The 57671-nt window shown below is 63.0% G+C and carries 49 protein-coding genes (2 of these 49 running past the window's edge); 21 read left to right on the top strand and 28 right to left on the bottom strand.

The genetic code is table 11. From position 1 onward, the window contains the following. Positions 1-750, top strand: partial view of a GGDEF domain-containing protein gene (locus ACQ4WR_RS24800; RefSeq protein WP_436490543.1) — the 3' portion only. 192 nt of this gene lie to the left of the window's left edge; only the last 750 of its 942 coding nucleotides appear in the window; its start codon lies beyond the left edge, outside the window; it ends in the stop codon at positions 748-750. Between the two features lie 177 nt (positions 751-927). Here ACQ4WR_RS24800 and ACQ4WR_RS24805 read toward each other — a convergent pair whose 3' ends face one another. Genes ACQ4WR_RS24805 through ACQ4WR_RS24815 form a run of 3 tightly spaced genes read right to left on the bottom strand, consistent with a single transcriptional unit; the run spans position 928 to position 3842 of the window. Beyond that, a complete protein-coding gene (locus tag ACQ4WR_RS24805; RefSeq protein ID WP_102294155.1) occupies positions 928-2382 on the bottom strand; it encodes an NAD(P)(+) transhydrogenase (Re/Si-specific) subunit beta in 1455 nt (484 codons plus the stop codon). A gap of 8 nt (positions 2383-2390) precedes the next feature. Then, entirely contained in the window at positions 2391-2705 is a 315-nt protein-coding gene (locus ACQ4WR_RS24810) for an NAD(P) transhydrogenase subunit alpha part 2 (protein WP_034745644.1), read from the bottom strand. A gap of 24 nt (positions 2706-2729) precedes the next feature. After that, entirely contained in the window at positions 2730-3842 is a 1113-nt protein-coding gene (locus tag ACQ4WR_RS24815) for a Re/Si-specific NAD(P)(+) transhydrogenase subunit alpha (RefSeq protein ID WP_436490545.1), read from the bottom strand. A 413-nt stretch (positions 3843-4255) separates the two neighbouring features. Here ACQ4WR_RS24815 and ACQ4WR_RS24820 point away from each other — a divergent pair, with 413 nt between their 5' ends. Genes ACQ4WR_RS24820 through ACQ4WR_RS24830 form a run of 3 tightly spaced genes read left to right on the top strand, consistent with a single transcriptional unit; the run spans position 4256 to position 6070 of the window. Next, the gene (locus ACQ4WR_RS24820; RefSeq protein ID WP_102294093.1) at positions 4256-4735 is read left to right on the top strand and encodes an NUDIX hydrolase; all 480 of its coding nucleotides are present in this window, start codon (positions 4256-4258) and stop codon (positions 4733-4735) included. Positions 4736-4777: 42 nt separating this feature from the next. Next, entirely contained in the window at positions 4778-5893 is a 1116-nt protein-coding gene (mnmA, locus tag ACQ4WR_RS24825; protein ID WP_102294092.1) for a tRNA 2-thiouridine(34) synthase MnmA, read from the top strand. Positions 5894-5923: 30 nt separating this feature from the next. Next, positions 5924-6070 carry a hypothetical protein gene (locus tag ACQ4WR_RS24830; RefSeq protein WP_436490548.1) on the top strand — a complete coding sequence of 49 codons (147 nt, stop codon included), beginning with the start codon at positions 5924-5926 and terminating at the stop codon, positions 6068-6070. Positions 6071-6090: 20 nt separating this feature from the next. Here ACQ4WR_RS24830 and ACQ4WR_RS24835 read toward each other — a convergent pair whose 3' ends face one another. The 3 genes from ACQ4WR_RS24835 to ACQ4WR_RS24845 form a co-directional block, all read right to left on the bottom strand. Then, entirely contained in the window at positions 6091-6507 is a 417-nt protein-coding gene (locus ACQ4WR_RS24835; RefSeq protein WP_102294154.1) for a response regulator, read from the bottom strand. A gap of 146 nt (positions 6508-6653) precedes the next feature. Next, entirely contained in the window at positions 6654-7427 is a 774-nt protein-coding gene (locus tag ACQ4WR_RS24840; RefSeq protein ID WP_102294091.1) for a 5'-3' exonuclease, read from the bottom strand. A 71-nt stretch (positions 7428-7498) separates the two neighbouring features. After that, positions 7499-8170 (bottom strand): glutathione S-transferase, encoded by a 672-nt coding sequence (locus ACQ4WR_RS24845; RefSeq protein ID WP_436490550.1) that lies wholly within the window; start codon positions 8168-8170, stop codon positions 7499-7501. 177 nt (positions 8171-8347) lie between these two features. Here ACQ4WR_RS24845 and ACQ4WR_RS24850 point away from each other — a divergent pair, with 177 nt between their 5' ends. The 4 genes from ACQ4WR_RS24850 (at position 8348) to nagZ (ending at position 13870) form a co-directional block, all read left to right on the top strand. Further along, a complete protein-coding gene (locus tag ACQ4WR_RS24850) occupies positions 8348-9400 on the top strand; it encodes a YjgN family protein (protein WP_258002914.1) in 1053 nt (350 codons plus the stop codon). A gap of 2 nt (positions 9401-9402) precedes the next feature. Continuing rightward, positions 9403-10413: a M48 family metallopeptidase gene (locus ACQ4WR_RS24855; protein WP_436490553.1), complete on the top strand. Its 1011-nt coding sequence runs from the start codon at positions 9403-9405 to the stop codon at positions 10411-10413. 103 nt (positions 10414-10516) lie between these two features. After that, a complete protein-coding gene (locus tag ACQ4WR_RS24860) occupies positions 10517-12127 on the top strand; it encodes an FMN-binding glutamate synthase family protein (RefSeq protein WP_436490555.1) in 1611 nt (536 codons plus the stop codon). A gap of 201 nt (positions 12128-12328) precedes the next feature. Next, the gene (gene nagZ, locus ACQ4WR_RS24865) at positions 12329-13870 is read left to right on the top strand and encodes a beta-N-acetylhexosaminidase (protein ID WP_436490557.1); all 1542 of its coding nucleotides are present in this window, start codon (positions 12329-12331) and stop codon (positions 13868-13870) included. Between the two features lie 49 nt (positions 13871-13919). Here nagZ and ACQ4WR_RS24870 read toward each other — a convergent pair whose 3' ends face one another. The 4 genes from ACQ4WR_RS24870 to ACQ4WR_RS24885 form a co-directional block, all read right to left on the bottom strand. After that, positions 13920-14090, bottom strand: coding sequence for a hypothetical protein (locus ACQ4WR_RS24870; protein ID WP_180979368.1), 171 nt, complete (start codon positions 14088-14090; stop codon positions 13920-13922). A 72-nt stretch (positions 14091-14162) separates the two neighbouring features. Beyond that, positions 14163-14438: a hypothetical protein gene (locus tag ACQ4WR_RS24875; RefSeq protein ID WP_102294085.1), complete on the bottom strand. Its 276-nt coding sequence runs from the start codon at positions 14436-14438 to the stop codon at positions 14163-14165. 9 nt (positions 14439-14447) lie between these two features. After that, the gene (gene feoB, locus ACQ4WR_RS24880; protein WP_436490559.1) at positions 14448-16349 is read right to left on the bottom strand and encodes a ferrous iron transporter B; all 1902 of its coding nucleotides are present in this window, start codon (positions 16347-16349) and stop codon (positions 14448-14450) included. A gap of 2 nt (positions 16350-16351) precedes the next feature. Then, a complete protein-coding gene (locus tag ACQ4WR_RS24885) occupies positions 16352-16636 on the bottom strand; it encodes a FeoA family protein (RefSeq protein ID WP_092802906.1) in 285 nt (94 codons plus the stop codon). 423 nt (positions 16637-17059) lie between these two features. On the opposite strand from ACQ4WR_RS24885, the gene ACQ4WR_RS24890 reads away from it, so the two are divergent. Continuing rightward, entirely contained in the window at positions 17060-17275 is a 216-nt protein-coding gene (locus ACQ4WR_RS24890) for a (2Fe-2S)-binding protein (RefSeq protein WP_102294084.1), read from the top strand. 8 nt (positions 17276-17283) lie between these two features. After that, complete coding sequence (locus tag ACQ4WR_RS24895) at positions 17284-17994, top strand: energy transducer TonB (protein ID WP_436490562.1); 711 nt, start codon at positions 17284-17286, stop codon at positions 17992-17994. Positions 17995-18214: 220 nt separating this feature from the next. Here ACQ4WR_RS24895 and ACQ4WR_RS24900 read toward each other — a convergent pair whose 3' ends face one another. Beyond that, positions 18215-18895, bottom strand: a complete 681-nt coding sequence (locus tag ACQ4WR_RS24900; protein WP_436490564.1) for a Fe2+-dependent dioxygenase — start codon at positions 18893-18895, stop codon at positions 18215-18217. A 420-nt stretch (positions 18896-19315) separates the two neighbouring features. Here ACQ4WR_RS24900 and bfr point away from each other — a divergent pair, with 420 nt between their 5' ends. Next, complete coding sequence (gene bfr / locus ACQ4WR_RS24905; RefSeq protein ID WP_034745609.1) at positions 19316-19792, top strand: bacterioferritin; 477 nt, start codon at positions 19316-19318, stop codon at positions 19790-19792. 180 nt (positions 19793-19972) lie between these two features. On the opposite strand, the gene ACQ4WR_RS24910 is transcribed toward bfr, so the two are convergent. After that, on the bottom strand, positions 19973-20587 hold the full coding sequence (locus ACQ4WR_RS24910) for a glutathione S-transferase N-terminal domain-containing protein (protein ID WP_436490566.1): 615 nt from the start codon (positions 20585-20587) through the stop codon (positions 19973-19975). 287 nt (positions 20588-20874) lie between these two features. On the opposite strand from ACQ4WR_RS24910, the gene purB reads away from it, so the two are divergent. The 6 genes from purB (at position 20875) to ACQ4WR_RS24940 (ending at position 27188) form a co-directional block, all read left to right on the top strand. Continuing rightward, positions 20875-22254, top strand: coding sequence for an adenylosuccinate lyase (gene purB, locus ACQ4WR_RS24915; protein ID WP_436490567.1), 1380 nt, complete (start codon positions 20875-20877; stop codon positions 22252-22254). A 204-nt stretch (positions 22255-22458) separates the two neighbouring features. Further along, a complete protein-coding gene (locus ACQ4WR_RS24920) occupies positions 22459-22983 on the top strand; it encodes a cytochrome b (protein WP_436490569.1) in 525 nt (174 codons plus the stop codon). A gap of 37 nt (positions 22984-23020) precedes the next feature. Continuing rightward, positions 23021-23575 (top strand): YceI family protein, encoded by a 555-nt coding sequence (locus ACQ4WR_RS24925; RefSeq protein WP_102293647.1) that lies wholly within the window; start codon positions 23021-23023, stop codon positions 23573-23575. A gap of 132 nt (positions 23576-23707) precedes the next feature. Beyond that, positions 23708-24283, top strand: a complete 576-nt coding sequence (locus ACQ4WR_RS24930; protein WP_436490571.1) for a YceI family protein — start codon at positions 23708-23710, stop codon at positions 24281-24283. A gap of 177 nt (positions 24284-24460) precedes the next feature. Continuing rightward, a complete protein-coding gene (locus ACQ4WR_RS24935) occupies positions 24461-24730 on the top strand; it encodes a GlsB/YeaQ/YmgE family stress response membrane protein (protein WP_076571892.1) in 270 nt (89 codons plus the stop codon). A gap of 304 nt (positions 24731-25034) precedes the next feature. Further along, entirely contained in the window at positions 25035-27188 is a 2154-nt protein-coding gene (locus ACQ4WR_RS24940) for a S46 family peptidase (RefSeq protein ID WP_436490574.1), read from the top strand. A gap of 68 nt (positions 27189-27256) precedes the next feature. Here ACQ4WR_RS24940 and ACQ4WR_RS24945 read toward each other — a convergent pair whose 3' ends face one another. Next, positions 27257-27826, bottom strand: a complete 570-nt coding sequence (locus tag ACQ4WR_RS24945; protein WP_436490576.1) for a hypothetical protein — start codon at positions 27824-27826, stop codon at positions 27257-27259. Positions 27827-27975: 149 nt separating this feature from the next. Here ACQ4WR_RS24945 and ACQ4WR_RS24950 point away from each other — a divergent pair, with 149 nt between their 5' ends. The 3 genes from ACQ4WR_RS24950 (at position 27976) to ACQ4WR_RS24960 (ending at position 33954) form a co-directional block, all read left to right on the top strand. Further along, positions 27976-29664 carry a M14 family zinc carboxypeptidase gene (locus ACQ4WR_RS24950; RefSeq protein ID WP_436490578.1) on the top strand — a complete coding sequence of 563 codons (1689 nt, stop codon included), beginning with the start codon at positions 27976-27978 and terminating at the stop codon, positions 29662-29664. Positions 29665-29755: 91 nt separating this feature from the next. Next, positions 29756-31906 carry an FUSC family protein gene (locus ACQ4WR_RS24955; RefSeq protein ID WP_436490580.1) on the top strand — a complete coding sequence of 717 codons (2151 nt, stop codon included), beginning with the start codon at positions 29756-29758 and terminating at the stop codon, positions 31904-31906. Positions 31907-32001: 95 nt separating this feature from the next. Then, positions 32002-33954: an acid phosphatase gene (locus ACQ4WR_RS24960; protein ID WP_436490582.1), complete on the top strand. Its 1953-nt coding sequence runs from the start codon at positions 32002-32004 to the stop codon at positions 33952-33954. Position 33955: 1 nt separating this feature from the next. Here ACQ4WR_RS24960 and ACQ4WR_RS24965 read toward each other — a convergent pair whose 3' ends face one another. From ACQ4WR_RS24965 to ACQ4WR_RS24990, 6 genes are all read right to left on the bottom strand, one after another. Then, positions 33956-35941, bottom strand: a complete 1986-nt coding sequence (locus tag ACQ4WR_RS24965; RefSeq protein ID WP_436490584.1) for a S9 family peptidase — start codon at positions 35939-35941, stop codon at positions 33956-33958. A gap of 66 nt (positions 35942-36007) precedes the next feature. Further along, complete coding sequence (locus ACQ4WR_RS24970) at positions 36008-37480, bottom strand: amino acid permease (RefSeq protein ID WP_102297349.1); 1473 nt, start codon at positions 37478-37480, stop codon at positions 36008-36010. A gap of 416 nt (positions 37481-37896) precedes the next feature. After that, positions 37897-39327 (bottom strand): amino acid permease, encoded by a 1431-nt coding sequence (locus tag ACQ4WR_RS24975; protein ID WP_102297352.1) that lies wholly within the window; start codon positions 39325-39327, stop codon positions 37897-37899. A 129-nt stretch (positions 39328-39456) separates the two neighbouring features. Further along, on the bottom strand, positions 39457-39915 hold the full coding sequence (locus tag ACQ4WR_RS24980; RefSeq protein WP_102297355.1) for a RidA family protein: 459 nt from the start codon (positions 39913-39915) through the stop codon (positions 39457-39459). Positions 39916-40134: 219 nt separating this feature from the next. After that, the gene (locus tag ACQ4WR_RS24985) at positions 40135-41754 is read right to left on the bottom strand and encodes an ABC-F family ATP-binding cassette domain-containing protein (RefSeq protein WP_436490587.1); all 1620 of its coding nucleotides are present in this window, start codon (positions 41752-41754) and stop codon (positions 40135-40137) included. 159 nt (positions 41755-41913) lie between these two features. After that, entirely contained in the window at positions 41914-43026 is a 1113-nt protein-coding gene (locus tag ACQ4WR_RS24990) for an NADH:flavin oxidoreductase/NADH oxidase (protein ID WP_102297360.1), read from the bottom strand. A 163-nt stretch (positions 43027-43189) separates the two neighbouring features. Between ACQ4WR_RS24990 and ACQ4WR_RS24995 the strand changes: the two genes are divergently transcribed. Continuing rightward, positions 43190-43756 (top strand): glycine zipper 2TM domain-containing protein, encoded by a 567-nt coding sequence (locus tag ACQ4WR_RS24995; protein WP_436490589.1) that lies wholly within the window; start codon positions 43190-43192, stop codon positions 43754-43756. A 6-nt stretch (positions 43757-43762) separates the two neighbouring features. Here ACQ4WR_RS24995 and ACQ4WR_RS25000 read toward each other — a convergent pair whose 3' ends face one another. From ACQ4WR_RS25000 to astC, 9 genes are all read right to left on the bottom strand, one after another. Continuing rightward, positions 43763-44272, bottom strand: a complete 510-nt coding sequence (locus ACQ4WR_RS25000) for a DUF1993 domain-containing protein (protein WP_102293200.1) — start codon at positions 44270-44272, stop codon at positions 43763-43765. 99 nt (positions 44273-44371) lie between these two features. Beyond that, entirely contained in the window at positions 44372-45352 is a 981-nt protein-coding gene (locus ACQ4WR_RS25005; RefSeq protein WP_436490591.1) for a DUF2167 domain-containing protein, read from the bottom strand. A gap of 150 nt (positions 45353-45502) precedes the next feature. Continuing rightward, the gene (locus ACQ4WR_RS25010; protein WP_436490593.1) at positions 45503-46528 is read right to left on the bottom strand and encodes a succinylglutamate desuccinylase; all 1026 of its coding nucleotides are present in this window, start codon (positions 46526-46528) and stop codon (positions 45503-45505) included. After that, entirely contained in the window at positions 46528-51240 is a 4713-nt protein-coding gene (locus ACQ4WR_RS25015; protein WP_436490595.1) for an NAD-glutamate dehydrogenase domain-containing protein, read from the bottom strand. The genes ACQ4WR_RS25010 and ACQ4WR_RS25015 overlap by 1 nt, the downstream gene beginning before the upstream one ends. Positions 51241-51389: 149 nt before the next feature. Next, complete coding sequence (gene astB, locus ACQ4WR_RS25020; protein ID WP_436490597.1) at positions 51390-52730, bottom strand: N-succinylarginine dihydrolase; 1341 nt, start codon at positions 52728-52730, stop codon at positions 51390-51392. A gap of 25 nt (positions 52731-52755) precedes the next feature. Continuing rightward, positions 52756-54252: a succinylglutamate-semialdehyde dehydrogenase gene (astD, locus tag ACQ4WR_RS25025; protein ID WP_436490599.1), complete on the bottom strand. Its 1497-nt coding sequence runs from the start codon at positions 54250-54252 to the stop codon at positions 52756-52758. Beyond that, a complete protein-coding gene (astA, locus tag ACQ4WR_RS25030) occupies positions 54245-55309 on the bottom strand; it encodes an arginine N-succinyltransferase (RefSeq protein ID WP_102293194.1) in 1065 nt (354 codons plus the stop codon). The genes astD and astA overlap by 8 nt, the downstream gene beginning before the upstream one ends. A 12-nt stretch (positions 55310-55321) precedes the next feature. Beyond that, positions 55322-56353, bottom strand: coding sequence for an arginine N-succinyltransferase (locus tag ACQ4WR_RS25035; RefSeq protein WP_102293193.1), 1032 nt, complete (start codon positions 56351-56353; stop codon positions 55322-55324). Between the two features lie 85 nt (positions 56354-56438). Beyond that, a protein-coding gene (gene astC, locus ACQ4WR_RS25040; RefSeq protein ID WP_102293192.1) for an acetylornithine/succinylornithine family transaminase crosses the window boundary here: on the bottom strand, positions 56439-57671 show its 3' portion. It continues 9 nt past the right edge of the window; 1233 of the gene's 1242 nt are visible here — the last part of the coding sequence; the start codon falls outside the window, past its right edge; the stop codon is at positions 56439-56441.

A 57671-nucleotide genomic window follows, 5' to 3' on the forward strand; every position in this document is an offset into this window, starting at 1 on the left:
CTGCCGGACGCCGTCGCCGCGCAGCACGACAACCACGTGATCAACTATATCCGCAGCTCGCGCACCTCCAGCGTGCTGGGGAAAATACGCGAATTTGCCATCCGCCACCGCAATACGCAGATGATCCCCATCGAGATGAAGGCAATGGATCTGGGCGTGGTGGACGGCATGCGCTATTTCGGCGCCTTTTTGCTCGACGTGCGCGAACGGCGCGAACTGGCGGCGAAAAACGCCAGCCTGCTGGCGCAGCTGGAACAGCAGGCGCTGTACGATGCGCTGACGGCGCTGCCGAACCGGCGCGCCTATGAAGCCCAGGCCGAGCAGGCGATGGCGCGCGCCGCGCGCAGCGGGGCGGCACTCACGGTAGGCGTGGCCGACCTCGATCATTTCAAGAAAATCAACGACCGCTACGGCCATGCGGTAGGCGACGCCGTGCTGCGCAACGTGGCGCAGGTGCTGCGCGACACGGGCCGCGTCACCGACGTGGCGGCACGCCTGGGCGGCGAGGAATTCGGCCTGCTGTTTCCCGACGCGACACTGAAGCAGGCCTATAAGGTGGCCGAACGCATCCGCGCGGCCGTGGCCGCCGCCGTCACCGTGCTGCCCGACGGCACCCCGCTGCACGTCACCATCAGCATCGGCCTGGCGCCGCTGGTCAAGGGCATCACCCTGGACGCGGCCATGTCGGAGGCGGACAAGGCCCTGTATGCGGCCAAGCACCAGGGTCGCAACAAGGTCGTGGCGGCCTGAAAACAAGCGCAGGTCGAATGAGGCGGGGCGGCAAGCCGGCACGCTCGGTCAACCCTGTTGTCGGATTACGCACGGCGGCGCCGCGCTAATCCGACCTGCCACCGCTGTCACGTTTGACGCCATGCCCAATAAAAACGGCCCGCGCAAGGCGGGCCGTCCGGTCGCTGCAAGCCGTCCTTATTCGACGGCCTTGAGCATATCCTCGATTACCTTCTTCGCGTCGCCGAACACCATCATCGTGTTCGGCTGGTAGAACAGTTCGTTGTCCAGGCCCGCATAGCCGGAAGCCATCGAGCGCTTGTTGACGATGATGCTCTTGGCTTTATATGCTTCCAGGATCGGCATGCCGGCGATCGGCGATTTCGGGTCTTTCGCCGCCGGGTTGACGACGTCGTTCGCGCCCAGCACCAGCACCACGTCGGTCTGGCCGAATTCACCGTTGATGTCTTCCATCTCGAAGACCTGGTCGTACGGCACTTCCGCTTCGGCCAGCAGCACGTTCATGTGGCCCGGCATGCGCCCGGCCACCGGATGGATCGCATACTTGACGGTGACGCCCTTGTGCGTGAGCTTTTCCACCAGTTCCTTGAGCGAGTGCTGCGCGCGCGCCACGGCCAGGCCGTAGCCAGGCACGATGATGACGGTTTCCGCATTGCCCATGATGAAGGCGGCGTCGTCGGCCGAACCCGACTTCACGGGGCGCTGCTCCTGCGTGCCCGCCGCCCCGGCTACCGGCGCATCGCCGCCGAAGCCGCCGAGGATGACGTTGAAGAAGGAGCGGTTCATGGCCTTGCACATGATGTACGACAGGATCGCGCCCGAAGAACCCACGAGCGAGCCGGCGATGATCAGCATCGAGTTATTCAGCGAAAAACCGATGCCGGCCGCGGCCCAGCCGGAGTAACTGTTGAGCATCGAGACCACCACCGGCATGTCGGCGCCGCCGATGGGGATGATGATCAGCACACCAAGCGCAAAGGCGATGACGGTCATGACGATGAACGGCGTCCATGCGGGCTGCACGCCATCGGCGAAGCAGAAGGCCAGGCCCAGGCCCACCATCACCAGCGCCAGCACCAGGTTGAGCAGATGCTGGCCCTTGAAGCTGACCGGCGCGCCCTGGAACAGACGGAACTTGTACTTGCCCGACAGCTTGCCGAAGGCGATCACCGAACCGGAAAAGGTGATGGCGCCGACAAAGGTGCCGATGAACAGCTCGAAACGGTTACCGATGGGCAGCGCCTGGCCCTGCTGGGCGATATTGAAGGCCCACGGCTCCGACACGGCCGCCACGGCGATGCACACAGCGGCCAGGCCGATCAGCGAGTGCATGGCCGCCACCAGTTCCGGCATCTTCGTCATTTCCACGGTCTTCGCCAGGTAGGCGCCGATGGCGCCGCCCGTGACGATGCCGATGATGACGAGGGTCAGGCCCATGCCGCCCGTCTGCTGTTCCTTCAGTTTCAGGATCAGCGCCACGGTAGTGACGGCGGCAATCGCCATGCCGCTCATGCCGAAGGCATTGCCGCGGCGCGCCGTCGATGGCGACGACAGGCCTTTCAGGGCCTGGATGAAGCATACGGAGGCGATCAGGTACATCATCGTCACCAGGTTCATGGTGACGAAGCTCATGGCATGGCTCATTCTTTCGCTCCTTGCTTGGCCTTCGGTTCTTTTTTACGGAACATCTCTAGCATGCGCTGCGTGACGAGGAAGCCGCCAAACACGTTGACGGCGGCCAGCGCCACGGCCAGGGTGCCGGCCACTTGCGCCAGCGGGCCATCCGTCAGGCCGGCAGCCAGCATGGCGCCGACGATGATGATGGCGGAAATGGCGTTGGTGACGGCCATCAGCGGCGTATGCAGCGCCGGCGTGACGGTCCAGACGACGTGGTAGCCGACATAAATGGCCAGCACGAAGATGATCAGGTTAGTGATGGTGTGACTGATTTCCATGATGTTGTTCTCTCCGGCGCCGCGTTATTTTCTGAGGATGTCATTGCCCGCGCAAACCAGGCTGGCCTTGATGATTTCATCCTCGCGGTCGATCAGCAATTGATCGTCCTTGTCGATGATGAGCTTTAAAAAGTCCAGCACGTTGCGCGCATACAGGGCCGACGCATCGGCCGCCACCAGGGTCGCCAGGTTCGGCTCGCCCACGATGTACACGCCATGCTTGACCACCGTCTTGCCCAGTTCCGAGAGCGGGCAGTTGCCGCCCTGCTCCACGGCCAGGTCGACGATGACGGAGCCGGGCTTCATGGCTTTCACCGTTTCCTCGGAAATGAGCACGGGCGCGGCGCGGCCGGGAATCAGTGCGGTGGTGATGATGATGTCGGCCAGTTTCGCCCGTTCATGCACGAGTTCGGCCTGGCGGCGCATCCAGTCGGCCGGCATGGCGCGCGCGTAGCCGCCCGAGCCCTTGGCGATCTCTTTTTCTTCGTCCGTGAGGAAAGGCACGTCGAGGAACTTGGCACCCAGGGACTCCACTTGCTCCTTGACGGGCGGGCGCACATCGGACGCCTCGATGACGGCGCCCAGGCGCTTGGCCGTGGCGATCGCCTGCAAGCCGGCCACGCCCACGCCCATGATCAGCACGCGCGCTGCCTTCACCGTGCCGGCCGCCGTCATCAGCATCGGCATGAAGCGCTGGTAGGTATTGGCCGCCACCAGCACGGCCTTGTAGCCGGCGATATTCGCTTGCGACGACAGCACGTCCATCGACTGCGCGCGGGTGATGCGCGGCACGGCTTCCAGGGCGAAGGCGGACAGCCCGGCCGTGGCCATGGCGGCGATATTGTCCGCGTCAAACGGGTTCAACATGCCGATCAGCACCGTGCCGCTGGCCATCAGGGCCCGCTCCCCGGCATCCGGTGCGCGCACCTTGAGCACGATGGCGCAGCCATAGGCTTCCTGGGCAGTGCCGATCTGCGCGCCGGCGGCCGCATAGGCATCGTCGGGGATCGACGCCTGCAGGCCCGCCCCCGCCTGCACGATGATCTGATGCTTGGCTGCCAGTTTCTTGACTGTCTCGGGCGTCGCTGCCACCCGGGTCTCACCGGGCCGCGTTTCGGCCGGTATGCCTATCCTCATGATGCCTCCGATAATTGATAAACTGACTAGAATCTAACACGGAAAGCCGTGCGTTAAACGTTTGTGAACCAGCAACTTTTAGTCGTACGACACTAATTTCTCCGCTGCAGCATCATTCGTTTCACCATGCGGCGCGGCGACCGTATTGTGGGAAAGGTGTGTCAATCTCACCACAGTCCAGTGCGCATGCGTGCTTGTTTTGACCACGGGGAAAGCCTATATTAGCGGGCGCTTCCTGCCATCTTGCCGCCCCAGCCCCCCATGCTAGTGCGCGCCCAAGGAAAGACGTAAGTACCTCCCACCGCTATTTGCTAAAACGTTGTCATTTATCAATATGTCCGCGCAACAGAAGGCCGGCTTCAAACCGCGTGCGCAGAACAAGATAAAATGTCGGCTCTTTCAAGGATGGAATCATGCCGAGAATCTGGAAACCCTCTGTCACCGTTGCTGCCATCGTCGAGCGCGACGGCCTGTTTTTACTGATTGAAGAAGAGACCAGCGAAGGCATCAAGATCAATCAGCCGGCCGGCCACCTCGACCCGTTCGAGTCGCTGGAGCAGGCGGTGATCCGCGAAACGCTGGAAGAAGCGGCCTACGATTTCATCCCCACGGCACTGGTCGGCATGTATATGTCGCGCTACCAGTCGCAGCGCACGGGCGAGGATGTCACTTATCTGCGCTTCACCTTTTGCGGCACGGCCGGCGCCGAGCATGACCGGCCGCTGGACGAAGGCATCCTGCGCACCCTGTGGATGACGCGCGACGAACTGGCGGCGTGCCAGGAACGCCACCGCAGCCCCCTGGTGCTGCAGTGCGTGGACGAATACCTGGCTGGCCGGCGCGCGCCGCTGGCCCTGCTGCACACGCATGCGTCGGTTTTCAATAGCGCATAGCAATACGCATTGCCATATTATTAAAGTACACTGGAAAGCAAGATGAGCAAGAAGAAAGTCGTTATCGGCATGTCGGGCGGGGTCGATTCCTCGGTCGCGGCATGGATGCTGAAGGAACAAGGCTATGAAGTCATCGGCCTGTTCATGAAAAACTGGGAAGATGACGACGATTCGGAATACTGCTCCACGCGCCAGGACTGGATCGACGCGGCCAGCGTGGCCGACGTCATTGGCGTCGATATCGAAGCCGTCAATTTCGCCTCCGAATACAAGGACCGCGTGTTCGCCGATTTCCTGCGCGAATACCAGGCCGGCCGCACGCCGAACCCGGACGTGCTGTGCAACGCCGAGATCAAGTTCAAGGCCTTCCTCGACCACGCCATGACCCTGGGCGCCGACCTGATCGCCACCGGCCACTATGCGCGCGTGCGCCAGGCGCCGACGGATGCGGGCCGCTTCGAGTTATTGAAAGCGGTCGACGCCAGCAAGGACCAAAGCTATTTCCTGCACCGTTTGAACCAGGCGCAACTGTCCAAGACCTTGTTCCCGCTCGGTGAAATCCCGAAAACCGAAGTGCGCCAGATCGCCGAGAAACTGGCCCTGCCGAACGCGCAGAAAAAGGATTCGACGGGCATCTGCTTCATTGGCGAGCGCCCGTTCCGCGAATTTCTGAACCGCTACCTGTCGTACAAGCCGGGCCCGATGAAAACGGCCGACGGCAAGACCGTGGGCGAACATGTGGGGCTGAGTTTTTATACCCTGGGCCAGCGCAAGGGCATCGGCATCGGCGGCGTGAAGTCGTACCAGAACGCGGACGGCAGCAGCGATGCCTGGTACGTGGCGCGCAAGGATATCGCCAACAACACCCTGTACGTGGTGCAGGGCCATGACCATCCGTGGCTGCTGTCGCCATCGTTGACGGCCGACCAGGCCAGCTGGATCGCCGGCGTCGCGCCGCAGGCGGGCGCCTTGAGCGCCAAGACGCGCTACCGCCAGGCCGACGTGGCTTGCCAGCTGCTGCCGGACGGGAATGAACACTTCAGCCTGGCCTTCGACCAGGCGCAGTGGGCCGTCACGCCGGGCCAGTCGGCCGTGCTGTACGATGGCGACGTATGCCTCGGTGGCGGCATTATCGCCAGCGCCACGGGCATGCCCTGATCATAGACTGTTGACTGAAAGGATACGCTGATGCGCACACTGCACGCCCGGATTACCACCGCATGGAATACGCTCCCCGTGTTCCTGCAGGCCAGTATGCTGCTGGGCGTCACAGCATACTTTTTGCTGCATCTCGGTCAATCAGTGGGCCAGGCGCTGTACTATCTGACCCATTAAGCATCAAGCGCTTCGCTGCATCAATCGGTGGGGTTCGACGATTGGGCGGCGGCGGCCAGGGCCTGCTGCTTGCGGACCATGGCAATGACCGTGTTGCGCACGGTTTTCAGGACCGTGTCGGCCATGAACGGTTTCACGATGAAGCCCGACACGCCCATGGCGTGCGCCGCCTGCAGCGAGGCGGCGTCGATGCCGCCCGAGATCATGAAGATCAGCGTCTTCGGATACTGCTCGCGGATGGCCTGCACCACATTCGTTCCATCTTCCACCTGTTCGCGCGCGATACACACGAAATGCGGCCGATGCTTGACCAGCAGCGCCAGTCCCAGCGTACTGGTATGCGTCTGGCCGCAGACATCGTAGCCGCCATCGGTCAGGACCGTGTTCAGCAGGCCGCGCGCCACGGCGCTGCTATCGATCAGGACTGCCTTTAACATCATGATTTACTTCCCTTGCTTGATTTATTCCGAGTGCTGGCCAGGAGAGCGTCGAACAAAAGGTCCAGGGCCAGGCGCGTTGCCGCAGGCAGTACGAATGTACGACAAGGCAAGGCAACGACGCCATGGGCTTTTTGTTTGGCGCGCTATTTTTCCCACACCAGCTTGTTCCAGGTCACGCCCAAGGTCACATCCGTCTTGAGCGCCACTAACTTTCTTGAAAGATACAGTATTTCCCGGTCTTTTCGCAGGCTTTCGCCCAGCGTACCCGGCAAAATGCCCGCGCCGGCCATCACGGCGTCGATATTGCCGTAGGCGCGCAACAGTTTGGCGCCCGTTTTCAGGCCGATCTTCGACACGCCGGGAATGCTGTCGGTGACGTCGCCCATCAGCGCCAGCAGGTCGGGCAGCAGTTCCGGCGGCACGCCGAACTTTTTCTCGACCCAGGCATGGTCGTGCCAGACGCCCTTGAAATGGTCCCACACCAGCGCGCCGTGGGCGATCAGGCCATGCAAGTCCTTGTCGGTGGTGGCGATGACGGCCGCGCCGCGCCCTTCGTGCAGCCAGCGCATGACGGCCGTGCCGATCACGTCGTCAGCCTCGACTTCGGGAATGCTCACCACGTGCATGCCAAAGCTGGCCAGGGTGGCGTAAAAGCCGGGCAAGGCGTCGCGCAACACTTGCGGCATGGGCTGGCGCCCCTCGCGGTAGCCCGCATACAGGGCGTGGCGCCAGGTCGGGCCGCCGAAATCGAAGGCCGGCAGGATGTGCGTCGGCTCGTGATCGTTGATGAGGGTGCGGAACGACGACAGCGCATGGCGCAGCGCGATCTCCGCCTTCAGATCGGAATCGGGTTCAGGACTGGCTTCGTAGACGCGGCGTACGATATTCAAGCCGTCGATAGCGAGGAGTCTGGCCATGCGGTAAATGGATACTGGTTGAATCGGGCATTTTACCGTATGGCGCCCCGCACATCGCCCGTCAACGCCGCTTACTTTGCAAAATCGTAAGGCCCGCCCCGCTCCAGCGCCCGCTGATAGGCAGGCCGCGCATGAATGCGCTGCAAAAAGGCCGTCAGCTTCGGCAGGCGCGCATCAAGGCCGCCGCGGGAAGCGGCCGCTTCCAGGGGAAAGCTCATCTGGATGTCCGCCGCAGAGAACTCGTTGCCGGCAAACCATTTTTCCTTTTCCAGTTCCGCCTCCATATACGCGAGCTGGCTATTGATGTTCGGCATGATGAAGCTATGTTTCACCTTGCTGGCGATACCGCGCGCGATCGGTTTCACGAAGAACGGCATGGGCGACGATTCGACCTTGTCGAACACCAGCTTCATCAGCAGAGGCGGCATGGCCGAGCCTTCCGCGAAATGTAGCCAGTAAGTCCAGCGCAGCTTTTCAGGCGTGCCCGCCGCCGGGATCAGCCGGCCCTGGCCATAACGCTCGACCAGGTATTCGATGATGGCGCCCGATTCGGCGATGGTGTTGGCGCCGTCCGTGATCACGGGCGACTTGCCCAGCGGATGCACATCCTTCAGCGAAGCGGGCGCCAGCATGGTTTTCGGGTCGCGCTGGTAGCGCTTGACCTCATACTCCAGGCCCAGCTCTTCAAGCAGCCACAGCACGCGCTGCGAGCGGGAATTGTTCAGATGATGGACGACGATCATGGCGATTTCCGTTAAACGATGGTTGAGTTCCAGTATAGCCGGACGCCGCGCCCCGGACGCGCGCCGCGTCGATTTGCCCATCCATGCGAAAATATATTACGCCTGAACAATATTTTTATTGACAACTTATTGACGATCATGCATCTTAATTCTTTTTTAACTGCAAGGATTCCTGGCGTGGATATCGACACCAACACCCCGAACACCCAGCGCGAAGCGATCACCTTCAGCGCCACGGGCAGCGAATACTTCCGTATCTGGATCGTCAATCTGCTGCTGAGCATTGTCACCCTGGGCATTTATTCGGCCTGGGCCAAGGTGCGCCGCAACCGCTATTTCTATTCCAGCACCCACCTGGCTGGCAGCAGCTTCGAATATCACGGCAATGCCGTGGCCATCCTGAAGGGCCGCATCGCCGCCGTGGTCTTGATCGGCGGCTACAACATCGCCTTCCAGGTCTCGCCCATCATCGGCCTGATCATGCTCGTGCTGATGATGGCCGTGCTGCCATGGCTGGTCTGGAAAAGCCTGCAATTCAAGCTGTACAACACCAGCTACCGCGGCATCCGCTTCGGCTTCGGCGGCAGCGCCAAGGAAGCCTATAAATACTTCCTGTGGCTGCCCATCCTGAACACCTTCACGGCTGGCCTGATGACGCCGTTCCTGCATCAGCGCCTGAAGCGCTTCCAGCACACGCACAGCCGTTTCGGCAGCAGCAATTTCAGCTTCGACGCCACGGTCGGCAGCTTCTACAAGACCTATCTGCTGTTCTTCGCCCTGCTGCTGGCCGGTTTCCTGGTGCTGATCTTTGTCGTCTTCGCCAGCGTCTTCGCCACGTTTGCGACCGATGCCAACGATGTCACCAAGGCCGGCAGCATCTTCGGCGCCGTGGCCGCCCTGTATGCCTGGGCCTTCATCGTGCTGCCGCTGTTCCTGACCATGATCCAGAACCTGATCTGGAACCACACGCGCTTGCAGCAGCACCAGTTCCAGTCGCAGCTGACCTGGGGCCGCACCACCTTCATCATGCTGACCAACCTGCTGGGCATCGTCGTCACCCTGGGCCTGTTTTCGCCATTCGCCCACGTGCGCTGGCTGAAATACCGCCTGGAAGCGACGTCCATGCTGGTGCATGGCAGCCTCGATGAATTTGTCGCCGCCACCGGAGAGCAGGTCTCGGCCACAGGCGAAGGCGTGGTCGACCTGCTGGACTTCGACCTGTCGATGTAAGCATGGGCGCCGACAAGCAAGAAGACCACGCCAGCCTGGCCGCCCGCTATTTCGACGGCCAGACCTCGCGCCTGTACCACGTCACGCTGAGCGTGCGCGATGGCGTGGCGGTGCTGGCCGGCGACATTGAACGCAGCTGCCCGCTGGGCGAGCTGCACGTGTCCGAACGCAGCAGCCACGCCGTGCGCAAGGTCAGCTTTCCCGATGGCGCCTACCTGGAAATCGCCGACCAGGCGGCCTTCAACGCGCTGCTGCACGACACGGGCCACCGCGACGGCTGGGTGGTGCGGCTGCAGCAAAGCTGGCGCGGTGCCCTGCTGGCGACAGTGGCCACCGTGCTGGCCCTGTGGCTCAGTTATCAGTACCTGCTGCCCGTGGTGGCGAAGGGCGTCGCGTATGCGATTCCCCAGTCCGTCGAGCGCCAGCTGGGCCAGGGCGTGCTCGATTTCCTCGACCAGCACGTGTTTGAAGCCAGCAAGCTCGATAACGCGCGCCAGCAAGCCTTGCGCGCCCGGTTCGCGCGCCTGTCCACACCCGGCGACAGCACGCCCGAGCACCGCATCGTTTTCCGCAAGAGCAAGATCGGGCCGAACGCCTTCGCCCTGCCGTCCGGCGACATCGTGCTGACCGATGAAATGGTGGAACTGATGCCGGACGACGACGCCATCATGGGCGTGCTGGCGCATGAACTGGGGCATTTGCAGCAGCGCCACCTGACGCGCCGCCTGATCCAGACCTCGGCCGTGGGCGCCGGCGCGGCGCTGCTGTTCGGCGACGTGTCGACGGTGGTGGCAACCTTGCCGCCGCTGCTGCTGGACTTGAAATATTCGCGCGACGTCGAACGCGAGGCGGACGACTACGCGATCGCCATGCTGCGCCAGAACGGCATTGCGCTGGAACACTTGGCGCAGGTGTTTGTCGCCCTGGGCAAGCTGGGCGACGGCACGCCGTACCTGTCGAGCCATCCGGCCAGCAGTGAACGCATCGAGCGCATCCGCGCGGCACAGCGCTAAGCACCTCACGCGGCGCCCCTGGGTGCCGCGTTCTTTCCAGCCAGCACGTTCCGTGAATCAAAGGTAGACTCGGCAGTATCAGTCTGACCTCACCGGAGTGCCCATGCACCTAGTACCATTTCGCTACCTGACCTTCATTGCGACGGCCGCCATCTTTGTCCTGTCCCTGTTTTACTACGATCATTACTGGCTGCCCGTGCTGGCCGGTGCGCTGACCCTGCTGGGCATCAGCGATCTGCTGCAAACCAAGCGCGCCCTGCGCCGCAACTACCCCATCCTCGCGCACTTCCGCTTTTTCTTCGAGAGCATCCGCCCCGAGATCCGCCAGTATTTCCTGGAAAGCGATACGGAAGCGACGCCGTTCTCGCGCAGCCAGCGCAGCATCGTCTATCAGCGCGCCAAGGAGCAGACGGACAAGCGCCCGTTCGGCACCCAGCTCGACGTGTATGAGGCGGGCTATGAGTGGATCAACCATTCCATCGCCCCCGCCAAGGTGACGGGCCACGACTTCCGCATCGAGATCGGCAACCATCCCGACTGCCCGCGTGAAAAACCGTATTCGGCCAGCGTCTTCAATATTTCGGCGATGAGCTTTGGCGCCCTGTCGGCCAACGCCATCTTGGCCCTGAACGGCGGCGCGCGCAGCGGCGGCTTCATGCACGACACGGGCGAAGGCAGCATCAGCCCCTACCACCGCGAAAACGGCGGCGACCTGGTATGGGAAATCGGCTCCGGCTACTTTGGCTGCCGCAATCCGGACGGCACGTTTTCGGAAGAACGCTTCGTCGCCAACGCCAGCTCCGAGCAAGTGAAAATGATCGAGCTGAAGATGTCGCAAGGCGCCAAGCCGGGCCACGGCGGCGTGCTGCCGGGGCCGAAAGTCACCATCGAGATCGCCACCACGCGCGGCGTGATGGTGGGCGAGGATTGCGTCTCGCCGGCCGCGCACAGCGCCTTTTCCACGCCGCTGGAAATGCTGCACTTTATCGACCGCCTGCGCACGCTGTCGGGCGGCAAGCCGACTGGCTTCAAGCTGGCCATCGGCCACCCGTGGGAATTTTTCGGCATCGTGAAAGCCATGCTGGCCACCGGCATCACGCCCGACTTCATCGTCGTCGACGGCAGCGAAGGCGGCACCGGCGCCGCGCCGGTGGAATTTACGGACCACGTCGGCACGCCGCTGCAGGAAGCGCTGGTACTCGTGCATAACACCCTGGTGGGCGCCAACCTGCGCGAGAAAATCAAGATCGGCTGTTCCGGCAAGATCATCACGGCGTTCGATATCGCCCGCCTGCTGGCGCTGGGCGCCGACTGGTGCAATTCGGCGCGCGGCTTCATGTTCGCGCTGGGCTGCATCCAGTCGCAAAGCTGCCACACGGACCGCTGCCCGACGGGCGTGGCCACGCAGGATCCGCAACGCCAGCGCGCGCTGGTGGTGCCCGACAAGATCGCCCGCGTGGCGCACTTCCACCAGAACACCATGAAGGCGCTGGCCGAACTGATCGCCGCCGCCGGCCTCGAACATCCGCAGGAACTGCGCCCGCATCACCTGGTGCGGCGCATTTCGCCGAACCAGGTGAAACTGGCGTCGGCCCTGCTGCCCTTCCTGGAAGCGGGCCAGCTGCTCGACCCGAGCCAGCTGCCGCAACTGCCGCCTGTGTTCGGCCTGTACTGGCCCAAGGCGCAGGCCGAGTCGTTCAAGCGCCTCGCCTGACGAGTTATCGCGAAGCTGTTGCGCAAGTGGTGACAAGTGGAGCAATACCACTTAATAACCACTTGCGCAAAAATCCAAATCCAATACAATACCAAAACAAGTAAAAAACAAGGCAGCTTTTCCGCTGACCGCCACGCTGCGGCATCACGGGCCACAATACGGGCTTGCCGTCATCAACACGAATACCGGAGGAGTTGCAGCATGGAGCAGGGTTTGCGCGAAAAAGTAGGACAGTTGTTCATGGTGGGCTTTGACGCCCTGCAGGCGGACGAGCATATCAAGACCTTGATACGCGAAAAGAAGGTGGGCGGCGTGATCCTGTTCCGCCGCAATGTGCACACGCCGGCGCAAGTGTCGGCCCTGTGCCGCGAACTGCAGGAGATCAACGCGGAAGTGTCCGACACGCCGCTGCTCATTTCCATCGACCAGGAAGGCGGCATGGTGATGCGCATCGAGCAGGGCGTGACGCCGATTCCCGCCGCCATGGCCTTCCAGGCGGCCGGCTCGCCGGAAGACTGCGAGCGCATGAACCAGATCAGCGGCGACGAGATGCGCCAGGTGGGCATCAACATGCTGCTGGCCCCCGTGCTGGACGTCAACAACAACCGCAACAACCCCGTCATCGGCGTGCGCGCGTATGGCGAAGATGCCGATACCGTCATCGAATACGGCATGGCCGCCATGCGCGGCCAGCGCGCCAGCGGCCTGGCCGTCACCGCCAAGCATTTCCCCGGCCACGGCGACACGGCGATCGACACGCACTACGCCATGGCCCTGGTGCCGCACGACAAGGAACGCCTGCGCGCGGTGGAACTGGCGCCGTTCCGCGCGGCCATCGCCGGCGGCGTGGACGCCATCATGACGGCGCACGTGGTCTTCCCCGCCTTCGAAGCCGACACCAAGGTGCCGGCCACCCTGTCGAAAGGCGTGCTGACCGACCTGCTGCGCGGCGAGATGAAATACCAGGGCGTGGTCATCACCGACTGCCTGGAAATGGCGGCGATCGCCGACGGCATCGGCATCCCCAGGGGCGCCATCGCCACCTTGCAGGCGGGCGCCGACATCGTCCTCATTTCGCACCGTGAAGCGCAGCAGACGGCGGCCATCGACGCCGTCATCGATGCCGTGGAAAGCGGCGAGATCGCCGTGGCGCGCATCGACGCAGCGCTTGCCCGCGTCACTGAACTCAAGCGCAACCGCGCCGTGCGCGACTGGCGCGAACGTCCCGTCACGCCGCCCGCGCTGATGCAGCCGGCCGCCATGGCCCTGTCGCAGCTGCTGCAAAAAGCGGCGCTGCGCGTGCAGGGCGATTACCGCGCGCTCGATGCCAGCCTGCCCGTGACCCTGCTGACGGTGGAAGTGCGCTCGCGCAGCGAGATCGATGAAGTGGCGCTGGGCCGCAACAAGGAAGCGCGCAGCTCCATGCTGCCGGCGCTGCTCGAAGCGGGCCTGGACGTGCGCGAATATGCGCTGTCGGCCGAAGCACTGGACGACGAAGTCAATGAAGCCATCGCCTTTGCGCAAGGCGCGCAGCAGATCGTGCTGCAAACGTATAACGCCATGTTCGTCGACGGCCAGCGTCGCCTGGTCGACGCCCTGCCGCAGGATAAACTATGGCTGGTGGCGGGCCGCCTGCCGTACGACCTGGACCTGGCTCCCGGTGCGCAAGGCCGCCTGGCCGCCTTTGGCTGCCGCCCGGCCGCGCTGGCGCCCGTGGTGGAAAAGCTGGCCGGCCAGGCGTAAGCGCGGCGCCGCAGACGTAAAAAAACCCGCTCGCGCGGGTTTTTTTCATTCAGGGCTGCGTAGCCGGCGGCACGGGCGGCAGCGCCGCCACCGCCAGCAAGGCAAAGGGCCCGAGGAACAGGCCGATGCCGAACCAGACGCCGCCATGGCGGCCACGCCGGCTGGCCAGCAGCCAGGTGGCGACCGCAAACAAGAACATGAAGATCAACAGTATCGCCATTGCCACTCCTTGCCATCTGGAAAGCCCAGTGTAGCCCAAGGACGCGCCCGTGGCTACACTGAAATGCAGGCCCTAGCGCTGCACCTGCATCAGGATCACGCGCTTGCTGCTGCCGTCGGCGGGCGGCGTGGCGGACGGTGGCGGCGGGCTGTCGCAGGAGCCGCAGGAACCGCAGCCGCTGCCGCAGCCGGGCGCCACCTTGAAGAAGGTCGACAGCTTGGCCTCATCGAGGCCGCAGCGCACCAGGCCACGCACGATGGCGCGGCGCACGCCGGCCGGCAGGTACTTGGTCGAAAAATGCAGCAGCGCGGCTGCGACGATGAGGGCGACGATGATGGTTTGCCACATGCTGCTCTCCTATGCGCCGGCCATCAGGGCGACGCGGTACGTGATGAACGAGGCGGCATACGCCAGCGCGAACATGTAGCCGGCCATTAGCAGCGGATAGCGCCAGCCGCCCGTCTCGCGTTTCACCACCGAGAGGGTCGACAGGCACTGCGGCGCGAAGACGTACCAGGCCAGCAGGGACAGCGCGGTGGCCATCGACCACGAGTGGGCGATCAGCGGTTCCAGAGTGGACGCCAGCGCATCGCCCGTTTGCGACAGCGCGTACACGGTGCCCAGGGCGCCGACGGCCACTTCACGCGCCGCCATGCCCGGCACCAGCGCGATGCAGATCTGCCAGTTGAAGCCGATTGGCGCGAAGATCACTTCCAGGCCGCGGCCCAGGATACCGGCCAGGCTGTAGTAGATCGGCGGGTGGATGGCATTGTCCGGCGGGCCGGGGAAGGTGCTGAGGAACCACAGGATGATCATCAGGCTCAGGATGATGGTACCGACGCGCGTGAGAAAGATCTTCGCGCGTTCCCACAGGCTGACGGCCAGGTTGCGCAGGTGCGGCCAGTGATAGGCGGGCAGCTCCAGCAGCAGCGGCTGATTGCCGCGCACGCCCATGCCGCGCTTCATGACCCAGGCCACGGCCATGGCCGAGATGATGCCGGCGAAGTACAGCACGAACAGCACCAGGCCCTGCAGGCTCAGGTAGCCCCACACTTCGCGCTCGGGGATGAAGGCGGCGATGATCAGCGCATACACGGGCAGGCGCGCCGAACACGTCATCAGCGGCGCGATCATGATGGTGACCAGGCGGTCGCGCGGGTTCTGGATGGTGCGCGCCGCCATCACGCCGGGAATGGCGCAGGCAAAGCTCGACAGCAGCGGAATGAAGGCGCGGCCCGACAGGCCCACGCCGCCCATCAGGCGGTCCAGCAGGAACGCGGCGCGCGGCAGGTAGCCGCAGTCTTCCAGCGCCAGGATGAAGAAGAACAGGATCAGGATTTGCGGCAGGAACACCAGCACGCTGCCGACGCCGCCAATGATGCCTTCCACCAGCAAGCTCTTCAGGTGGCCGTCAGGCATGTTCGCCGTCAGCATGGCGCCCAGGTGGCCCACGCCGTCGGTGATCATTTCCATCGGCGTGGCAGCCCACGCAAACACGGCCTGGAAAATCAGGAACATCAGCACCGTCAGGATGATGGGGCCGGCGACAGGGTGCAGCACCACGTCGTCGATCTTCTCCGTCAGGTTGCCGCGGTCGCCAGCGTCATTGCTGACGGCAGACAGGATGCGGCGCACTTCGCGCTGGGTCTCTTCGACGCTGACAGCGTCGATGGCCGCCAGCGGTTTCGCTTCCACGGCCGGCAGCGGCAGCATGGCGTCGATGGCGTCCAGCAGGGCTTTTTCGCCATCGTGCTGCACCGCCACGGTTTCCACCACGGGCATGCCCAGTTCCTGCGACAGCTTGGCCGTGTCGATGAGCATGCCGCGCTTGCGCGCCACGTCCGTCATGTTCAGCGCCAGCAGCATGGGCAGGCCCAGGCGCTTGACTTCCAGCACCAGGCGCAGATTCAGGCGCAGATTGGTGGCGTCGACGACGCAGATGATGGCGTCCGGACGCGGATCTCCCTTGCGCAGGCCGCCCACCACGTCGCGCGTGATGGCTTCATCGGGCGTGGTGGCCGACAGGCTGTAGGCGCCTGGCAAGTCGAGGATGCGCACGGGTTTGCCGGCCGGCGACGTGAAATGGCCTTCCTTGCGTTCGATGGTCACGCCGGCGTAGTTCGCCACTTTCTGGCGCGCGCCCGTCAAGCGGTTGAACAGGGCGGTCTTGCCGCAGTTCGGATTGCCCAGCAGGGCGATTTGTGGCTGATGCGGCGGCTTGTGCGTGCCCGCATCGACGATAGTTTCTACAGCGCCCATGGTCATTCCGGTTGAGTCAACGGTTGAATCGTAATCAGCGCCGCTTCGAAGCGGCGCAGTGCGAACGTGGCATTGCCGACCTTGATGGCCAGCGGGTCGCCACCGGGAATGCCGCGCTTGAGCATGCGGATGCGTTCGCCGGGAACGAATCCCAGCTCCATCAAGCGGCGGGCCAGGTCGACGCCGTCCTCCGTCTGTCCTGCCGCGTGGGGTGTGATATGCAACACAGTGCCGCTCTGGCCGACTGCCAGGGCGTCGAGCGTCATCAAGGGTGGAACTAGAGTCATGAGCAAATTCCGTTCAAATGAAGAACACCCGGGAACAGCAGCGGCGCAGGGTGCCCTGCGCTGATCCCGGGTTTGTGAGGTAAATCGCAACTGTTGCGCATTACCGACAAGCGGCCTTTCCATATGTCCAGACGGTGGCCGTCCGAGACAATACCAGCATTATAAACATGAATGCGAATTGTTTTTATTTAGCCCGGAGAGCCGCCGCCGGCAAGGGCCGCGTCATTCGGGCGCACGGCTTGCCGACGCTTTGCCGCAGCAGCGCGCCAGCCCGCCAACTGCCGCACGTTTCATCAAAATCGCTTGCATTGTCCTGCACTTTGCGCGACAATGAAACGTAATGATAATGATTCTCATTAAAACACTAGCAACAATGCCTCGCAGCACTAGTGTATTTTCATCCTCCAGCCAGAAGGTGTATCAATGATTGTATGTGTCTGCAACAACATATCTGATCGTGAAATCCGTCAAGCCGTTGATCTTGGCCTGTCCAGCATGGCCGAACTGCGCCGCGACCTGGGCGTGGCCACGTGCTGCGGCAAATGCCATACCTGTGCACGCGAAGTGCTGAACGATCACCTGAACGCCAGCGTGGTGCTGCAAGAAACCGTATTGATGCGAGCTGTACTGACAAACTAAGGAAAGTGATGAACGCCATGACGATGATGCCCCCGCCCGTAACGGTGCAGGCCGTGGAACAATTTGCCGATTTCGACAAGAAACGCAGCAAATTCGTGCCGCTGATGGCCATCGTCGTGCTGCACATCGCCGGCTTTTACGCGATCCAGAGCGGGCTCTTGAGCCGCGTCGTCACTGCCGCCATGCCGACCATCACCACCATCAGCATCATCGCCCCGCCAGCGCCGCCCAAGCCGCCTGCACCGTCCGTGCCGAAAACCGTGGAGCTGAGCGCCCCCGTGCCGCGCGCCGTCATTCCGCCGCTGCCGCTGATCGCCGTGGCCCCGAGCGAACCGACGATCACGCCGCCACAGCCGACGCGCTCCGAAGCGGCGCCTGCCGCCACCGCCGCGCCAACGGCGCCATCGGCACCCGCACCTTCGCCACCGGCTCCATCGGCGCCGCGCACCGTCAGCAGCGTGGAATACATCAAGGCACCGCAGCTGATCTACCCGAACCTGTCGCGCCGCCTCGGCGAGAGCGGCACCGTGGTGCTGCGCATCCTGATCAATGAAAAGGGCTTGCCCGAGCAAATCCTGATCCATAAATCGACCGGCTACAACAACCTTGACGAAGCGGGCCGCCAGGCCGCGCAACGCGCGCTGTTCAAGCCGATGGTGGAAAACGGCAAGGCCGTGCCCGTCTACGTCTTAGTACCACTGACCTTCCAACTGAGCTAGCCCACGGCGGCGCCCTGCGCCGCTGCCAGCCCGCAAGCATCGCACCGCGTGCCCTGCTTGCTTTTTTGCGCCCTGTTTTTAGTCAAGCGATTTGCTTGTTTCAGTCTGCCAGCCTACATCCCCGGGCCCGGCAGACTTTTTTTTGCCTGCTATGGAGTCAGACCCTCAACACCGCCAACGCCCAGTTCAGCGCCAACGTCACCGGGGTCTGACCCCAGCCTTACATCTCCGCCCACATCCGCAGCAGGTTGTGATAATGCCCCGTCAGTCCCACCGTCGCCGGTGAATCGCCATGCTCCGCGCGCACGCTCTGGATGTTTTGATCGAGCTCGAACAGCATGCTGCGTTTCCAGTCCTCGCGCACCATGCTTTGCGTCCACAGGAATGAGCAGATGCGCTCGCCGCTGGTGACGGGCAGCACTTGGTGCACGCTGCTCGACGGATACACGATGACGTCGCCGGCCGGCAGCTTCACTTCATGCGTGCCGTAGGAATCGACCACCACCAGTTCGCCGCCTTCGTATTCGTCCGGCTCGCTCAGGAAAACCGTCGACGAGACGTCGGCGCGCATCGACTGCATGCCGTTTTTCGGCGTGCGGATGGCGCCGTCGATGTGCAGGCCATAGTGTTCGCCGCCCGCGTAGCTGTTGAAGAACGGCGGCAGGATGCGCAGCGGCAGCACGGCAGCGAAGAACAGGGGATTGGCCATCAGCGCGCGGCTGACGGTCTCGCCCAGTTCCAGCGCCAGCGGCGAACCTTCAGCCAGCTGGCGGTTGCGCTTGACTTGCGCGCCCTGCGCGCCCACGCTGGCGCGCCCGTCGACCCAGTCTGTCTGCGCCAGGCGCTGGCGAAAGTGCGTGACCTGTTCCGGCGTCAGCACGCCAGGTATGTGCAGCATCATCTTGCGATCCTTTGTAGTGAATTCTTCTGAGGATTATCGCACCGCCGCCAGCGACCAAGAAGGCATAAAGGCAAGAACCACGCAAACATTTTCCACCTGTTTCACGCGCCCGCCCGAGCATGCCGGACATGCAAAAAAGACAGCAGGAACGCGAATGAGAATACCCTCCATTTGCCTTAACAAATAAAAAACGGAGAAGTGTGGTGATTTACTTGAGAATGGGTTTTATTCGCACGGTATTTACGTTAAAAAGACGGAAAAATGCCATTTCGCAGCAAAAACCGCTCACATTTTGCGCTATCATGCGGGCATAGCGAAACCGGCAAGCTGCGCGCCACCAGGCAGCCTGCGCCACCCGGCAGTGAACGCCAGCAGCCCCCGGTTTCATCATCGAACGCGACACCGAACAAAGGAAATCCCATGAAGGGCGATAAAGAAGTCATCCGCATGCTCAACGCACAGCTCACCAACGAACTGTCGGCCATCAACCAGTACTTCCTGCATGCGCGCATGTACAAGCACTGGGGCCTGGAAAAGCTGGGCAAGAAGGAATACGAAGAATCGATCGGCGAAATGAAACACGCCGACAAGCTGATCGACCGCATCCTGATGCTCGACGGCCTGCCGAACCTGCAAGCGCTGCACAAGCTGCTGATCGGCGAGAACACGCCGGAAATGCTGGAATGCGATTTGAAGCTGGAACGCGCCGCGCACGCCACCGTCAAGGAAGGCATCGCCATCAGTGAAAAAGCGGGCGACTACGTTTCGCGCGACCTGTTCCTGATGATCCTGGAAGACACGGAAGAGCATATCGACTGGCTCGAAACGCAGATCGACCTGATCGCCAAAGTCGGCATCCAGAACTACCTGCAAAGCCAGATGGCGATCGAAGAGTAATGAAGACATCTGGCAAAACCTGCTGCGCGTCGGCATAGGCGGCCTGCGATGCTCACCGTACCAGTGTACGGTTGCGCTTCTCGGCCACCTCTTCCTTCCGCTCGCTACGGTTTTGTCAGGTGTCGTAATCTCAAGTGTGAAATAAAAAAACCGGCTTGCCGGTTTTTTTACGTCCATCCCTTACTGCGGCACGGTGTCCTTGAACGACTGCCGCTCGGACAGTTTGTCGAACAGGCGCGCCAGCGCCGGGTGATCAGCGCGCCAGTCGATTTCCGGGAAGCGGAAGCTGAGCCAGCCCAGGGCGCAGCCCACGGCCACGTCGGCCAGGGTGTAGTTCTTGCCGGCGCAATAGGCGCTCTCGCCCAGGCGTGATGCCAAAGCCGCCAGGCCCAGGGTGATCTTATCGAGCTGGCGCGCGATCCAGGCCGCGCTTTGCTGCTCGGGCGGGCGCTGCGTGCGCTCCAGGCGCACCAGCACGCCCGCGTCGAGAATGCCATCGGCCAGCGCTTCCCAGTTCTTGATATCGGCCCGCTCGCGGCCATTGCCGCCGGCCGGCAACAGCTTGCACACGGGCGTGAGCGTGTCGAGGTATTCGACGATGACTTTCGAATCGATGAGCGTGCTGCCATCTTCCATCACCAGGCAGGGCACCTTGCCCAGGGGATTGGCCTGCGCGATGCGGGTTTCCGGCACCCAGACGTTTTCCAGCTCGAAGACATAGTCGAGCTTTTTTTCCGCCAGCACGATACGGGCTTTGCGGACATACGGGCTGGCGAGGGAACCGATCAGTTTCATAGACACTTTAAGAGGAAGGGGCAGCGGTCAGTATAGCATCGGCGGCAGCGGCATTTGGCAACGCGCGCGTCCGCCCGGCCCGGTGTGGCGGGCAAGCCGCATCGGCCGTCCTGGCGGGCCCTTTATCGTCATTTTCCCGCCCGCGGCGCGCCATGCGGCGGCGGATGCGGCTCTGGCGGTGGTAAAATCGCCGTTTATCGTGGTGCGCCACCATGACCGCGCTCATGCCAGCGCTACCCTCCCCGCGCGCCACACGCCAACCGTTTCTTTAACTTGCGTCCGCTCTCATGACTTCTACTACTCCGTATTCCACGCTGTCGGCCCTGTCTCCGCTCGATGGCCGCTACGCCAGCAAGACCGACCTGCTGCGCCCGATCCTGTCCGAAGCCGGTTTCATGCACCACCGCGTGAAAGTGGAAATTTCTTGGTTGCAAGCGCTGTCGCAAGCCGGTTTCGCGGAAATCAAGCCGTTCTCGGCAGAAGCGAATGCCCTGCTCGACAAGATGGCGTCCGACTTCTCGGAAGCCGACGCGGCCCGCATCAAGGCCATCGAAGCGGTCACCAACCATGACGTCAAGGCCGTCGAGTACTGGCTGAAGGAACAAGTGGCGGACGTGCCGGAACTGGTGGCGGCGTCGGAATTCATCCATTTCGCCTGCACCTCGGAAGACATCAATAACACCTCGCACGGCATGATGCTGAAAGCGGCCCGCGATGGCGTGATGCTGCCCGCGTTGAACGGCCTGGTGGCCAAGCTGAAACAGATCGCGCATGACAACGCGGATGTGCCGATGCTGTCGCGCACGCACGGCCAGACGGCCAGCCCGACCACCCTGGGCAAGGAATTCGCCAACGTCGTGGCCCGTTTGCAGCGCGCCGTGAAACGCATCGAAGAAGTGGAAATCCTCGGCAAGATGAATGGCGCCGTCGGCAACTACAACGCCCATTTGTCCGCCTACCCGTCGTTCGACTGGCCAGCGTTTTCGCAAGCCGTCATCGAACAGCGCCTGGGCCTGGTGTTCAATCCGTACACCATCCAGATCGAGCCGCACGATTACATGGCCGAGCTGTTCGACGCCTTCGCGCGCGCCAACACCATCCTGCTGGACCTGAACCGCGACATCTGGACGTATGTCTCGCTGGGCTACTTCAAGCAAAAACTGAAAGCGGGCGAAATCGGTTCGTCGACCATGCCGCACAAGGTCAACCCGATCGACTTCGAAAACTCCGAAGGCAACCTGGGCCTGGCCAATGCCGTGCTGAAACACCTGTCGGAAAAACTGCCCGTCTCGCGCATGCAGCGCGACTTGACCGACTCAACCGTGCTGCGCAACATCGGCGTCGGTCTGGGCTACACCCTGCTGGCCTATGACAGCTGCCTGCGCGGCCTGAACAAGCTGGAAGTGAACCACGCGCGCCTGGCGCAAGACCTGGATGCGACGTGGGAAGTGCTGGCCGAGCCCGTGCAAACCGTGATGCGCCGCTACGGCATCGAAAATCCGTACGAGCAGCTGAAAGAGCTGACGCGCGGCAAGGGCATCTCGAAAGAGGCGCTGCAAACCTTCGTCAACGGCCTGGCCATCCCGCAAGATGCCAAGGACGTGCTGCTGACCATGACGCCGGCGAACTACATCGGCATCGCGGCGCAACTGGCCAAAGCCATTTAAGCCGTCACGCCGCTTAAGTAGTTTCCACATCGGGATCGCCACATCCCACTCCTGCGGGGCGGCCAGCACACAAATGCTGGCCGCCCCGCGGTTTTTCCGCCATTCTTTCTTGTAGAATCTCCAGCACGCAGCGCAATTTGCTTTTCTTTGGTATATTAGGATTAATTAGTCCTAACACGTACTACTTTCAAGAAAGCTTCGCCGATGCAACGCTACACCACCACCGCCATCATCCTGCACTGGCTGACGGCCTTGCTGATCATCAGCGCCTTCATCATGGGCCTGGTCATGGTCGACATTCCCGGCCTGACGCCGACCAAGCTCAAATATTTCTCGTGGCACAAATGGCTGGGCGTGACCGTACTGGCCATCGCCGCCATCCGCTTGCTGTGGCGCAAGGCCAACGTGCCGCCACCGCATCCTGCCGGCATGGTTGCCTGGCAGAAGAAGGCGGCCGACGCCATGCACGTGCTGCTGTACATCCTGATCTTCGCCGTGCCCGTTTCCGGCTACCTGTACACCCTGGCCGCGGGCGTCCCCGTGGTCTACCTGGGCCTGTTCCAGTTGCCAGTCATCATGGCGCCGAACCCGGAACTTAAGCCACTTTTAAAAGACATTCATTATGTTCTGAACATGACGATGGCCGCCGCCGTGGCCGCCCATGTACTGGCGGCGCTGAAGCACCAGTTCATCGACCGCGACGGTGTGCTCAAGCGCATGCTGCCTTAAGACCCACTTGCTCACTGAAACTCCAGGAAAAAATAAAATGAAAACCACCCAACGCATCGTCCTCGCTTCCCTGCTGGGCCTGTCCGTGGCCGCCACCGCCGCCACCCTGCTGAAAGTCGACCCCGCCAAGACCAGCGTCTCGGCCGTGTTCAAGCAAATGAACGTGCCCGTGGAAGCGAAGTTCAAGAAATTCAATATCGCCATCGATTACAACCCGGCCACGCCGGACGCGTCGAAAGCATCGGTGGAGATCGAAACGGCCAGCATCGATATCGGCGACCCCGAGTACAACAAGGAAGTGGCCAAGAAAGAATGGTTCAACTCGGCACAGTTTCCGAAAGCCACCTTTGTTTCGAGCAACATCAAGGCCGCTGGCGCGGGCAAGCTGACGGTGACAGGCAAGCTGAGCATCAAAGGCAAGACCAGCGATGTCACCTTCCCGCTGACGGTGAAAGCCGACGGCGGCAAATACACCTTTGACGGCGCCCTGCCGATCAAGCGCCTGACCTATAACATCGGCGAAGGCGAGTGGAAGGACACGAGCATGGTCGCCGACGAGGTCACCATCAAGTTCCACGTCGCCGCGCAGTAAAGCCTGAGAAAACGTCCATGACTGCGTTGCTCTTGCCTCGTCGTACTATTCGTACTGCCTTCGGCAAGGCGCCTTGTCCTGAACGTTTTTCAGGCCTTACCAAAAACAACACCACCACCCTTTAGGATCTACATGAATTTTTCGCACTTGATGATCGCCGTCCTGGCAGCCGCCAGCGCGGGTTCGGCCATGGCCGCCGCCGAGACCTACAACCTCGACCCGACGCACACTTTCCCCAGCTTTGAAGCCGATCACATGGGCATGTCCGTGTGGCGCGGCAAGTTCAACAAGACCAAGGGTACCGTGGTCCTGGACCGTGCCGCCAAGACTGGCAGCCTGGACCTGGTCATCGATGCCGATTCGATCGACTTCGGCCTGGACGCCATGAACACGCACGCGAAAAAAGCGGACATGTTCAATGTGGAAAAGTTCCCTGAAATCACCTACAAGAGCAAATCATTCAAGTTCAATGGCGACCAGCTGGTGGAAGTCGACGGCGAACTGACGCTGCTGGGCGTGACCAAGCCCGTCAAGCTGAACGTGAGCAAATTCAAGTGCATCATGCACCCGCGCTACAAGCGCGAAGTATGCGGCGCCGATGCCACGGCCGAATTCAAGCGCAGCGACTTTGGCCTGAACTACGGCTTGCCGGCTTTCTCGCCGGAAGTCAAACTGGCCATTCAAGTGGAAGCCATCAAGGCCGACTAAGCATCGTCAGGCCCGCAGCTTGCCGTATCCCAAGCCCGCCTCGCTGCCCGCAGCCAGGCGGGCTTTTACATGGGAACACGAATCCGCTGGACTTTTCTATCGTGCGGCATCAGTATCGATTTGCCATGATGTTTTTCTACTACGGCATACCCACCCATCCATTGCGCGGAGGATTACATGAATTTCATTATCTGGATCGTTATTGGCGGCGTCATCGGCTGGCTGGCCAGCATGGTCATGAAGACTAATGCGCAACAGGGCATCTTCCTCAATATCGTCGTCGGCATCGTCGGCGCCTTCCTCGGCGGCTGGCTGCTGGCGCCCCTGTTCGGCACGGGCACCATCAACAGCGACAACTTCAGCCTGTCTTCGCTGCTGGTCTCGTTCCTGGGCGCCGTAATCCTGCTGGGCATCGTGAATCTCTTGCGCCGGGGCAAAATACGCTAAGCCGGACGGAACACAGGCACGCTGGCCGGGCCGCGCAGGCGCCCGGCCATTTTTATTGCCGCCAAAACAATTGTCTGGACAATACCACAGTCGCCGGCACGCAAACATGCGCGTTGACAGCCTGTTTTCTCCCTTGCGCAGGCATGGAAAGTTTCCATTCAGGCATTACTCTTGAGCATACCCTGAGGAAAATGTCATTGACTAGTCACAGTCCGATACGGATACTCTAGGTCGCCCGCTGAGAAAACCACTGGGTACGCACGCTGATTCCGACTTCCCACCATGTAAAAAGACAAGAAATCGAATGAAAAAATCTCTAATCGCGCTCGCCATCCTGAGCAACTTCGCACACGCCGACGAAGGCATGTGGATGCCCCAACAGCTGCCACAAGTAGCCAAGGAACTGAAAGCGGCCGGACTGAAACTGGACCCGACCACCCTGACCAAGCTGACCGAGTTCCCGATGGGCGCCATCGTCAGCCTGGGCGGCTGCTCGGCCTCGTTCGTCTCGCCGCAAGGCCTGGTTGCCACCAACCACCATTGCGTCTACAACAGCGTGGCGGTCAACTCGACCAAGGAGCGCGATTTGCTGGCCAACGGTTTCCTGGCCAAGACGTTTGCTGAAGAATTGCCGGCCGCCCCAGGCAGCCGCATCTTCGTCACCTCGGCCGTGACCAATGTCAGCGAGCAGATCATCACGCCGGCCGTGGCCAAGCTGCAAGGCAAGGCACGCATCGACGCGATCGAGAAAAACCAGAAGCAACTGGTTGCCGCATGCGAAAAAGAAGCGGGCTTCCGCTGCACCGTGTCGAGCTACTACGGCGGCCTGGAGTTCTACCTGATCAAGCAACTGGAAATCCGCGACGTGCGCCTGGTGCATGCACCACCGGCCGGCGTGGGCAAATTCGGCGGCGACACCGACAACTGGATGTGGCCACGCCACACGGGCGACTACGGTTTCTACCGCGCCTATGTCAGCAAGGACGGCAAGGCTGCCGACTTCAGCAAGGACAACGTGCCCTACCAGCCAAAACACGTGCTGAAACTGGCCAAGGATGGCTTGAAAGAAGGCGATTTCGTCATGGCGCTGGGCTATCCAGGCCGCACCAACCGTCACCGCCTGCCATCGGAAGTGGCGTTCACGTTTGACTGGAACTACCCGGCCTTCGTGAAAGCGTCGGGCGAAACCCTGGCCATCATCGCGCGCGAAACCAAGGACAACAAGGATGTTGCCCTGAAATACGCAGGCCAAGTAGCTGGCGTAAACAATTACTACAAGAACCGCCAGGGCATGCTGGACTCGTACGCGGGCAGCGACTTCCTGGCGCGCAAGACGGCAGAACACGAAGCGATGAAAACCTGGGTCAATGCCAATCCTGCCCGCAAGGCAGAGTTTGCCGGCGACATCGAGCAAGTGGAAAAGCTGATCGCCGAGCGCGATGCCGACACCAAGCGCGATTTCTTCCTGGGTTACGCGCAGCCACGCCTGCTGAACACGGCACGCAGCCTGTACCGCCTGTCCAATGAAAGCACCAAGGCCGACGCGGAACGCAAGTCCGGCTACCAGACGCGCGACTTGCCACGCCTGGAAGCGGGCATCACATCGGTCGAGCGCACCTACGATGAAAAAGTCGACAAGGCGCTGGTACTGAACAGCCTGGCCAAGTATGCCGCCCAGCCGGCAGCACAGCGCCGCGCCAGCTTCGACGCCGCCATCGGCATCAAGGATGGCATGTCGCAAACCGACCTGGCTGCCGCCCGGGACAAACTGTATGCTGGCAGCAAGCTGGCCGACAAGGCCGAGCGCGCTGCATGGCTGAAACGCACGCCAGCCGAATTCCAGGCCAGCAAGGACAGCTTCATCCAGGCCGCCGTCGCCATGTATCCGGATTCGCTGAAGAGCGAAGCGGAAGACGAGGAACTGGCCGGCAAGATCCAGCAAGCCTACGCCAACTACATGAAAGCGAAAATCGCCTTCATGAAGAGCAAGGGCCAAGCCGTCTACCCTGACGCCAACAGCACCCTGCGCGTCACGTTCGGCAAAGTGGCCGGCCGCGACCATGGTGCCGACGGCACCACCTGGACCGCGTTCACCACCGTCAATGGCGTGGTGGCCAAGGCCACGGGCGAAGGCGAGTTCAATGCACCAGCGAAACAACTGGCCGCGATCAAGGCCAAGGACTTCGGCAAATTTGTCGATCCGAAGCTGAAAACCGTGCCGGTCGACTACCTGGCGACCCTGGACATCACCGGCGGCAACTCCGGTTCGGCGGCCCTGAACGCCAAAGGCGAATTCATCGGCCTGGCCTTCGACGGTACCCTGGATTCCATCATTTCCGATTGGGACTACAACAAGGCCAACACCCGCTCGATCCAGGTCGACCTGCGCTACATGCTGTGGAACATGAAACACATCGACCACGCGGACAACCTGCTGAAGGAAATGGGCGCTGAATAACAAGAAGCAATAACCCGGCAACGGGCGCTTTAAGCTGAGCCACTCCTGCGGGAGTGGCTTTTTTTCGCCTAGCGTTTTACCTTGGTGAAACGGTAAGGCACGGCTTGCTCCTCGCCAAACACTTGCACCCGGCCACTTCCCAGCGGCAACATGACCCGCCGGCCCTCCTGCAGCAGCAAGGCCAGGTCGGCGCCGGGAAAGCGCTGCGCCAGCAGCGGATAGGCTTGCCGCTCGATAGGCACGGCGGGAATCACGAGGCGGTAGTCGCCATCGCCGAAGTCCAGCAGCAAGGCGGGCGCATCGCCAGGTCCCGGCAAGGCCGTGATGCGCAGGCGCGCATTGCCTTTGATGAGTTCGACGGCGGACCACAGGGCCACGTCGCGCAGCAGGGTGCCCGCCTGCAGGCGCGGCGCCTGGCCCCTGCTCGCCGAGCCCAGCAAGACGTCGGCTGGCTCGGTGGACACGGCCCCATCGACAGCCAGCAACCAGCCCTGGTAGCGTATCAACGCACCCTGCGCGGCAGCCGTGACGGACCCGCCCTGCGCCACCGCTCCCTTCGCTGCTGGCAAGCGCAAGGGCGCCGCCTGCGCCGCCTGGCAAGCCCACCACACCAGTGCCGCCATCGCCATCTTGCCCATGCCGCCTCCCGTGCGCGTGAAACGTATTCATAACACAAGTACTGCAACAGGCTCCTGCTGCGCCTCAAGGCGGGGGCGCCGGTGCTACAATTGGCGCCTAGCGGGCGTACTTATCCAGCGCGCCTTCCCCCTCCCAGACTCAGACCGCTATGCCATCAGACTTGCGCACGACCTACGAACTCGGTAATCACAACCAGACCACGACCTGGCTGGAATGCATCACCTTCTATAAAGATCTCGCCGCGCGCTACCCGCAAGTGCTGCATTTCGAACAGATCGGCCTGTCCGACTCGGGCGTGCCCATCCATGCTGGCGTCGTCAGCGCGGACGGCGTATTCGACCGCGAACAGATCAAGCACGAAGGCCGCACCGTGTTCTTCAACAATAACGGCATCCACCCGGGCGAACCGGAAGGCATCGACGCCTGCATGGCCATCGTGCGCGACCTCTGCACGCAGCCAGCGCGCCTGGCGGCGCTGGGCAAGACCGTACTGCTGTTTATTCCGATCTACAACGTCGACGGAAGCCTGAACCGCGCCAATACGTCGCGCGTGAACCAGGATGGCCCGGAGCAATTCGGTTTCCGTGGCAATAGCCGCCACCTGGACCTGAACCGCGATTTCATCAAGTGCGACAGCCTGAACGCGCAAGTGTTCAACCGCCTGCTGGCCAGCTGGGACCCGGACGTGATGGTCGACACGCACACGTCGAACGGCGCCGACTACCCGTACACGATGACCCTGATCCACACGCAGACGGATAAGCTGGGCAACGGCCTGGGCCCCTTCCTGCAAGACACCATGCTGCCGCACATCTTTGCGCACATGGAACAGGCGGGCTGGCCCACCTGCCCCTACGTGAATCCCGTCAAGGACAGCCCCGACCACGGCATCGCCGAATTCCTCGAAGTGCCCCGCTTCTCGACGGGTTTTGCGGCCTTGCACCACGTCATCGGTTTCATGCCGGAAACGCACATGCTGAAACCGTTTGCCGACCGCTATGCGTCCATGCGCGCGCTGCTCGACATCACCATGGCATTCACGGTGCAACACGGCGAACAGATCAAGCAGTTGCGCGCGCAAGCCAAGGCGGCGGGACGCACGCAAGCCGAATGGCCGATCCACTGGGCCATGAACGAAGAGCAACCGTCGACCTTCCCCTTCAAGGGCTATGCGGCGCAATACACGCCTAGCGTGCTGGGCGACTACCAGCGCCTGTCGTATGACCGCTCACAGCCGTGGGAACGCGATATCGCCTATTACAACCGCTTCGATGCCGACGTCACCGTCGCGGCGCCGAAAGCGTATATCGTGCCGCAGGCGTGGCGCGAAGTCATTGAGCGCCTGCGCTGGAACGGCGTCGAAATGTCACGCATTACCGCCGAACAGACGGTAACGGCGCGCTACTACCACATCCGCAACGTCGGCACGCGCGCTACCGCCTACGAAGGCCACATGTTCCACGACACGGTCGAACTGGAAGCGCGCACGGGGCAATTCACCGTGCAGGCCGGCGACTATGTAGTATCCCTGAAGCAGGACAACGCGCGCTACGCCGTGGAAACCCTGGAGCCGGAGGCGCACGACAGCTTCTTCCGCTGGGGCTTCTTCAACAGCGTGCTGGAAAAGAAAGAGGCGTTTTCCGATTACGTGTTCGAAGACATGGCGTCCGAACTGCTGCGCGATGAGCCGGCCCTGGCGGCCAGGTTCGCCGACTGGAAAGCGGCGAACCCTGCACTGCTGAGCAATCAGGAAGCCGTACTGGACTTCATTTTTGAACACTGCCAGCGCTTTGCCGAGCCGGAATGGCGGAGATACCCGGTCATCGCCCTGATGTAACTCAGGGGCTGTAGCGAATGCAACATCCTGGCGCCGCATCGGAGACCCCGGTGCGGCGCCTCTTTCTGTGCCCTGCCCACAAGGTAATCCCATGCACTACGCACTGAACCTGCGCACCTTCATTTACAGCCATTATTTTTACCTGGGCTTGCGCGTGGCCATCGGCCTCGTCGGGCTGGCCTTGCTGACCCAGGAAATCAGCGACAGCGCCACCGCCATGACAGTGTGCATCGGCGCCCTGTGCACGACCCTGATGGACATGCCCAGTCCCCTGCGCCACAAGTTCAACGAGATGCTGGCCTCGGTGCTACTGTGCAGCGCCGTGACCTTATTGATCAGCCTGTGCGGCCCCGTGCAATGGCTGTTGATGACGGTGCTCGTGCTGGTGAGTTTCCTGGCCAGCATGATGGTGGTGTACGGCAAGAAATCCATGCCCTTGCAACTGGCCGCCCTGTTCATCATGACCATGTCGATGGAGCACCAGATGACGTGGCAGCAATCGTTCCACCACGCTGGCCTGTTCATGTTGGGCGGCCTGATCTATCTGGCTTACGCCATGGCCATCGCCTGGTTCTTGCGCCACCGCATCAAGCAGCAAGTGCTGGCCGAAGCCCTGTTCGAACTGGCCGCCTACATCGACATCAAGGCCGACTTCTACGACACGCGTTTTAACCTGACGGAACAGTTCAACAAGCTGGTGCGCCATCAGAGCATCCTGGCCGACCGCCAGCAGGCGTCCCGTGATTTGATACTGCGCAGCCACAAGAACAGCAAGGACGCCATCGTCGTGCAGGTGCACGTCTGCATGCTCGATCTGTATGAACTGATACTCTCGACGCACACGGATTACGCGCTGCTGCGCCAGCACCTGGCCGACTCCGACGTCTTGACCTCGCTGCACGACCTGGCCTACAAGGCGGCGCGCGACATCGAGTCCGTCGCCTACGCCGTCACGCGCAAGCGCGCCTCGTATGCGCAGATCAGCTATGACAAGGAATGGGCCGACATCGAAGCGGAAATTGCGCGGCTGCAGGCAAAAGGCGACAGCGCGCAAGAGGCGCTGGCCACCTTGCGCGCACAGCGCAACAAGATCCGCGCCATTTTAAAGATGATCGCCGAACTGCACCTGGCCAGCCAGAAAGTCTCGGCCAATGTGCCGTTCTGGAGCGGCGCGGACATGGCGCCCTTCCTGTCGCAGCAAAAGTATGAATTGAAAACCCTGCTGGCTAACTTGCGCCTGGACTCGCCCGTGTTCCGCTTCGCGCTGCGCGTCTCGATGGCCATTTCCGTCGGGTTGCTGATCGGCCACTGGCTGCCGTATGCGGCGCACAGCTACTGGATCGTGCTCACCATCGTCATCATCCTGCGCCCCACCTTCAGCATGACGCGCCAGCGCCGCGCCGACCGCATCATCGGCACCATCATCGGCTGCGTGGTGACGGCCATCGTGATCCGTTTCGTGCACAGCAATATCGTGCTGATGGCCATTTTATTCCTCTCCATCGTGGCCACGCCCACCTTCATCTACCTGCGCTACCGCTACACGGCCATTGCCGTGAGCCTGATGATCTTGCTGCAAATGCACCTGGTGGCGCCCAGCAATCCGAACCTGGTCAGCGAACGCCTGATCGATACCCTGATTGGCGCGGCGGTCGCTACCGTGTTCAGCTTTGTGCTGGCCAACTGGGAATACCAGAGCCTGCCTCGCCTGGTGCGCCAGGTGCTGAACGTGAACCTGTCGTACATGCAAGCCAGCTTCGCGCTGCTGCAAGGCAAATGCTTCGATGATTTCGCCTACCGCATCGAACGCAAGCGCTTGATGGACAGCCTGGCGGCGCTCAGCTCGGCGCTGGTGCGCATGCTCGATGAACCGGCCAGCAAGCAGCGGGCCGTGGAAGACATCAACCTGTTCATCGTGCAAAATTACTTGCTGGTGGCCCACGTGGCGGCGCTGCGCTCGATCCTGGGGCGCCATGCCAGCCAGCTTCCCGTCGCGCCCGTCAACGCCCTGCTTGGCCACAGCCATACGCAAGTGTGTCTGACCCTGTCGCGCGCGCTGGACCAGCTCGACAACAAGGCCTCCATCAGCGCACCGCTGGCGGCCCCTGCCGCGCCGCCCGTCAGTGAAGTGGGCTGGTCCGGCTGGCCGCTGGTCAAAAGGCGCATCCGGCTGTTGCAGGCGGATGCCGACAAGATCGTGGTGCATAGCGCGGCGATCGTGCATATCGTGGCACCCCGATAAGATTTTTCAGCCGCCTGGGCACAAGTGGTGTCATCAGGAGGTCATCTGGCCTGTCTATGCTGCGTTGGTTTTTCCACTTCCAGCCAAGGCATTCCATGCACGCATTTCCCCTGACCCGGCGCCTGCCACTGGCGCTGGCCATCAGCGCCGCCCTCGCCCTCGCCGCTTGCGGCGGTTCCGATTACCAGGACACGGCACTCGTCATTCCCGCCGCGCCCGCCGACCAGGGCGCGCCCGATACGGCGCCCCCTTCGGCCACGGCGATTCCCTTTGTCGACAATGTCGCCAGCAACCAGCGCGGCGATGCGCGCTACGCAACGGCCGCCACGAATGCGGGCGTGCGCGTCTTGATCGGCATGCTCGACATCTGGAAACCGCTGACGGAAATCGTTGATGCCGGCGTCTCGGCACCAGCCGTGGACGGCTTTCCCGCAGTGGTGCCCTCCGCCTGGACGGGCGTGCCCAACGATGGCACGCCTGGCGGCACCATCGTCAATGCCAGCGTGCACAACGCAAATATCGATTTCGTCATCAAAGCCACCACCAGCCGCACGCCGGCGCAGGAACTGGCAGCCTACCTGGATGACCGCCGCGGCAAGGGCTACAGCATCACCGACGGCATGGGGCCGTTGACGGATGCCTGGCGCAGCGCGGCGCGCCAGACCACCAGCATCACCGACATCGCGCCAGACGCGACAAGCAAGCTCTACAACGACAGCGGCAGCAACACGGGTGTGGCCGGCAGCAGCAATGCCGAATTCGGCAACGTGGTGGGTCTGATCAATGCGATGGGCAACAATGGCTCGACGGAACCGGCCAAGCGTTTCTACAAATATGCGCGCCCCTTCCGCTGGAGCAGCAATGTGGCCGTGATCCCGGCCCTGCTGCCGGCCAGGAGCGCCACGCCCGCCACCGATGGCGGCTTTACCAGCGGCCATTCGGCCGAAGCCGTGCGCGGCGCCCTGGGCATGGCGTATGCGTTGCCCGAGCGCTACCAGGAAATGGTGGCGCGCGGGCTGGAACTGGGCGAAAACCGCATCATCGCCGGCATGCATTCGCCGCTCGACGTGATCAGCGGGCGGGTGCAGGCGCAGGCCATCGTCGCCGCCAACCTGCTCGACCCGACCACGGCCGCCACCAAGGCCGCCGCCGTGACGCAGGCGCACACGACCCTGATGGCGAAAACCGGCACCACGGCCGACACATTTTATGACTACGCCCATTCGGGCAGCAGCGCCAACGACCGTTTTTCGGACTACGCCAGCACCAAGGCCGCCTACATCCGCCGCCTGACCTTCGGTTTCGCGCAGACGGGCGCCACCAATGCAGCGGCGAACGTGCCGAAAGGCGCGGAAGTCTTGCTGGAAACGCGCTTGCCGTATCTGTCCGACGCGCAGCGCCGCGTGGTGCTGAAAACAACAGCCTTGCCATCGGGCTACCCCGTGATGGACGATGCTGAAGGCTGGGGCCGCTTGAACCTGTTTGCCGCCGCCGACGGCTATGCCGTCTTCACGGGCAATGTAGTGGTAGCCATGGATGCGGCCAAGGGCGGCTTTAATGCCGTCGACCGCTGGCGCAACGACATCAGCGGCACGGGCAAGCTGAACAAGCAAGGCACGGGTACCCTCAAGCTGGGCGGCAACAATAGCTGGAGCGGCGGCACGCAGCTGGAAGGGGGCCGGCTGGAAGCCAATTCCGCCACGGCGTTCGGCAAGGGCGACGTGTATGTCAGCGGTGGCACCCTGGTCAGCAATGCCCAGTCCGGCCTGGCGCTGGCCGGCAAGTACACGCAGCTGGCCACCGGCAACCTGGAATTGAAACTGGGTAGCGGACAGCAAGGCCGCCTGAGCGTGGCAGGCCAGATGACGGTGGCCGGCGGCAGCCTGAAGGTGACGTTTCAGAACGGCTACAAGCCGGCCGCCGGCACCACCGTGAATGTGCTCGCCGCGTCCAGCCTGAAAGGCAAGTTCGACAGCATCACGGTCGACGGCTTCAAGGTGACGCCGACGTACACGGAGACGGGCTTGCAGCTGCGCCTGGACGTTTAAGCTACTTCAGGTAGCGCTCGAACCAGCCGAGGGTGCGCTGCTGCAGGTCGCGCTGGTGCTCGGGCTTGCGGAAGGAATGGCCTTCGCCGTCATAGATGAACAGGCTGGACGGCACGCCCATGGCGCGCAGGCCATTCCAGAATTCCAGCGACTGGGCGGCCGGCGTTTCCACGTCGCGTTCGCCCACATAGATCAGGGTCGGCGTCTTCGCCGCCTTGATCGATTCGATCGGCGAGGCCTTGCGGTAGACGGCTGGATCGTCATACGCGGAAGCGCCGAAGAAGGGGATCATCCACTGGTTGATGCCGTTCTGGCCGTAATAGCTGATCCAGTTCGACACGCCCGCGCCCGCCACGGCCGCCTTGAAGCGGTCGCTGTGCGTGACGCCCCACATGGTCATGAAGCCGCCATACGAATGGCCGATCAGGCCCAGGCGCTGGCCATCGACGGGCGCCGCTTTTTCCACCGCATCAATGCCGGCCAGGATGTCGCGCCAGTCGCCGCCGCCAAAGTCCGCCATGTTGGCGCGCGTAAAAGCCTGGCCCTGGCCAAAGCTGCCGCGCGGATTGGGCAGGAAGACAAAATAACCTTTCTGCGTCAGTTCGTGGATCAGGGTGCCCGCTCCCACGTAGCGGGGCGAGGCGGCCGCGCCGGGGCCGCCATGCACGTTGACGATCATCGGGTAGCGCTTGCCCGCCGCCACCTTCAACGGCCCCAGCAGCCAGCCCTGCGCCTTGTATTGCTCGTTGCTCCAGCCCACGTTCTGTACCGTCAGCTGCGGCGCAAAGCCGTCATTGTCGCGCGTGATCTGTTTCAGCTGGCGCACGGGTCCCGCCACCAGGTGGCTGGCGTGCGTAAAATCTTCCTGCGCGGCAGCGGCCCGCTGGCCGTCGGCGCTGAACGACAAGCGCCCATCGCTGCCGCTGCTGCTGAGCTCACCGAGCATCACAGCTTGGCTGGGGCCGGTCTGCGCATCAACAGGCACCAGCGCCAGCTGCGAATCGATCAGCGCCGTCGCCAGCAGGCCGGCACCGCGCCAGACGACGCCATTGAAGGTGCCGCGGTAGTCTGGTGTCAGGTTGCGCGGCGTGCCGCCGGCCAGCGGCAGCGTGTAGATATCGCCGCCGATGGAGCCGAAGTCGCTCATCAGGCCGCCGATGAAGGCCACCGTCTTGCCATCCGGCGAGACGGACGGCAGGTTCAGCTGCATGGCCGGCGCGGCGATCACGCGCAAGGCGCCCGTGGCCGCATCAATATGGCTGAGCTTGGCCACCCACCAGTTGCTGTCGCCATTGCCCTGCGCGCTGGTGGCCACGAAGCCGCGTCCATCGGGCGTCCAGCTGTATTCATACACATAGGTGTCGTCGGGCGACAGCAGGCGCAACTCGCCGCCGCCGGCCGGCACCACCGCGATGCGCTGGGCATCGTCATCGCGGCCCACCTCGCCCACCTGGCGCGCGCCCGCTTCCACGGCGCCGGCCAGCTTGCGCGCACCCACCGTGGCCAGCAGGGCCAGCTGTCTGCCATCGGGCGACCAGCGCGCCGTGCTGGCCACGCCTTTCAAGCTGAGCACGGCCTGCGGCTGCGGCTGGCCAATGACGGCCCGGTACAAGGTAGCCTGGCCAGCCTTGGCATCGTAGGCGATGAACGCCAGTTGGCGGCCATCGGGGGACCAGCTGGGCTTGTCGTAGGAACACACCGCGCAAGGATCGATGTGCTGCGCGATGGCGCCATTGGCCGCATCGCGCACGACGATGACCGCATGCGGGCGCTGCGGCTGCTCGCCCGCCTTGCTCGATTCGATGGCGGCAATGCGCTGGCCATCGGCCGACAAGGCCACGGCGCGGTAATCGCGCAAGGCCAGCTCAGTTGCAGGAGGAGGAGCAGGAGCGGGAGCGGGAGCGGGAGCGGGAGCAGCCTGTGCCGTAGCGCCAAGCAGGAGGCTTGCCAGCAAGACATATCCAGTCAGGTCAGTTATTTTCATCATGTAAATTCCGGTTAAGAATAAAAAAACCGCCGGCAAGCGCGGCGGTTTTGAATGGATGAACGACGATCACTTCGCCTTCTTGCCCAGATGCGAATGGCGCATGCTGTACAGGAAGTAAATCGCCACCGTCACCGCCATCCAGATGCTGAATACGACAAAGGTCGTATGCGGCAAGTCGCGCATGATGTACAGGCAGGCAAACACGCTCATGCCGGGAATCACGTACGGGCCGAACGGCACGCTGAAGCCTTCGATGCGGTTGGCACCCTGCTTGTGGCGCAGCACGGGCACGGCAATGGACACCACCATGAAGGCCGTCAGGGTACCGATGCTGACCATGTCCCACAGGTAAGTCGCATCGACCGTGCCGGCCACCAGCGCCACCACCAGGCACACGATGATGGTATTGCTGACTGGCACGAGGGTGCGTGGATGGATCTTCTGGAACGATTTCGGGATCAGGCCGTCGCGGCTGACGGCGAACAGGATGCGCGTCTGGCCGTAGATCGTCACCAGGGTCACGCTGAAGACGGAAATGACGGCGCCCGCCGACAGGATCAATGCGGGCCAGGTCTTGCCCGTGACGTTTTGCAGGATCACCGCCAGGCCCGCTTCCTGGCCTTCAAACAGCTTGGCTTGCTGTGCACCGAGGGCGGCCACGGCCACCAGCAAATAAAACACGGTGACGATCAGCAAGCCATACAGGATGCCGCGCGGCACGTTGCGCTTGGGATCTTTCACTTCATCGCCCGCCGTGGCCACCGTATCGAGGCCGATGAAGGAGAAGAAGACGGTGCCGGCGGCGGCCGTCACGCCCGTCATGCCGGCAAAGCCCTTGCTATTGTCGCTATTGAAGAAAGGCACGAAGTTGTCGGCATTGAAGCCCGAGAAGGCAATGGCGATGAAGAACACGAGGATGGACAGCTTGATGACGACCATGATGGCATTCATCAGCGCCGATTCCTTGGCGCCGCGCAGCAGCAAAAAGCCGCACATGCAGATCAGCAGGATGGGCGGCAAATTGATGTGGCCGGCGCGAAATTCCATGCCATGCGGGCCGGAAACGATCATCGGCGTGCGCAGCATCTCGGGAATATGCCAGCCAAACGCATTTTCCAGGAAGTTGTTCAGGTAGGACGACCAGCCGATGGCCACGGCGCTGCCGGCCAGCCCGTATTCCAGCAGCAGGCAGGCGGCCATGATGAAGGCGAGAAATTCCCCCACGGTGGCATAGGCAAACGAGTACGAGGAGCCGGAGGCGGGAATGCGGAACGACAACTCCGCATAGCACAGCGCCGTCAGGCCGGCCGTGATGGCGGCGATCAGGAAGGACAGGATAACTGCCGGGCCCGCCTTGGGAACGGCTTCCACCATGGTAAAGAAGATGCCCGTGCCGACGGTGGCGCCGACGCCGATCATGGTAAGGGAAAACAGGCCGATGGACCGGCTCAAGCCACTGCTGCTGAGGCCTTCACCATACTCGACCGTGGTATCGATCGGCTTGGTGCGGCAAATTTTCTGGACCAGGGTTTGGCTCACTAAACTTCCTTTATGAGGCATGCATTTAACACCTGGCAAAACCTGCTGCGCATCGCGATGCGCGGCCTGCACTGCTCACTGTGCATTCGCACAGCTGCGCTTCTTGGCCACAACGCTTCACGCTCGCTACGGTTTTGTCAGGTGTTGTTAGGAACATGACGGGTAAAAACACATAAAAATGGCGCCCCGGCCCTACCTGGCAAAAAACCGGAAAGATCGCGTCCATTTTCAAAACTAAGCGATTATAGGGCTTTCATCGGCCTAGCCAAACAGAACTTTGATGCAAGGAAACAACGCCAGGCGTGCGCCAGGAAAACGGCACCAGTGCTGGCGAAAGTAGAAATTGCTTCTATGAAATAAAAAGCGCGCCGCTGCTGGGGCAGGGGCGCGCTGTGGATCAGTTCAGATCAAGGGCATTATTTCTTGCCGCGTGGGGCATCGGCCGGTGGCCAGCCCGCTTCGTAGCCTTGCGGCACGTCGTCGCGGCGCTCTTTCGGCGCCAGGCCCAGCACGTAATACAGCACCGTCAGCAGGATCAGCCAGGCCGGCCCCACCATCAGGGCGATGCGCGTATCGGGGAAATACGCCATCAGGCCGATCACCAGCGCCAGGAAGGCCAGCGAAATCCAGGAACCATACGGCGCGAACGGCATGCGGAAGGCCAGGTTCTTGATTTCCAGCGGCGTCAAGGTCTTGCGGAACTGGATCTGCGTGACCAGGATCACGCCCCAGGTCCAGACGGCGCCGAAGGTGGAGATCGACGTGACCCAGATAAACACTTTTTCCGGCACCAGGTAGTTCAGCAGCACGCCCAGCAGCAAGGCAAACACCGACACCAGGATGGCGCGGCGCGGCACGCCGCTGGCCGTGGTTTCCGCAAATGCCTTCGGCGCCTGGCCTTGCAGCGCCAGGTTGTACAGCATGCGGCCCGTGCTGAAGATGCCGCCATTGCACGACGACAAGGCCGCCGTCAGCACGACAAAGTTGATGATGCCGGCCGCCGTCTTGATGCCCAGGCGTTCGAAGGTCATGACGAACGGACTGCCGGTGGTGCCGATTTCATTCCATGGATAGATCGACAGGATGACGAACAGTGCGCCGACATAGAAAATCAGGATGCGCCAGAACACGGAATTGATGGCGTCCGGAATCGACTTCTTCGGGTTCGCCGCTTCGCCTGCCGTCAGGCCGATCATTTCCACGCCCAGGTAGGCAAACATCACCATCTGCAGTGACATCAGCACGCCCTGCGCGCCATTCGGGAAGAAGCCGCCATGCGTCCACAGGTTCGAAATGCCGATGGCCACGCCGTCGTTGCCGAAACCGAAGATGATCATGCCGGCGCCGCCGATGATCATCAGGATGATGGTGACGACCTTGATCAGGGCAAACCAGAACTCGAACTCGCCGTAGGCTTTCACGGCCAGCAGGTTGATGGCGCCCATGGAGCCGAGGGCAGCGAGGGCCCAGATCCAGCGCGGCGTGTCGGGGAACCAGATACCCATGTAGATGGCGACGGCGGTAATTTCCGCCACGCAGGTGACCAGCCACAGGAACCAGTAATTCCAGCCCGTCAGATAGCCTTGCAATGGGCCCAGGTAATCCTGGGCATAGCGGCTGAAGGAGCCGGCGACAGGATTGTGCACGGCCATTTCACCCAGCGCGCGCATGATCATGAAGATCACCGCGCCACCGATAATATACGACAGCATGATGCCGGGACCGGCCATCTTGATCGCGTTGCCCGAACCCAGAAAGAGGCCGACGCCAATCGCGGCGCCCAGCGCCATCAGGCGGATCTGCCGCTCGCCCAGGCCGCGGTGCAAGCCTTGTTCACTCGTTTTCATTACGTGTCTCCGTTTTTTCTTGAATACAGCTCTCCCTCCACCCCAATGGCGGTTCCGCTCTTGCTGGAAAGGAGGAAAGGGCTGGCCGGCGGATGTGCGCCGGCATGCTCATGTGGTCAGGCTACTGCGTCAGGCCAGTTCGGCGATCAGTTCGATCTCGACGCAAGCGCCCAGCGGGATCTGCGCCACGCCGAAAGCGGAGCGCGCGTGCTTGCCGCTGTCGCCGAAGACTTCAACGAACAGTTCCGATGCACCGTTGGTGACCAGGTGCTGTTCCGTGAATGTGGAGGTGGAATTGACCAGGCTCATGACCTTGACGATGCGCTTGACCTTGTTCAAGTCGCCGCCGCACGCGTCTTGCAGGGTGGCGATCAGCTCGATGGCGATGCCGCGCGCGGCCACTTTGCCTTCTTCCGTGGTGACGTCCTTGCCCAGCTGGCCAACCCAGACCTTGCCATCCTTCTTGGCCAGGTGGCCGGACAGGAAGACGGTGTTGCCCGTGCGGGCGTGCATGACGTAAGCGGCAGCGGGCGCGGCAACGACTGGCAATTCGATGTTGAGGGCCTTGAGTTTTTCGTAAAACGACATGCTATTTCTCCAAGAAAACAATATAAACGAAACCGAAATTCATCAGCAGCAGGGCAAGGAAAACGTCGCCTCGGCTGCGCGGTCATGGACCGCCAACAGTGCCAGATTAAACGTCATCATATTGGTGAACCAGCAGTTTTAGTTCACAAATAGGCCCGGTTATTCAGTGGATTATACCGACAATCAAACAAAATTCAGCATCGATTCATGAAGCATGCTCTACAGGCATGAAGCGTGACTTTTTTCACTTGATTGTCTCTTATGCAATGTCAAGCCCTCTGGGTCAAGGTTTATCGCCTGCAAAAACGCCTGATCGTGCGATACCACAAGTAGCGCGCCCGCGTATTGCCCCAGCATCTGCTCCAGCGCCTGCAGGCTGGCCAGGTCCAGGTGATTGTCGGGCTCGTCCAGCAGCAGCAATTGCGGCGGTGCCTGCGCGTACAGCTCGGCTGCCAGCGCCACCTTCATGCGCTCGCCGCCGCTAAGCAAGCGGCTGGGCACGGTGGCGCGCGCACCGGCAATGCCCAGCAGCGCCAGCCGCGTGCGCAGCTCGCCTTCCGGCAAGACGCTGTTGCGTGCCTGCAAGCGTTGCACGGCGCTCAGCTCGCCTTCGCGCGTCCCCGCGTGCTGGTCCAGCCACGCCACCGTGGCATGGCAGCGCACATCGCCACTCGCCGCCGCCAGCTGGCCGGCGATCACGCGCAGCAGGGTCGACTTGCCGCTGCCATTGTCACCCGTCACGGGCAGGCGGCGCGGGCCGCTCAAGATCAGGTTTACTGGCTGCGCCTGGCCATACGGCAAGACCAGGTCACGCAATTCCAGGATCAGCTTGCCATTCGGCACGGCACTGTCGGGCGCCAGCAGCAGGCGTTCCACCTCGGGCGCGCAGCGGGCGCTGGCCTCGCTCACCTTTTGCTGGCGCGCCTGCTGCGCCTCTTGCGCGCGCAGGCGCAGCTTGCCCTGGCTATCCTGGCTGCTCTCCTTGCGGGCATCGAGCAAGAGCTTGCTTTGATTGCCTTCGCGTCCATCACGTTCGCCGCGCGCCACGCGCTTTTGCTGGCGCTCCATCTGCTGCTGCGCCTCGCGCTGTCCGCGTCTGGCACCCGCCTTTTCCGCCTGCAGGGCCGCCGCGAATCCGGCCTGTTCCAGCGCGCGCTGCTGCGCGTACGCGGCATAGTTGCCGCCATAGCTGCGCAAGCCCTGTGACGACAGTTCAACGATGTCATCGACGTGTTGCAGCAAGCCACGATCATGGCTGACCAGCAGCAAGCCGCCCGGCCAGCGCGCCATCTGCGCCACCAGGCGTGCACGCTGCTGCGCATCGAGATGGTTGCTCGGTTCATCGAGCACCAGCCAGTCCGCCTGCGACAGCCAGGCACCCTGCAGGGCGATGCGCTGACGCTCGCCTCCGCTCAGGCTGGCCGTTGGCGTGCCGGCATCCACGTGGCGCAAATCAATGGCGTCGAGCGCCTGGCGCAAACGGGCATGGGCATCCCAGCGCTCACCCACCAGCGCATAATCGGCGTCATCGATGCTGCCTGCCGCGATGCGCTCCAGCGCGGCCAGCAAGGGCGCCATGCCGGCGAGCGCGGCCACGCTGGGATAGCGCTCGGGTTCCAGTTCCTGCGCCACATAATGCAGGCTGCCATCGCGGCGTACGGCGCCGCTCGACGGCATGAGCTGGCCCGCCAGCAGGCGCGCCAGTACGCTCTTGCCCGCGCCGTTATCGCCGACGATGCCGATACGCCGTGGGGCAAAACTAAATTGCAAATCGGAAAACAGGGCGCGGCCATCGGGCAGCACAAAGGAAAGACGGTCGAGTTGTAGTAATGCGGGCATGGATACTCCTTGTACGTGCAGACAGGGCTGGCGAACCCGCGCGGCGCAACGTGGCGCTGGCGGGAAGGGCGAGGCCGTGCACAGCACGGCAGTATCAATGGCGCATGTCGAAGCGTCCTGGAGAAATGGGAAAGAAGCGTCAGTGTAGCAGAACCGGCCTCAGCGCTGTCCCAGTGCCGTGTCGCCGAACAAATTCTTGTATTCGCGCGGCTGCGAGCGCCAGTACTGTGGCGGCGCCTGCACTTGCGCGCCCAGCTCGGCCGCCGCATGCCATGGCCAGCGCGGATCGAACAGGATGGCGCGCGCCAGCGCCACCATGTCGGACTGGCCGTCAGCGATGATGCTTTCCGCCTGCCGCGCTTGCGTGATCAGACCGACGCTGATGGTGGGCAAGCCGCTGTCACGCTTGATGCGCTCGGCAAACGCCACCTGGTAGCCGGGACCCACGGGAATCTGCTGCTGCGGCGAGATTCCGCCGCTGGAAACATGGATGAAGTCGGCGCCCAGCTGCTTGAGTTCCTGCGCGAAGCGCACGCTTTGCTCGATTTCCCAGCCACCCTCGACCCAGTCGGTGGCGGAAATGCGCACGCCCACGGCCACGCTGGCGGGCACGGCGGCGCGCACGGCTTCAACCACTTCGAGCGGAAAGCGCATGCGGTTTTCCAGGCTGCCGCCATACGCATCCGTGCGCTGGTTGGCCAGCGGCGACAGGAACTGGTGCAGCAAATAGCCATGCGCCGCGTGCAGTTCGATGCCGTCGATACCGAGCGCATGCACGCGCTGGGCGGCCGCGACAAAGGCACCCTTCACTTGCAGCAAACCCATCTCGTCAAGGGCGATCGGCACGGTTTCACCGGGTGCATGGGCGATGGCGGACGGCGCCACCGTTTGCCAGCCGCCCTCGGCCAGGTGCACGCAGGAACCACCTTCCCATGGCGCGCGGCTCGACGCCTTGCGTCCCGCGTGGCCCAGCTGCACCACCAGCGGAATCGGCGCGTGGCGGCGGATCGCCTGCACCACCTTGGACAGCGCAGCTTGATTCGCATCCGACCACAGGCCCAGGTCCGCGGCCGAGATGCGTCCCTCGGGCGAAACGGCCGTCGCTTCCGTCATCAGCAAGCCGGCGCCGGACAGGGCCAGGTGCCCCAGGTGGATCATGTGCCAGTCGGTGGCGTTGCCGTTGTCTGCCGAGTACTGGCACATGGGGGCGATGGCGATGCGGTTGGCCACCTGCAGGGGCCCCAGTGCATACGGCGTGAATAACTGGCTCATGGCGGACTTTCGGAAAAGGGAAGCACCGATTCTACTGTGCTTTGCAAAGCGCGGCTTACACCTGCTTACGTTTGATACAGCGCATGGCCTAGCCTTGGACAAGCGCGGCCGCTACTCTGGACACATCAACAACAGCGCAACACTTTGCCCCCCAGGAGAACACATGAACACGACGACTACCGCCAGCCGCATCCACCCCTTGATGGCCGGCGCCGCCATTTCCGTCACCGTCCTGTGCCTGGTGGGCGCGGCATCGATCGCCGGCATCCTGCCCAATTCGCGGGCGAACGTGCCCGCTGCAGCGGCCGTACCTGCCGACGTGGCGGCCCTGACGCCAGCGAACGCAGCGGCCCTGGCGGCGCCTGTCGCCGCGCCGCTGGCTGCACCTGTCATTGCACAGGCCGCGCCAGCACCGGCACCGGCCCCCGTCGTGCACAAGCGCGTCGTGCGCCACACGCAAGTGGCGCAAGCGCGCCCTGCCTACAACGACAACAATGATGGCTACCGCGAGACGGCCTACCGCGAACCCGTGCGCCAGCAGCCAGTACCTGCGCCGGCACCGGCACAGCCCAACTACGTGGGCATCGGCGCGGGTGCCGTCATCGGCGGCTTGATCGGCAATCAGGTGGGCGGCGGCCGCGGCAAGGCGCTGGCGACCGTGGCAGGCGTCATCGGCGGCGGCATGCTGGGCAATGCGGTGCAGAACCAGGTGCAGCAGCCACAACGCTAATCAATCTCAGTCGTACGGTCCCAGATAGTCAAGCTTGCCCACGGCCACGCCATTGTTTCTCAGGATGGCGTGGACCATGGAAACGTGAAAATAGAAATTCGGCAAGGCAAAGCTGAGCAGGTAGTTATCGCCCGAGAATTTCGTCCCCTCGTCGGTCCAGTTCAACACCACTTCCTTCTGCGCGCTGCCCGCCATCTGCCCTGCGCTGACGCCGTCGATGTAAGCGATGGTGTTGGCGATGCGTTCCTGCAATTGCTCGAACGACGCTTCGTTATCCTCGAACTTCGGCGCCGGCACGCCGCTCAGGCGCTCGACCGACATCTTCGAGGTATCGCTGGCGCGCTGTACCTGCGCCGCCAGGTCCAGCATGTCGGGCGCCAGTTGCGCGCCCAGCAAAATCTCGGGCACGATGCCATCTTCCTCGACGTGGGCCTGGGCTTTTTCCAGCAGGGCCGAGACGACCCGCAAGCCGCGGATGAAGACGGGAATGGTTGCCTGATACATGGACACGGACATGACGGACTCCTGATAGTGAACGATGAGCCAGTGTACCCGAGGCGCTGTTTTCCGGCGGCGCGCCCGTGTGCGTCAGCGCACCTTGCGGCCCAGTTGCGCTTACTTGTCCAGGTTGACCTTGCCGTCTGGTAAATGCGCTGGCTGCTCAACGGACTGCTGCGGCGGTATCGGCGCCGGCTGGTCCTTGCGCTTGCCAGTGAAAAACTTGACGATGGCGGCGCCGCCGCCCACCACGGCCAGGATCAGCACTTTCTTGAAGGCCAGCAGCAGCGCCAGCAGTTTGCCAAACAGGCCCAGCTTGCTGGCCACGCCGCCCGCCACCAGCGCCGCCAGGCCATACTCGGCCACCTTGTCCGTCTTGCTGTCGAAATCCGTGTAGCGGTTACCCTCGGTAAATTCCGTAAACGCCGTCACCTGCTGCATTTCTTTCTTGATCGCCTCGATCTGCTCCATGCCGGCAATCGCATTCAGGTTCAGCACGCCTTCACGGCCCAGCACCCGCACGTTGTAGTTGAGGGAATGCGCGCCGCCATCGACCATCAAGTCCTTGGCCCAGTACAGCTTGTGCGTATCCTTGGCATAACTGGGTTTTTCCGCCCAGCCCATCAAATGGATGCCGGGATAGCCCTGCTTCTTGCGCTCCGCATTGTTTTCCAGCACGGACGCCTGCATATCCTTGAGCAATTCGTCGTACTGGATGCTGTCCGCCTCGTCATCCTTGATATGCCCTTCCTTTTCGTAGGTGACGATAACGCCCCAGCTGTCACGCTCAAGCACGCTGGTCCTGGCGGGCACGATCATGCCCAAGGTCTGGAAGCCGGGCGGATTGCCCCAGGCATCGACCAGCACGCGCTCGGCGTCGGCGGGCGCCAGGTAGCGGAAATTGTCCGGCAAATCCAGGGTGGCGATACTGCCGGGCAAGGTGATCTTGCCGCGCTGGAAATGCAACTGCGCCAGGAATTGCTCGGCTGTCATCGTCGATCCGGCAGAAGTGTCCCCGGCCTTGTCCCCGGCATGGGCGGCAGACAGCAGGCTGGAAAGGGTCAGGCACAGCACGGCGGCCAACAGGCGTTTCAACATGATCGGTCCAGAAATTGTTAAAGGGCAAATATTCTAAACCAAATGATTGCCTAATGCATAATTATTTCCGTACAGAATTTTTTACATGAAAAAGCGCCAGGCGGGTTTCCCCGGCTGGCGCCATGCAATGCCATAGCAAACAACACACGTTCAGGACACGCGCACCACCATCAGCCCCGCGCGCAAGCCCACGCGCACGTCCGGATTCGGGAACACCACCAGCTCTTCCGCGTGCCGCACCGTGTAGACGTGGTCACCATCGCTGGCGATCACCGCATGCTGCGGCAAGGACGTGAAATTCTGCGTGCTACGGTCGAAGGCCATGCGGAATTCATCGCTGTGCTTGATGATTTCCTGCGCCACCTTGAACACGTGCGGTTGCGCCTTGACGGGCTGCGCCGGCAGCCCGCGCAGCAGGCCGTCCAGCGCCCGCGACACCTCGTCGAACAGGGACAAATCGTTCTGCCCCAGGGTGGCCACGCGGCCCAGCTCCACCGTGCTGGCGGCCGCGCCGCAATGCTCGGCCGAATAGTAGCTGTAGGTGCCGGCCGATTGCGGGTTCATGATGATGGCGCCGATGGCGGCCTGGCCCAGCCAGGCTATCAGCTGCGCCTTGGCCGCATCGGCCACCAGGTCCGGCACGATGGCAAACGTGGGATACACGGAAGGCCGGATGGCCGTGTGCAAATCCAGGTGCCAGCGCTCGGGACCGGCCGCCGCAAAGAACGCCTTGGTCGCCGCGATCATTTCATCGGCGCGCGCGCTTTCCGCCGCTTGCGCCAGGCTGCCCCGCACGGGGCGGAACATGCGATTCAGGTCGGCGTCGATAAAGCGCTTGCCGGCGCGGATCGCATCGACATTGCCCACGCAAACGAGCAGGTCGACGGCCAGGGCCGACGCATCGCGCGACAGGGCGTCGAGCAGATGTGCCAGCACTTCGATCGGTCCTGTCTCGTCGCCATGCACGCCCACCGAAACGACCACGCTGGCGCGGCCGTCTCCCGGTTTGAGCACTTGCAGCATGCCGGGCGCCGGCAAGGCCACCGTGAATCCGGCCTTGGCGAACAGCTGCGCCACGGCGCTGAAATCAGCCTGCGCCAGCGCCTGCACGGCCGGCGGCAAGCCGCCAGCGCCCTGCACTACCGGTGTTACTACCTGTGGAGCTTCTTGCGTCATTACACCGCCGCTTCCGCCGTGGGTTTGGCCGTGATTTTATTCACGGCTTCCGACAAGGTCCACACGTCCAGCATGGCTTGCTCCAGTTCCGTCGCCGCCACGTAGGCCGACAGGCCCAGCGCGCCCGTCACCGCATCGACCGCCTGGCCGGCATTGCCTTGCCCGGCGCGCGCCAGCACTTGCGTCAGCAGGCGCTGTTGCGTGCGGCGCAGGGCTTGCTGCGCGTAGTTGCGCAACTGTTCCTGCGACTTGCCTTGCGCGGCCAGCTTCAGGCCACGTTCCAGCGTATCGATGCCCGCCTGGCTGCGCAGGGCCAGGCCCACTTGCAGGAAGGAGGCCAGGTCCATCGCTGCAGGACGCGGCACGGACAGGGCCGGGAACAGGAAGCCGGCAACGACTTCCAGCGCGTCGACCGCGTCCCATGCCTGCACGAAGGCCGGACTCAGGCCAGGCACCAGCGCCGCTTCCGACTTGATGCCGACGGCTTTCAGCAGTTCGCGCTTCGATTCCGCGCCAAACAGGCCAGTCAGCTCGGCCAGGCCGGCGCCGCGCAACTGCTCGGCCGGCACGGACAGCACGCCGGCGATCATCGTCTGCTGCAGCACGCGCGTTTGCGCATCGACCTTGATCGATACGTCGCGCGGAATCGTCAAGGCATCCGCATCGAGCGCGTCGAACACGGGCGCCAGGTTCAAGGCCACCCATGCCTGGCCCCAGGCCAGGATCACCGCCGACTCGTCCACGCCGTGTTCCGCCGCCAGGTCGCGAATCATCAATGGACCGCAGCGGTTGATCACTTCATTGGCCAGCACGGTCGCCAGGATGGCGTTGGCCAGCGGGTGGTCGAGCGCCGAACGCGTTTCCACCAGCAGGGACGGGAAGTACGGTTTGAGCACCGGCTCGGCCCAGGTTTCATCGATCAAAGGCAAAGCGGAGAGGATGCGCTTGAAGCGGTTCTTCACGTTGGCGATCACCACCGCCAGTTCCGGCGTGGTCAGCCCACGACCGTCGCTCTTCCTGCGTGCCAGTTCGGCCACCGTCGGCAATTGCTCCAGTTCGCGCGACAGGGCGCCCTCTTCTTCCAGGCTGGCGATCAGCGCGGCATAGCCATCCTGCACGGCGCTTTCGCTTTGCGCCTGCAATTCGCGCACCAGCAAATGCGTCTGCTGCGTGTTGTCGCGCAAGACCAGGCGCTCGACGTCGTCCGTCATCGCATACAGCTCGCGGTTGCGTTCTTCTTCCGTCAGCTTGCCGGCGTTGACTTCCACGTCCAGCCAGATTTTCACGTTGACTTCATGGTCCGAGCAATCCACACCGGCCGAGTTGTCGATCGCATCGGTGAAGATGCGCCCGCCCGCCAGCGCGAACTCGATGCGGCCCGCCTGCGTCGCACCCAGGTTGCCACCTTCGGACACGACCTTCACGCGCAGCTCATTGCCATTCACGCGGATATGGTCGTTCGCGCGGTCCTTCACTTGCGCGTGCGTTTCGGTGGAAGCCTTGATGTAGGTACCGATGCCGCCGTTGTAGAACAGGTCGACAGGCGACTTCAGGATGCGGTGCATCAGTTCTTCCGGTGGCAGCGCAGTTTCTGCGATATCGAGCGCGGCGCGGATCTGCGGCGACAGCTCGATTGAGCGCGCGGAGCGCGGATACACGCCGCCGCCCGCCGAAATCAAGTCCTTGTTGTAGTCATCCCACGAGGAACGCGGCAAGGCGAACAGGCGCGCGCGTTCTTCGAACGAGACGGCGACGTCCGGTGTCGGGTCGAGGAAGATGTGGCGGTGGTCGAATGCGGCCACCAGTTTCAGCTGGCGCGACAGCAGTACGCCGTTGCCGAACACGTCGCCCGACATGTCGCCCACGCCGACCATGGTGATCGGGGTGGTATTGAGGTCGTGGTCCATTTCATAGAAGTGGCGCTTCACGGCTTCGAACGCGCCCTTGGCGGTGATGCCCAGCTTCTTGTGGTCGTAACCATTCGAGCCGCCCGAGGCGAACGCGTCACCGAGCCAGAAACCGCGCTGCACGGCGATGCCGTTGGCGATGTCCGAGAACGTGGCCGTGCCCTTGTCGGCAGCCACCACCAGGTAAGGATCGGCATCGTCGAAGCACACGGTGTCAACCGGCGGGACGATATTGCCCAGCGAACGATTGTCCGTCACTTCCAGCAGGCTGGAGATGAACAGGCGGTAGACGGCTTCGCCTTCGGCCGCGATGGTTTCACGCACGGCGTCCTTCGGCATCATCTTGCAGACAAAACCGCCCTTCGCGCCGGCCGGCACGATGACGGCGTTCTTGACCATCTGCGCCTTGACGAGGCCCAGCACTTCGGTGCGGTAGTCTTCCATGCGGTCCGACCAGCGCAAGCCGCCACGGGCGACGGGGCCGCCGCGCAGGTGCACGCCTTCGAAGCGGCGCGAGAAGACGAAAATCTCGCGGTAAGGACGCGGTTCCGGCACCAGCGCCAGGCTGCTGGTGTCGAACTTGAAGATGATCTTGTCGCCTTGTTGATTGTTCTGGAAGTAGCTGGTGCGCAGGGTGGCGGCCATCAGGTCGGCCAGCGCGCCGAGGATTTCCTCGGTGTCCGCGTGGTTCACGGAAGGCAGGCCAGCCTTGATGGCGGCGATGCTTTCCAGGGCGGCGGCGTGCTGCGCGTCGGACAGCGACGGGTCGAAGCGCTGCAGGAATGCCTCGACCAGGGCCTTGACCTGGGCCGGCTGCTTGCGCAGGCTTTCGGCAATGTAGCGCACCGAGAAGCGGCTGCCCGTCTGGCGCCAGTAGCTGGTGTAGGCGCGCACCAGTTGCACTTCGCGCGTCGACAGGCCGCCTTCGATGACCAGGCCATTCAGGCGGCCGTCTTCGGCCGTGTCGTTGAACAGCGCGGCAAACAGTTCCTGCGCCACGGCGACGATTTCCGGCTGCGCGAGTTTCGCCGCGCTGGCGGCATCGACCGTCAGGCTGGTGACGAAATAGCGCGTGCCTTCGGCGGGCGAAATCGAGTATGCCTGTTCGCGGTCGATGGCCACGCCCGCATTGTGCAGGGCCGGCAGGATGGTCGACAGCGGCGGCACCTTGTTGGCCGAGTACAGGCGGATCGTCGTGACGGCGCCCGTCTCGATGCGCACGGCAACGTGCGCGGGATCGGTATTGCGCAAGATGGTGTCGAGGTCGCGGAAGGCGACTGCCGGCGCGGTGGCGGCCACATAATCGAGCGGCAAGGTAGCGCAGAGTTTACGCAGGCTGGTGCGCAGGGCCACGTCGGGCACGGCGTCGGCCACGGCGGCAAAGCCGTTATGCCAGCCATCGAGCACGCCAAGCAGCGGCTGTTCGATATCCGTTTCCAGGTCCAGCGGGTAGCGCGCGGCGTGGGCGATCAGGTAGACGCGCGCCAGGGGGCCGTCGGCCACCAGGGTTTGCGTGCTGACGTGGGTGGCGCCGGAACTCGCTTGCAGGGCTTTCGCCAGGCTCGATGCGACGCTGGCGCTATAGCGCTCGCGCGGCAGGTAGACCAGCACGTTCAGATGGCGCGCATACACGTCGCGGCGCGCGAAGACCTTGGTGCGCGGCTGCTTGTACAGCGAGACGACGGCGCCGCACACTTGCGCCAGCCAGTCGAGATCCGCTTCCAGCGCTTCGGTGCGCGGCAGCGATTCGAGGATTTCGCGGAATTTCTCTGCGCGGAAGCCTTGCTGGCGCACGCCGGCCAGGCTCAGTACCTTGGCCACGCGGCCGCGCGCAAAGGGCAGCGCTGCCAGCGGGGTGGAATTGCCGGCACGGGTGAACAAGCCGACGAAGCAATGCTCGCCCAGGATCGCGCCTTGCGCGTCCGTGTCGCGCACGCCGATGAAGTCAAGCTGCTGGTCGCGGTGCAAGGTGCCGGCGACGTCGGCCTTGACGATGGACAGCGCCGATTCGCGCTTGGCCAGGGTGTCGAAGTCGCCCGGGATATTCGCCAGACAGGTGCCATAGACCGGGTGCGCCGTATCCTGCAGCACGCCGACGCGGCTAGGAATGTCGCGTTCCAGTTCGCGCACGCCCGGCTTGACGCGGTAATACGCATAGCCAAACACTTCAAAGCCGCCGCTGCGGGCCCATTCAAGGAAGGCGGCGACTTCCGCGCCCTCTTCACCATGCTGGGCGGCAGCCGTCGCCACGGCGGCCAGGCGTTCGCTCATGGCGGCGCTGTCGCGGCGCACCACAAAGGCGTCGCGCGCCACCATGTCGATGGCGGCGACCAGCGCGGCCAGGGTGTCGGGCGCCAGCTCTTCATCGAGCAGCACCAGCACATACGATTCAAGCGGATCGCCAGCCTGGCGTACCGCTTCCACACTGCCGTCGACGGCACGGCGCACTGGCAGCACGGTATTCATCACGCCGCGCGCGACCAGGTGCTGGCGGCGCATGGCCATGACGATGGAATCGACCAGGTAAGGCATGTCTTCGTTCAGGATCAGCAAGGCGCTCGCCATGCCGCCACGGCCATCCGCATAGCGCAGGCTGGCGATCTGGCAGCCGTTGCCGGTGCGCTTGGCCGCTTGCGTAAAGCCCTCCACCAGCACAGGCGCCAGGCTATCGGGAGCGATATCTGCCAGGTCTTCGGCGTCGAGCGAATCGAGCCAGGCTTGCACCAGTTCGACGACAGGCGCTGCCGCCTTGCCCTTGATCAGCTCCAGCGTTTGTGTACGCAAATCTTGTGGCGTTTGATTCATCTTGCATCTCCATTACGGTAATGTGAATGTCCAACGCTGTCGTTCGGGCTTGTGGCTGGGCGGCAGCGGTGTCAAGAGACGGGGGTCACCCGTCCAATTCTGTGCTACGGAAGGTCAGTCTCGGATTTTTTTCTGTGTTTTTCTGTGGCCTACAAGTCGTACAATCCAGGTAAGTTGAGGATGATCGTCAATTCTTCAAGCGCCGCGTGCACTTCCAGCGCCAGCTGCGGGTCTGCCAGGTCGCTCGGCTCCAGATGGTCGCGGTAGTGCTTCTCGACCCAGGCCACCAGGCGCTGGTACAGCGCTTCCGTCATGATCACGCCCTGGTGCATGGCGAGCGCTTCGCTTTGCGTCAGGGCCACGCGCAAACGCAGGCAGGCAGGCCCGCCGCCATTGCGCATGCTCTGGCGCAGATCAAAATGTATCAGCTCATCGACCGGGCCGCCGCTGGCCACCAGGCCTTCCAGGTAACGCGACACGGCGCGGTTTTCCTGGCATTCCTGTGGAATCACCAGCGCCATCCTGCCGTCTTCCCTGGTCAGCAACTGGCTGTTGAACAGATAGCTGCTGACGGCGTCCGCGATCGGCACCTGGCCCGTGTCCACGCGCAGCGCGTGCAACTCGGCGCCCGTGGCGGCGACGGCGCGGTGCAGCTGCGACAGGCTGGCCTCTTCGTCGGCAAACGCCTGCTCGTGATAGAACAGCACATTGCCGTTGCCGACGGCGATGACGTCGTTATGGAACACGCCCTGGTCTATCACATCCGGGTTCTGCTGCACGTACACCGTGCGCTTGGCATCCAGGCCATGCAGGCGCGCCACGGCTTGCGACGCTTCCAGGGTCTGGCGTGCCGGGTAGCGCTTCGGACTCGGTGCCGACGGATCGAACTCCACGCGACCATACACGAACAATTCAACCGACGGCGCGCCGTGGCTGGCGCCCAGGCGCGTGTGGTTGGCCGCGCCTTCGTCGCCAAAGGCAGGCGTCGACGGCAGCGCGTCGTGCACGGCAAAGTGCTGCTCGTCCTTGAAAATGGCGCGCAGGCTGCGCGCCGACTGCGCGTGCTCGAAGGCGCGGTGCAGCTTGTTATTCAGGTTGGCGGCCGTGAAATGCACGCGGCCATCCTGCGTGTCGGCCGACGGGCTGACCGTGGCGGCGTTCGCCGTCCACATGGGAGAGGCGGAATACGCGCAGGCCAGGATCACCGGCGACTCCTTGTAGGCGCGCGCCAGCACTTCGGCATCCGTGCCCGTGAAACCGATGGAGCGCAGCAGGCGGAAATTCGGCCGGTCCTGCGGCGGCAGCAAGGCTTGCGCAAAACCGCGCGCGGCCAGGGCGCGCATCTTGGCCAGGCCCTGCAAGGCGGCCTGTTTCGGATTCGAGGCGCTTTTCACATTGCTGAACGAGGCCACGTTGCCGAACGATAGTCCCGCATAGTTATGCGATGGGCCAACCAGGCCGTCAAAGTTGTATTCGCGCGTGCTGTGCATGGGGATTCCTTGATAAACCTTGATCTTAAAAATTCAGGCCGGGCGACAGCTTGGCCGGCATTTCCAGTGCGCTGTTCTCGATCGAAGCGACCGGATAGGCGCAGTAGTCGGCCGCGTAGTAGGCGCTCGGACGGTGGTTGCCCGACTTGCCGACGCCGCCGAACGGCGCCGTGCTGGCCGCGCCCGTGGTCGGACGGTTCCAGTTGATGATGCCGGCCCGCGCGCGCGTCTGGAAAGTCTGCCACAGGGCCGGGTCGTCGGACAGCAGCGCGGCGGCCAGGCCGAATTCGGTGGCGTTGGCAACCTTCAGCGCGGCATTGAAATCAGCCACGCGTATCACTTGCAGCAAAGGACCGAACCATTCCTCGTCGGGGATGCCGGTGGCGTTGGTGACGTCGACGATGCCGGCCGTGACAAAGCCCGCCTCGGGATTCAACTGGCGCATCTGCAGCAAGGTGGTGCCGCCCTTGGCGACCATGTCCGCCTGCGCCTGCACCAGGCGCGCGGCCACGGCGCTCGACACGACTGGGCCCATGAACGGCTGCGGCTGCGCATCGGAGGCACCGATGCCCAGTTTCGCCGCCACCTCCACCAGGCGCGCTATGAAAGCCACCCCGGCGGCATTATCCTGTACCACCAGGCGGCGCGCGCAGGTGCAGCGCTGGCCGGCCGAAACAAAGGCGGAGAAGATCGCGTGGTGCACGGCCGCGTCCACGTCCTTGACGTCCCACACGACGAGGGCGTTATTGCCGCCCATTTCCAGCGCCAGCATCTTGCCCGGCTGGCCGCCGAACTGCCGGTGCAGGCTGATGCCCGTCTGGCAGGAACCCGTAAACAGCACGCCGTCGAGCAGGGCGTTCGCACCCAGCGCCACGCCCGTGTCGCGCCCGCCGTTGACGAGGTTGACGACGCCATCGGGCAAGCCTGCCTGCTGCCACAGTTGCACGGTTTTGATGGCCGTGCGCGGTGCGTATTCGCTGGGCTTGAAGACGATGGTGTTACCGGCGATCAGGGCCGGCACGATATGCCCGTTCGGCAGGTGGCCGGGGAAATTGTACGGGCCGAAGACGCCGAACACGCCATGCGGTCGGTGCCGCAGCACGGCGTCGCCATCGGCGATCTTGCTTTGCGTGATGCCCGTGCGCGCGTGGTACGACTGCACCGAGATATCGATCTTGTTGGCCATGGTGGCCACTTCCGTGCGCGACTCCCACAGCGGCTTACCCACTTCTTCCGAGATCAAAAGCGCCAGCGCTTCCGCATGTTCCTTGAGCAGCTCGCGAAAACGCACGCAGATGGCGATGCGCTCTTCGACGGGCGTGTCGGCCCACGCTTCAAACGCGGTGCGGGCGGCCTGGCAAGCCTGTTCGACTTCGTTTTGCGTCGCTTCCAGGCTGGCCCACGTCTGCTTGCCGTTCGACGGATCGATGGTGATCAGTTCACGGCCCGTGCCTGGCAGCCAGGCGCCGTTGATGCAGTTCGATGCTGCGGTAGATGAATGAAGGTTGGACGATTTAGACATGGGGATGCTTCCTCGGGTTGAGTGACAAGGTGCGCACGGTGTCGCCGTTGTGGCTACGCAGCAGATGCAGTTCAGCGTCGTCCAGCGCAATCTTGCCGCTGTGCGGATTGGCGCTGGTGACGATCATGCGGAAATCTTTCAGGTCGGTGTTCGACACCAGGTACGGCTCGGCTTGCGCGGCGTCGCCGCACGCTTCCGGCGCAGGCACTGGCACAGTCGCGGCGTCGAGCACGGCCGGCATGCTGTCGCGCATGGCGCGCAGCTCGGAGACGCGTGCCTGCAGCACGGGACCGGCGTCGAAAATATCGACATAGCCTTCGAAGTGCAAGCCTTCCTGCTCCAGCAGGCGGCGCGCGGGCGCCGTGCTCAGATGCACCTTGCCGATGACTTCCTGCGCCTCGTCGGGCAGGTAGGCCACGTACATGGGCTGGCGCGGCATCAGTTCGGCGATGAAGGATTTCTTGCCCAGGCTCGTCAAGTCGTCGACGTGGTGGAAATCCATCTTGAAGAAGTGGCGGCCCAGGCCTTCATAAAACGGCGAGCTGCCGTCCGGCGCCTGGTAGCCGCGCATTTCCGCGATCAGCTTTTCCGTGAACAGGTGCGGGAACTGGGCGATGAAGAGAAAGCGGCTTTTCGACAGCAACTTGCCGTTGTTGCCGCTGCGGTAATCGGGATGCAAAAACAGCGAGCACAGTTCCGTGCTGCCCGTCAGGTCGTTCGACAGGTACAGTGTTTCCATGCGCGTAAATACATCGAGCTCGCGGCTCGAGTGCACCAGGGTGCCGATGCGGTAGTTATAGAACGGCTCGTCCAGGCCCACGGCGCCCTTGATGGCGCACACGCCGGCCAGGCGGCCCGTATCGGTATCCTCCATGACGAACATGTAGTCGCGCTTTTCGGGCGGGATGGTTTCGGCGAACGAGGCGCAGGCAATGGCCAGGCGGTCGCCCAGCATTTTCATGTCCGGCTTGAGCGTGGTCATGCCGGTGCCGACCTGGCTGGCCAGGCCATACAGGGCATCGAGATCATTGGCGTTGATGGCGCGTACTACTAGCATAAAATTAACTCCTTAGATACGCACGCAAATGACGCTGTCGCCTTCGGCCACGGCCAGCGCCTCGAGCAGTTCCGCCGGCAATCCGATGCTGTCCTGCGCTTCGAGCGCATCGCAGGTGAAGGTGACGGCGCGGAAATTGCGCTCGGCGCCGGAAGCGACCGCGTAGTGCACTTTCAGGCCCGTGCGGCTGGGCGTGACGCCGGCGACCACGCGGCGCGTGAGCGATCCCGTAAACGAGCGCAGCGCATGCTTGTGCGCCTGCAGGATCGGGCCGCCATCGAAAATGTCGATGTAGTCGTCGGCTTCGAAGCCTTCTTCCGTCAGCAAATTGAACGCCAGTTCACCGCTCGGGTGGATCTGGCCCATGGCCGCCTGCGCGTCGCCGGGCAGCAGCGGCACGTAGACGGGGTAATGCGGCATCAGTTCGACGATCAGGGTGCGGTTGCGCGCGCCGCCGATGACTTTCTCGGCATCGAGGAAATCCATCTGGAAGAACTTGCGTCCCAGCGCATCCCAGAATGGCGACTGGCCGTTGGCGTCCGTGATGCCGGCCAGCGGCACGAAGAAACGGTCGCCGAAGCGGTGCGGCGCCAGCACGGCGAACAGCAGCCGCGCGCGCGACAGCAAGGCCGCTTCCAGGCCCGCCTGCTCCATGTTGCGCACATAGAAGCCGGACAGCTGCGAGTACGCCGTCAGCTCGGAACACAGGGTCAGCGCATGCACGCTGTGACTGATGTTCAGGTCGCGCGAGACTTGCTGGATAACATCGTTGCGGAAGGAAAAATAGGTGCCGTTCGAGCCGGCCGAAGCGAAGATGGCGGCCGTACCAAAGATGCTCTTGTCGAGCAGGGATTCAAGCACGAAGAGATACGACTCTTCGCTGGGGATGTCGACGTGGGCGGCAAACGAGGCGATGGAGCGCTCGACGGAGGCGGCGATTTTCTCGCGCGTCCTCGGCAGGGTATGGACACCCGGCATGGTTACCGCGGCCAGCGCTTCGAGGGCTGCAATATCCGCAATTTCTACCGGACGGACAACATACATGGGTACTCCTTCAATGCTGGGTAGAACCAAGCCGGCCCGCGGCAAAGGCGGCGGGCCGGTGAACAAACAGGGAGCGAAGCTAGCTTCAGGCTTTCAGCAAGCCGTCGATGGCCACGCGCAGCAAACGGCCCGCCTCAAAGATCTGCTCGTCCGAGACGATCAGGGCCGGCGCCAGGCGCACCACGTCCATGCCGGCGATCAGCACCATCAGGCCTTGCGCTTCGGCCGCCTTCTGGATGTCTTTCGCGCGGCCTTTGTAGGCATCGCTGACTACCAGGCCCAGCAGCAAACCGCTGCCGCGCACGGCGGAGAACACTTGCGGGTAATCCGTGATCAGCCCTTGCAGCATGGCGATGGTGTTGACGCTGGCTTCTTTCACGCGCGCCAGGAAGGCTGGCGTATTGATCGTCTCCAGCACGGTCAGGGCCACGGTGGCGGCCAGCGGGTTGCCGCCGTAGGTGGTGCCGTGGGTGCCGACGGCCAGCGTTTGCGCCAGTTCATTGGTGGTCAGCATGGCGCCGATCGGGTAGCCGTTGCCCAGGGCCTTGGCGGCCGTCAGGATGTCCGGCGTGACGCCATAGCCCATGTACGCGAACAACGCGCCAGTGCGGCCCATGCCGCACTGGACTTCGTCGAAAATCAACAGGGCGCCGGTCTTGTCGCACAGGGCGCGCAATTCCTTGAGGAATTCCGGATTGCCTGGCACCACGCCGCCTTCGCCTTGCACCGGCTCGACGATCACGGCGCACACGTCATCGCCGATGGCGGCGCGCGCCGCTTCGATGTCGTTGTAGGCGATGTGGTCGATCGATGGCGGCAGCGGCTCGAAGCCTTCCGTGTACTTGGCCTGGCCGCCGACGGAGACGGTAAACAGGGTGCGGCCATGGAAGGAGCTGAAGCAGGAAATGATGCGCGACTTGTGCGCGCCGAATTTGCCGTGCGCGTACTTGCGCGCCAGTTTCAGGGCCGCTTCATTGGCTTCCGCGCCAGAGTTGCAGAAGAAGGCGCGGTCAGCAAAAGTAGCTTCCGTCAATGCCAGGGCCAGGCGCAGCACAGGCTCGTTGGTGTAGCCGTTGCCCAAATGCCACAGGCTGTTGATCTGCTTGGTCAGCACATCGACCAGCGCAGGGTGGCAGTGGCCCAGGCTGTTGACGGCGATGCCGGAGGTGAAATCGAGGTAATGCTTGCCGGACTGGTCCCACAGATCCAGGCCGGCGCCACGTACAGGCACCATGGCAGCGGGAGCGTAGGTAGGAACGAGTACCTGGTCAAAGGTTTCCCGGGTGACTGGACGAGCCGTTACGGTCGAATCAAGCTT

Source organism: Janthinobacterium amylolyticum, from assembly GCF_051380655.1.
Taxonomy (GTDB): domain Bacteria; phylum Pseudomonadota; class Gammaproteobacteria; order Burkholderiales; family Burkholderiaceae_D; genus Janthinobacterium.

Bases quoted from the DNA above. Each gene is read 5' to 3' on its own strand.
- ACQ4WR_RS24805 (WP_102294155.1), bottom strand. From the start codon at position 2,382: ATGAGCTTCGTCACCATGAACCTGGTGACGATGATGTACCTGATCGCC.
- ACQ4WR_RS24810 (WP_034745644.1), bottom strand. From the start codon at position 2,705: ATGGAAATCAGTCACACCATCACTAACCTGATCATCTTCGTGCTGGCC.
- ACQ4WR_RS24815 (WP_436490545.1), bottom strand. From the start codon at position 3,842: ATGAGGATAGGCATACCGGCCGAAACGCGGCCCGGTGAGACCCGGGTG.
- ACQ4WR_RS24820 (WP_102294093.1), top strand. From the start codon at position 4,256: ATGCCGAGAATCTGGAAACCCTCTGTCACCGTTGCTGCCATCGTCGAG.
- mnmA (WP_102294092.1), top strand. From the start codon at position 4,778: ATGAGCAAGAAGAAAGTCGTTATCGGCATGTCGGGCGGGGTCGATTCC.
- ACQ4WR_RS24830 (WP_436490548.1), top strand. From the start codon at position 5,924: ATGCGCACACTGCACGCCCGGATTACCACCGCATGGAATACGCTCCCC.
- ACQ4WR_RS24835 (WP_102294154.1), bottom strand. From the start codon at position 6,507: ATGTTAAAGGCAGTCCTGATCGATAGCAGCGCCGTGGCGCGCGGCCTG.
- ACQ4WR_RS24840 (WP_102294091.1), bottom strand. From the start codon at position 7,427: ATGGCCAGACTCCTCGCTATCGACGGCTTGAATATCGTACGCCGCGTC.
- ACQ4WR_RS24845 (WP_436490550.1), bottom strand. From the start codon at position 8,170: ATGATCGTCGTCCATCATCTGAACAATTCCCGCTCGCAGCGCGTGCTG.
- ACQ4WR_RS24855 (WP_436490553.1), top strand. From the start codon at position 9,403: ATGGGCGCCGACAAGCAAGAAGACCACGCCAGCCTGGCCGCCCGCTAT.
- ACQ4WR_RS24860 (WP_436490555.1), top strand. From the start codon at position 10,517: ATGCACCTAGTACCATTTCGCTACCTGACCTTCATTGCGACGGCCGCC.
- nagZ (WP_436490557.1), top strand. From the start codon at position 12,329: ATGGAGCAGGGTTTGCGCGAAAAAGTAGGACAGTTGTTCATGGTGGGC.
- ACQ4WR_RS24870 (WP_180979368.1), bottom strand. From the start codon at position 14,090: ATGGCGATACTGTTGATCTTCATGTTCTTGTTTGCGGTCGCCACCTGG.
- ACQ4WR_RS24875 (WP_102294085.1), bottom strand. From the start codon at position 14,438: ATGTGGCAAACCATCATCGTCGCCCTCATCGTCGCAGCCGCGCTGCTG.
- feoB (WP_436490559.1), bottom strand. From the start codon at position 16,349: ATGGGCGCTGTAGAAACTATCGTCGATGCGGGCACGCACAAGCCGCCG.
- ACQ4WR_RS24885 (WP_092802906.1), bottom strand. From the start codon at position 16,636: ATGACTCTAGTTCCACCCTTGATGACGCTCGACGCCCTGGCAGTCGGC.
- ACQ4WR_RS24890 (WP_102294084.1), top strand. From the start codon at position 17,060: ATGATTGTATGTGTCTGCAACAACATATCTGATCGTGAAATCCGTCAA.
- ACQ4WR_RS24895 (WP_436490562.1), top strand. From the start codon at position 17,284: ATGAACGCCATGACGATGATGCCCCCGCCCGTAACGGTGCAGGCCGTG.
- ACQ4WR_RS24900 (WP_436490564.1), bottom strand. From the start codon at position 18,895: ATGATGCTGCACATACCTGGCGTGCTGACGCCGGAACAGGTCACGCAC.
- bfr (WP_034745609.1), top strand. From the start codon at position 19,316: ATGAAGGGCGATAAAGAAGTCATCCGCATGCTCAACGCACAGCTCACC.
- ACQ4WR_RS24910 (WP_436490566.1), bottom strand. From the start codon at position 20,587: ATGAAACTGATCGGTTCCCTCGCCAGCCCGTATGTCCGCAAAGCCCGT.
- purB (WP_436490567.1), top strand. From the start codon at position 20,875: ATGACTTCTACTACTCCGTATTCCACGCTGTCGGCCCTGTCTCCGCTC.
- ACQ4WR_RS24920 (WP_436490569.1), top strand. From the start codon at position 22,459: ATGCAACGCTACACCACCACCGCCATCATCCTGCACTGGCTGACGGCC.
- ACQ4WR_RS24925 (WP_102293647.1), top strand. From the start codon at position 23,021: ATGAAAACCACCCAACGCATCGTCCTCGCTTCCCTGCTGGGCCTGTCC.
- ACQ4WR_RS24930 (WP_436490571.1), top strand. From the start codon at position 23,708: ATGAATTTTTCGCACTTGATGATCGCCGTCCTGGCAGCCGCCAGCGCG.
- ACQ4WR_RS24935 (WP_076571892.1), top strand. From the start codon at position 24,461: ATGAATTTCATTATCTGGATCGTTATTGGCGGCGTCATCGGCTGGCTG.
- ACQ4WR_RS24940 (WP_436490574.1), top strand. From the start codon at position 25,035: ATGAAAAAATCTCTAATCGCGCTCGCCATCCTGAGCAACTTCGCACAC.
- ACQ4WR_RS24945 (WP_436490576.1), bottom strand. From the start codon at position 27,826: ATGGGCAAGATGGCGATGGCGGCACTGGTGTGGTGGGCTTGCCAGGCG.
- ACQ4WR_RS24950 (WP_436490578.1), top strand. From the start codon at position 27,976: ATGCCATCAGACTTGCGCACGACCTACGAACTCGGTAATCACAACCAG.
- ACQ4WR_RS24955 (WP_436490580.1), top strand. From the start codon at position 29,756: ATGCACTACGCACTGAACCTGCGCACCTTCATTTACAGCCATTATTTT.
- ACQ4WR_RS24960 (WP_436490582.1), top strand. From the start codon at position 32,002: ATGCACGCATTTCCCCTGACCCGGCGCCTGCCACTGGCGCTGGCCATC.
- ACQ4WR_RS24965 (WP_436490584.1), bottom strand. From the start codon at position 35,941: ATGATGAAAATAACTGACCTGACTGGATATGTCTTGCTGGCAAGCCTC.
- ACQ4WR_RS24975 (WP_102297352.1), bottom strand. From the start codon at position 39,327: ATGAAAACGAGTGAACAAGGCTTGCACCGCGGCCTGGGCGAGCGGCAG.
- ACQ4WR_RS24980 (WP_102297355.1), bottom strand. From the start codon at position 39,915: ATGTCGTTTTACGAAAAACTCAAGGCCCTCAACATCGAATTGCCAGTC.
- ACQ4WR_RS24985 (WP_436490587.1), bottom strand. From the start codon at position 41,754: ATGCCCGCATTACTACAACTCGACCGTCTTTCCTTTGTGCTGCCCGAT.
- ACQ4WR_RS24990 (WP_102297360.1), bottom strand. From the start codon at position 43,026: ATGAGCCAGTTATTCACGCCGTATGCACTGGGGCCCCTGCAGGTGGCC.
- ACQ4WR_RS24995 (WP_436490589.1), top strand. From the start codon at position 43,190: ATGAACACGACGACTACCGCCAGCCGCATCCACCCCTTGATGGCCGGC.
- ACQ4WR_RS25000 (WP_102293200.1), bottom strand. From the start codon at position 44,272: ATGTCCGTGTCCATGTATCAGGCAACCATTCCCGTCTTCATCCGCGGC.
- ACQ4WR_RS25005 (WP_436490591.1), bottom strand. From the start codon at position 45,352: ATGTTGAAACGCCTGTTGGCCGCCGTGCTGTGCCTGACCCTTTCCAGC.
- ACQ4WR_RS25010 (WP_436490593.1), bottom strand. From the start codon at position 46,528: ATGACGCAAGAAGCTCCACAGGTAGTAACACCGGTAGTGCAGGGCGCT.
- ACQ4WR_RS25015 (WP_436490595.1), bottom strand. From the start codon at position 51,240: ATGAATCAAACGCCACAAGATTTGCGTACACAAACGCTGGAGCTGATC.
- astB (WP_436490597.1), bottom strand. From the start codon at position 52,730: ATGCACAGCACGCGCGAATACAACTTTGACGGCCTGGTTGGCCCATCG.
- astD (WP_436490599.1), bottom strand. From the start codon at position 54,252: ATGTCTAAATCGTCCAACCTTCATTCATCTACCGCAGCATCGAACTGC.
- astA (WP_102293194.1), bottom strand. From the start codon at position 55,309: ATGCTAGTAGTACGCGCCATCAACGCCAATGATCTCGATGCCCTGTAT.
- ACQ4WR_RS25035 (WP_102293193.1), bottom strand. From the start codon at position 56,353: ATGTATGTTGTCCGTCCGGTAGAAATTGCGGATATTGCAGCCCTCGAA.